This is a genomic window from Peribacillus butanolivorans, assembly GCF_001273755.1.
GTDB lineage: Bacteria > Bacillota > Bacilli > Bacillales > DSM-1321 > Peribacillus > Peribacillus butanolivorans.
On sequence record NZ_LGYA01000001.1, the window covers coordinates 787,910 to 845,580 of the forward strand.

Genomic DNA, 57,671 nt, shown 5'->3' on the forward strand with positions numbered 1-57,671 from the left:
CCGAATATTGAAATTGAACCAAGTAATAGTTGGATGGGTAAACTACTTCAGAGTGGCAAACATGAAAAAAACGACGGAACGAATAGACACAAAGCTTCGCTCTAGAATTAGGGTCATCATATGGAAACAATGGAAAGTAGCGAAGAAACAAATTAAATCGCTTATTCAACTAGGAATTCCGGAGGAAGAAGCGAAAGGATTAACCTACTGTCGAAAAGGTTACCGATTCATAGGAGTATCCAAAGTCGTCCAAAGAGCAATCTCAAACAAAAGACTAAAGCAGAGGGGAGTCCCCTCTGCTTTAGAACATTATCTAAAAGTACACACTGTGATATAAATTGAAACGCCGTATACGCGAACCGTACGTACGGTGTTGTGAGAGGGGCGAAAATAAACTTATTTTCCCCCCTACTCGATTATGCAACTAAAGGAGCAGGACAGTTCAGGAAGGAATTAGTAAATCTTTTGACGAAAATATAAAGAGCTTTGTAAGAAATGCTTAAATACTATCGGATATTTAATAAAAAAACTGAAAAAAACTAACTGCTAATAACTTTAGGGGGGAAAATATTGAAACAAACATTACTGATAATCGATGCTCAACAGGAATTAATAGAAGGTAAGAAAGAAGAACAAGGAGTCTTTGAGAAAGAAAAAATCGTTAATAACATTAATACTGTAATTGAAAAAGCGATAAATGAAAGTATCTCCGTTGTTTTTATAAGAGATTTAGATGTTTCAAATGGAGAAGGACCTGGATTCCAGATACACAGGGATATTAGAGTACCATCAACTGCTATCATATTTGATAAAGCTGCCACAAATTCGTTTTATGGCACTCCATTACACGAACATTTAAGTAAAAACAATGTAGACCATATTGTAATAATGGGATGTAAGACGGAACATTGTATTGATACAGCTGTTAGAACAGCAACAATCAACCATTTTGATGTAACATTAGTTGGTGATGGACATTCTACTTCTGATTCCAAAAACTTATCTGCAAAACAAATAATCCTTCATCACAATGAAACCCTTCACGGTCACTATAATGTAGACAATTTTTCACTTGTTAGAAATACTAATGAAGAATTGTTTAAACCTGTTCACAATAAATACCGATAATAATCATCTTCAACTAAAGGGTGCTTTACTTCATTATCAGGAGCTGATCGGCAGCTCCTTTACTTATGCAATTATAGGGGCAGGTTAGTCGAATTATATTTATGATGGAAAAAAATAGATTTTTTTGGGGGATTAAAATGGTTACATGCTATTTGAAATATGTTATTGACCCATATAAATTAAATGAGTTCGAGGAATATGGTAAGATGTGGATTCGATTAGTAAATAAATTAGGCGGTACACATCAGGGTTATTTCCTTCCACATGAGGGTGCTAATAATATTGCTTATGCATTATTCACTTTCCCAAGTTTAGCAGCATATGAAGAGTACCGAGTAAAAATGGCATTGGATGAAGAATGTCAAGAAGCATATAAATTTGCAGAAGAGACTAAATGTATTTTAAGTTATGAGAGAAGCTTTATGCGTCCTATATTCGAATGAACATGCATTAAAGTTGAAAAATAATCTATACATACCTTGTTAAGCTAACAGGTGCTTTACTTCAATAAGGAAGGTTGCTTAGGCAGCCTTTTTCTTATGGCACTAACGGGGCAGTTTAGTTTAAGAGGTCTTACCTGTAAATTGTAGAAATTATATAAGAAATAAATATGAAGGTGGTTTCTATGGGACAGTTTCAGCCAAAGCATTTCATAACAAAGAACGGTGAATCATTTTTATTGAGAACAGCTTTACCCGAAGACGCGGAGAAGGTGCTAAGATTTAATAAGGCTATTATTAGTGAAGCACCTTATTTACTTACTACCGAGACTGAATTCAAAGTATCTTATGATCAAGAAAAACAATTTTTAAAACATATAGTTGAAGACAATGGGAAGTTAGCAATTATAGCTGAATATCAAGAAGAAATAATAGGTTTTTTAGATTTTCATAATGGTCATAAAAAGCGAATTCTACATCAAGGTGCCTTTGGTATGAGTGTTGCTAACGAATATAGAAATCAAGGAGTTGGTAAAGCATTGCTAACTGAATTGTTGGATTGGGCAATAGACAACCCTTTAATTGAAAAAGTTTGCTTGGAAGTATTTGCTGATAATACGAATGCAATTTGTTTATACGAAAATTTTGGATTTGTTGAGGAAGGGCGTAAATTGAAAGCTATAAAGATTGATAATGAAACATACTATGACTTAATCTTAATGGCTTATTTTACGAATTAATCACAGATGTTAAATAGCTAATGGGTGCAACAATTCAATAACGAAGTTTCGTCATTTTAATTATGCAACTAACGGGGCAGGTTTAATTAATAAGAAAGATATTGTATTATGTCTATTAAATTTATATAAAATTTTTAATATATTTCAAATGGAAAGGGGAATATTTATGAAAACTATTGGTCTTATTGGTGGAATGAGTTGGGAGTCATCGTTAGAATATTATCGAATTATTAACGAAGAAGTGAAAACCAAATTGGGAGGATTGCATTCAGCCAAGTGCATTTTATATAGCGTAGATTTTGAAGAGATCGAACGCTATCAAGCTGAAGGCGATTGGGGAAGTTCTGGTAAACTATTAGGGGATGTTGCTCAGTCCTTGGAAAAGGCTGGTGCAGAAATTATTGTAATTTGTACAAATACGATGCATAAAGTGATTAGATATATTGAAGAAAAAGTTAGCTTACCTATTTTACACATTGCTGATTCAACAGCAAATCAAATTCAAAAGTCCGAAATAAGTACGGTTGGTTTACTTGGTACTAAATATACGATGGAGCAAGACTTTTATAAAACACGAATAGAGTTTAATGGTATTAAGGTTTTGATACCAAATGATGAGGATAGAAAAGTTATAAATAAAGTAATTTATGAAGAGTTATGTTTAGGGGAAATTCAACAATCATCAAGGGATTATTACAAAAAGGTTATCAAGAGTTTAGTTAATGATGGAGCTGAAGGAATAATATTAGGTTGCACAGAAATTGGATTATTAGTAAAACCTGAGGATTCAGAAGTGCCATTATTTGATACAACAGAAATACATGCTATTGAATCTGTTAATATGGCATTAGAAAAATAATTTGATTAGACACTGTACTTCAATTCGAGGTAAATCTCTTTTTTCTTATTCCTCTAACAGGTGCTTTACTTCAATACCAGGAGCTGATAAGCAGCTCCTTTCTTATGGAACAAACGGGGCAGGTTAATTGAAGAAGAAAAGTGTTAATAATTTATTTTTCTATAATGGTTCAAACTACTATTATGTGACTCTAATGTTTGCATGGTACTGTTCCTTTATCACGCAACCATACAGTTGCTTATACTTGACGAGCAACCGTAGAGTTGCTTATACTCGATATATGAATTGGGACAAAGACGCTATATTCAAAGCACTTGGAGACTCGACTCGACGGCTAATATTAGACGAACTTTCTGAACGTAACGAGCAGACGTTGTATGAACTTACGGTACGTCTTATTACGAAGCACGACCTTTCCATTACGCGACAGGCGATAGCTAAACATCTTTCTATACTGGAAGATGCAGGGCTCGTAAAATCAAAAAGAGAGGGAAAATATCGAGTAGTTATATTTAACAACGAACCGCTTAGAAATTTGCTAAAAGGATGGATAGAGTAAGTTATTTAAAAACTTCTGACGAATGTAGGGGTTTTTCTGCTTGGAGCCAGATTGTTTGCAGAGCACCAACGTGGTAAATATCAAAGGAGGCAAAACATTATGAAAATCATTGTTACCAGTATATTCGTACAAGACCAAGACAAGGCACTGGAATTTTATTCAGAAAAGCTGGGATTTGTAAAAAAGCATGACGTTCCCATGGGGAAATTTAGGTGGATTACGCTTGTTTCTCCCGATGATCATGACGGTACCGAGCTTTTACTCGAACCGGATGAGCATCCTGCCGCAAAGGAGTATCAAAAGAAGATATTTGCCGAAGGCATCCCAGCAACAATGTTTGGCGTTGCAGATATTCATAAAGAGTACAAACGATTATTGGAAAACGGCGTGAAGTTTACTATGGAGCCGACAAAAATGGGCGAAGTCACAATAGCTGTCTTCGACGATACATGCGGCAACCTTATTCAGATATTGCAGAAGTAACTTTATGTAGAAATAGATGTAACCTAGTTCTAAACGCTTTATTGTTATGTTTTAAGTTGGGTGAAGTATTTTTATCAATAATTAAACAACTTTATGTTAACCCTGTCCTAATTTTAGGACGGGGTTATACATGTTTAAGGTTTAAAGATAAATGACATTGTTGTAATTCTCCAATAGATATGTAACATTGTGAATAAGTTCAATTAAACTAACGAAGAGCGATTCTTTAATAAGGATCGCTTTTCTTATTGAACAAACGGGGCAGGTTAGTTGAATAAAAAGTACCGATTTTCGGATAATGTAAAGACGTGGATGAATAGGTTTAAATGGTGTTGCAACTAAATATATCAGTAACTATATGTACTGGTTCAAATGGCTTGAACTATTTGAAAATGATAAAGAAGCAATAAAGGTAAAGAACTTCATGGTTCAATGTAATGTAGCCTATGATTATACAAAAACAGCAGATATTAAAGAAAGAGAGCCAATATTTGTAAAGGAGATTGAGGTATGACAGAATTCTGGGAATCAAGTTTTATATAAAAACAAATGATGTGGGGATTTGAATCTTCAGACTCAGCAATCTTGACAAAGGACTTTTTCCTTGAAAAGAAAGTTAAGGATATATTGTTTCCTGGTATTGGATATGGTAGAAATGCAAAGGTTTTTATTGACAACGGAATAAATGTAACAGGTATTGAAATTTCAAAAACAGCGATTGAATTGGCAAGGCAAAAGGGGCTTAATATTAGTATTTTTCATGGTTCCGTAACCGATATGCCTTTTGATAACAAACTTTATGATGGTATATTTTGTTATGCACTTATTCACTTATTGAATAATCGTGAGAGAGATAAGTTTATTAAGGATTGCTATAATCAGTTAAAGCCAAACGGATATATGATTTTTACTACTATTTCAAAAGAAGCCCCAATGTTTGGAAAGGGCAAACAACTGGGTAAAGACTATTTCGAGATAATGGAAGGGGTAAAAATGTTTTTTTATGATTCTGAATCGATAAAACAAGAATTTGGAAAATATGGACTGATAGAATTTTCGGAAATTGTTGAGCCACATAAGAATATGGAAAATAAGCCTCCATTTAAATTTATAATGGTAAAATGTCAAAAAGAACTATAATTACAATTACATAAAAAATCAAAAATAGTGAATTGTTAATTGATAAGACTTATGTGTAACCTATTCACTAAGACCTTCAAGTGCTCACGCATTATTCTTAAAAGGCGAATTAAGGGAAGTCAAAGGGCTTTCCTTAAAAATCACTTAATTTTCAACACTATTTTAAAACATAACCAAAAAGAAAGACCCTTTTCGAAAAGAGTAGGGTCTTTTTTGTTTCCAGTTAAAGAATGAAGTCCTCAAGAGCTTCGTCCAATGTATCGGAGAGTAATGGACGGAGCCGATTGGTTGAAGCTTTTGTAATTTCTTCTTGGTAATAGCCACAATGAATTCTTATGCAACTAAAGGTGCGTTAGCTGAAGATCAGAGCTGTATTTAAGGCAGCTTTTCTTTATGCAACTATCGGGGCAGATTAATTGAAGAAACCGACCAATAAAGGTCGGCTTTTTTCATACTATTTTAGCAGTAACCCCCGTAACCGCCCCCGTAACCATAGCCACCGCCGCCGTATCCACCAACAAAGCTAGCTCCAACAATGATTAAAAGTATAAACAAAACGACTATAAAGGCGAAACCTCCACCAAATCCAAAACCGTCGTCACACCTTGATTCACAACCTGACATACAGACATCTCCTTATTTGTTTTTAAGGAGGAAATTAATTAAATGGGTTATATCACCTTATGCTCTAATCAGGAAAATGACACAAGTTTATTGGATAAAATATTGGGTGTACCTCTTATTGAATGTAAGCTGCACGGCATATAAACTGTAAGGCACTTTTTCTTGAAAGACAAAACTTAGGGGTTTTTTATCGAAGTGGTTTTATTGCAAATGTGCGTAGCTATTGCTTGTGCTATGGTGGTAACGTCAATAAAGGTAATTGGTAACCTAGCATTTTACGGGGTAATGATATACCTATTAGTTAGACGGAAAAACAAGAAGAATACCCTTTTATAGGGTCTTTTTTAGTTCTTTTTTTATGGGCTATAGGGACAAGATAGAAGGACCATATATAGGACGTAAATAAAATACCCTTTTCCGTACCTCCTAATACTTGCACCTTCATATGACCCACCCTAGGGCCTGTATAACTGCACTACGCGTAACGGCATACGGCATACAGCAAGACTACTTATCATAGGAGGTATGGACAAGGGTTAAGATATGATATGGCCACAAACTCCAATTAGTGCACCTATCTCCACAAAGTTATTGACCATCACATACCATTGCACTCAATCCACGTACAATGTAGGAGACGACTTTAAGTATAATAAGAAAAAATGAAAAAATTCAATGAAATCAAGGGTTTAAATGTACGATAATATCTAAATTCATACTTACAATAATATCCTCAAAAACGCCCTTGGTCCACTTACATGACAGGAGAGAAGTTGATACGGCATTATCAAAGCTGTTTCAGCGTGGTTTTATTGCCGTTGCGGAGTTTATTTCTGGATCTAGTTAAATACCCAAGAATTCACACGAAGCCTAACATATTATTTATTATTGTGGTTTATAAAATAGAGGAGGAATTATGTTGTACACAGAATTACAATACCAATGGAATCAACCTCAACAAATAGAAAATGATGAAAGAATTATATTTGGAGGATTTGGCCCCGGAATGGGAATGGGAATGGGAACGGGATTTGGCCCTGGAATGGGAATGGGATTCGGCCCTGGAATGGGATTCGGCCCTGGAATGGGATTCGGTCCTGGAATGGGATTCGGTCCCGGAATGGGATTCGGTCCTGGAATGGGATTTGGCCCCGGAATGGGATTTGGCCCTAGAATAGGATTTTGAGGATTGGGTTTCCCGGCATGGGTATGGGCATTGAGAAAGCCAGTAAACATTAAATTAACGAATTATATCTAGATGATGCTGTCCAAAAGAAAACTTTTGGACAGCGTTTATGCTTTAATTTTTTTATCTAGCTTATTAAGCTAACGAGTGGCGTTGGTTCAAGAAGAAGACCAACTCAAAGAGAAATATGGTTTAGCGTTTCTTTTTATGATTGTAATTCGAGTGGAAAATAACGAAAAACCCGCAAAGTATACAGAAAAACATTATAGATTTTACTAGTTTAATTCAAGCAGAAATCCATTTTGATATATATATATATTTAGTTAAAAAGTGAGCATTTATGATTTTTCAGCAAGAGCGTATTAATGGTTAGGAAGTTTCTTTAGGGCAATTTAAAGGTGAGGGACCTTATTATCAATGATATTGAGAAACTTCTATAACTGTAAATTGAATATAATATTTAACGCTTGGATTTTATTCCAGGCGTTTTATTGTTCATTAAATAGCTGTGTAGTGAAAGAAGGATTTAAGCGGAATGTGCTATAGCCAGTTTAAATAGTATAAGCAAATAGAATAATGGGTAGAGGTAATACAAATGAACAATTATTTGTATTACAAAAGAGGGTGTAGTTATGGAGGAAAATAAAAAACTGAAATCCGAGCTAGGCAGTAGGGCAGTAGATGTTATTGAGAATGTAGCAGGAACATTTCCTGGGTATCGGCGCGCGCATGCAAAGGGGAATGGCTATGAGGGGATTTTTACCCCTAACGGAAAAGCGGCTCCAATAACGGTGGCAGCGCACCTTCAGAATGAAGCAGTGCCGGTAACTATTCGTTTTTCAAACAGCTCCCCAATCCCCAGTCATTCTGATGCTCTTTCACCTGTAAAGGGAATGGCTGTCAAGTTTCAATTGCCGGACGGAGAGGTGACAGATCTTATCACTGTGACCATTCCGCTATTTTTTGCGAAAACACCGGAAGCGTTTGTTGATATTGTCGACTTTTTCAAATCTGCAAAAGATGGTTTTCCAAACCTAAAAGAGCTTGCAACAATATTTATAAAATACCCAGAATGCAAAGCGAGTCTTCAAATGCTAAAAGAAATGCGTTCACCTGCCAGTTTTTCAACGTGTCAGTACTATTCTATTCATGCATTCTATTTCATTAACGCGGATGGAAGACGTCAGGCCATCAAGTATCAGTGGGAACCAGATGCCGGTCTGAGTATGCTGGCAAAAGAGGAGGTAGCCATGCTTTCGTCAGATTATTTGAATGAAGATATGGAAGAGAGGCTCCAACAAGGCCCAATAGGCTTTAAATTGAACATCCAATTAGGAGGAGAAAATGATCCAACTGATGATCCAACCGTGGTTTGGTCGGAAGATAAACAGGTAATCACGGTCGGGCATTTATCCATTACAAAAAAATTGGATTCTTTTGCAGATAATTTACTGTTTGATCCAACTAATATCACCACTGGCATTGAGTGCTCGGAAGATCCGATCTTACATTTTCGCCATAGTGTATATGCCGTTTCATATGATCGACGCACACATGACCAATGAATGAATTCATGAAAAAGAGAAAATCCTTACTATTGGGATTTTCTCTTTTTTCGTGAGTCTACATTTTCCCTGATCTAAAAATGGTATAAAGCATTAGTAAGAACATCAGGGTTGCAACGACAAATCCGATTTCAATAACTGGTATTTTCCAAAGAAGAAGAGTTTCCCCTCCTATTGCTGAGCCGATAATGAGGCCGACCATGATTATGCTAAAGGCGAGCAAGATAATACTGAAAGACAACCGGTTCGAGATTTGATCAAGTTTATGTAAAAACACCTGAAGCTCGGGGATATTGATATCTAATCGCAATTTTCCTTTTTTAATAATACCGGTTACTTCTCTAATATCCTTCGGAAGTTCGGCCATGGCTTCTGCAGTCTCGACAAATTGATTCCAAGTGTTCTTGGCGATGTTCTTTGGATTATAGCGTTCTTTTAACAACCTTTCTCCAAAAGGTTCAGCAGCCTTCATAATACTGAAATGAGGATCTAATTCCTCGATAATGGCTTCCATGGTAAGCAGAGCCTTACCTAGCATCGTGAATTCGGGAGGGATTTGGACATGGTGCTGATTAGCAACTGTAAACAGGTCATTGACCGCTCCGCCTAAGCTAATCTGACTCAATGGGATGTCATAATATTTAATTCGCAATTCATCAATATCATATCTTAACGCAATCATATCGGTTTCGTCTGTAAGAAGACCCATATCGGAGAGTGTCTTAATCAGTCCATTGGTACTTCCGCGTTTTAGATTGATGACAAGTGATGCGAACTGAAATTTCATCTCATCCTCCAAACGCCCTACCATACCGAAATCCATGAGTGCGACGATATTCCCCGGCAATATGACGATATTGCCAGGATGCGGATCGCCGTGATAAAAACCATCAATTAAAATTTGTTGAAGCATGGAATTCGCTAATCTTTCCGCAATTTTTCGACGATCATAGCCTTCATCATCAAGCTGCTTATAATGATTGATCTTAATGCCTTGAATAAAGTCCATGGTTAAGACTCTTTTTGTTGAAAATTCCCAATGAATCCTTGGTATCTTAATCCCTTGATTATTCATGAATTGTTTGGCTATTTTTTCCCCGTTTCGCCCCTCGGAGTTATAATCGAGTTCTGCCCGCAGTGATTTAGCGAATTCATCAATCATTTTTCTGATTTGGTATCGTCTCCCCCAAGAAATGCGTGCTTCCATCAGTCTTGCTAAATCATCGAGAATTTCCAAATCGGTTTCCACTGTCGGCAGAATATCAGGCCGCTGAACTTTGATTGCTACCACTTCCTGTGATGGAAGCCGTGCAACATGAACCTGCCCAATCGAAGCGGTTGCAAGAGGGAGTTCATGAAATTCGAGAAAAAGGTTCTCTAAAGAATCACCCAATTCATCTTCAACAATCTTTCTTACCTTATCAAATGGAAATGGTGTGACTTGGTCCTGCAATTTTTCAAGTTCACGGACAATTTCTTCCGGAACGAAATCACGCCTTGTACTTGCAATCTGACCAAGCTTTATGAATGTTGGACCCAAGCTTTGTAAAATCGTATGCAACCGCTCCCCAATTGAACGAAGGTTCAGGTTTTCATCGGGTTGAAGTTTCGAAGCGGATTTGCTTTCAGATAATCCCAAACGGTATATGAAATAGCCAAAGCCATTTTTCAAAAAGGCATTAATGATCTCCTGGTAACGTTGTGCGTGTTTCAGTCGCTTGCCAAACATTCAAGTTCCTCCAGATCACGGTTGTATGTTTTGGTTTTTTTGCTCTAAAATTACTATCCGACGTTCTAATTCCCGAACTTCTTCTTTGGTTGCCAAATTCAAACCATTAAGTGCTTGATTGACCTTAGCTTTGACGGACTCATCCAGTTGTTTTTGGGCTTGTTCACCTTTTTCAACCCATTGTTTAAGAAGATCTTTAGAGTCTTCTTTACTGATATCCCCTTTTTTCACAAGAGAGTCAACTGCTTTTTCAATTTGTTCTTTTGTAGCAGCGGCAGCACCTAAGCCTAAGGAAAACACATTTTTTAATAAGTCCATTTTTACATTCCTCCAATATAAGATTTTTTACACTGTAAGAAAGATAATAGTGGGTGCTCTTCACCCTAGTTAAACCATGATGTTTCTATTATCATACATCATTAAGGACTACTACTAAAATATAATGGGTTTTATTGATTGTTGATTTTTGATAATAAAGTAAAAGATATGACATATATTTTAGCGATGTGTTTGAAGAGAAGCTATTTGGATATTATGATAGGAAAAAAGTTTGTAGCGAAAGAGAGGGAAAAATAATGAGTTTTACCAAAAAAACAGTAATTATAACAGGTGCTTCTAATGGAATAGGGAGAGGCGTCGCGAAAGAATACGCAGAAAATGGTGCTTCGGTCGTTCTGGCAGATTTGGACGAGCAGGAGGGTGTACGGTTTGTAGAGGAACTCAAAAAGAAAGGGTATGAAGCGTTATTCGTAAAAACGGATGTTCGGAAGGAGGCTGACATCCTTCAATTGATGGACGTTACTCGAAAAACATACGAGACAGTTGATATATTAATTAATAATGCAGGGAAAGCTTTATTCAAATCTCTATATGATCTGACGATTGAGGAATGGGACGATATGATGAATACGAATTTGCGAAGTGTTTTTCTTTGTTCCCGGGCGGCAGCAACATACATGCGAGATAATGAAATGGGAGGGGCAATCATCAATTTGGCATCAACAAGAGCAATTATGTCAGAGCCGGATTCGGAATCCTATGCCGCAACAAAAGGTGGAATCGTTGCTCTAACTCATGCACTCGCTGCTTCGTTCAGCAAAGAGAATATTACGGTTAATTCGATTTCACCGGGGTGGATTGAAACGGGGGATTATGAAGCGCTAAGTGATAAGGATCATAAACAGCATTTTTCCAATCGTGTTGGTAAACCAGAAGATATTGGAAGGGCCTGTCTCTATTTGACAGCATCAGAAAATGATTTCGTTACCGGTGTTAACCTTATCGTCGATGGCGGGATGACAAGAAAAATGATATACGAGGAATAACCCTATTTTCTTCGATAGAGATATTGCAGTTCAGTTCCCAGCTCCCGATTGAGAAGCTGTTCCATTTCTTCAAGCTCTTTAGTGCCAACAGGGGCATCAGCAGCTGTCCATTGTATGGTATATATAAAATAGTAATCTTTTATTTTTCGGAAAATAACAGGAGAGTTCGGAAATTGATCGAAAATTACTTTGATATTATAGCGTCTCATGTAGGCCCACTTAACAAGCTGCATCTAGCTATCCATCCTTTTCATAGACCGACCTATGACTGTCAGAGTGGCAGCCATAGGTCCGGTTATTATTTATCGTTGAATAAATTGAATAAACCTTTCGCTATACTGCCTTCGTCAGAAGAGCCGCCATTTTGCGGCATAGCAGCAAATACACGGCTGGCAAGACGGCTGAACGGCAATGATTGTACCCAGACGGTCCCGGGTCCTTTTAGAGTTGCGAAAAATAAACCTTCGCCTCCAAATAAAGCCGTTTTTACGCCTTTTACGAACTCGATATTATAATCCACGCCGCTAGTCATAGCCACTAAACAGCCTGTATCAACACGTAAAACCTCACCTGCAGCCAATTCCTTTTTATGGATCGTGCCACCAGCATGAACGAAGGTCATTCCGTCGCCTTCAAGTTTTTGCATGATGAAGCCTTCACCGCCAAAAAAGCCTGTTCCTATTTTTCTTTGAAACTCAATTCCGACAGATACACCTTTGGCTGCTGCTAAGAAAGCATCCTTTTGACAAATGATTTTTCCGCCGAGCTCACTCAAATCCATGGGAATGATTTTACCTGGATAGGGTGAAGCAAAGGAAACGCGTTTTTTATCATACCCTTCGTTTGTAAAAGCGGTCATGAAAAGACTTTCTCCGGTAAGAAGTCTTTTACCAGCACCAAAAAGCTTTCCCATCATTCCGCTATCACTGCTTGATGACCCATCACCAAAGATAGTTTCCATCTTGATTTGATCTTCCATCATCATCAAACTTCCTGCTTCGGCGATTACTGTTTCTTGAGGATCTAATTCCACTTCTACAAACTGCATATCATCACCATGTAATTTAAAATCTATTTCATGATTGTTCATTTACTATTCCTCCAATCTTAACTATTTTTATTGTAAAAGATATTCTATAAATCTGCCAATATTTTTCAATCTATAGCTGGGACTTTTCTATATCTTTTATTTTCAGGAATATATCGAGTAAAATGAAAATATTAAAACAGCATGACACTGAAGATGAAATAGATCTTTTTGTGTAGGAGGAGACAACGATGGAGACATATATATTATCATTGGACCAAGGAACAACAAGCTCTCGGGCCATTTTATTTAATAAAAAAGGTGAAGTTTTACATATTGCCCAAAAGGAATTCACCCAATATTTCCCGAATCCTGGATGGGTAGAGCATAATGCCAATGAAATTTGGGGTTCTATTTTATCAGTCATCGCTTCCTGTCTATCGGAAATGAATGTAAAGCCGGAACAGATTGCGGGAATCGGTATAACGAATCAACGGGAAACGACGGTGGTTTGGGATAAGGAAACAGGACAGCCTGTTTATCATGCAATCGTTTGGCAATCCCGACAGACCAACGAAATCTGCGAGCAATTGAAGAAGGATGGTCACAGTGATTTATTTTTACAGAAAACGGGTTTGTTGATTGATGCTTATTTTTCCGGGACAAAGGTGAAATGGATTCTCGATCATGTAGACGGTGCTCGGGAAAAGGCAGAAGCCGGGGACTTATTGTTTGGCACGATTGATACGTGGCTGATATGGAAGCTTTCAGGTGGCAAAGCCCATGTAACCGATTATTCGAATGCTTCGAGAACGATGATGTATAACATTCATGATTTGAAGTGGGACGAAGAGATTCTTGAAATTTTACAGGTGCCTCATTCAATGCTGCCGGAAGTTCGGCCATCTTCAGAGGTCTATGCGAAAACTGTCACACATCATTTCTTTGGACATGAAATTCCGATTGCTGGCGCAGCAGGAGATCAGCAGGCCGCATTGTTCGGCCAAGAATGCTTTGAAAAAGGAATGGCTAAGAATACATTTGGCACCGGGTGCTTTATGTTGATGAATACAGGAGAACAGGCAGTGAAATCTGAACATGGTCTGTTGACTACGATTGCATGGGGCCTGAACGGGAAAGTCGAGTATGCATTAGAAGGTAGTATTTTTGTCGCAGGTTCGGCAATACAGTGGCTGAGGGACGGATTGGAGATCTTGCAAGAATCGAAAGATAGTGAAATGTATGCAAAGCGGGTTACCTCAGCGGATGGGGTCTATGTAGTCCCTGCGTTTGTTGGACTTGGTACTCCTTATTGGGATAGTGATGTCCGAGGAGCGGTTTTCGGGTTAACAAGGGGGACATCGAAGGAACATTTCGTCCGGGCAACATTGGAAGCATTAGCCTACCAGACAAAAGATGTCCTTAGCGCCATGGAGGTCGATTCAGGGATTAACTTAAAGGCATTGAGGGTCGATGGTGGTGTTGTCAAAAACGACTTCTTGATGGAATTTCAAAGCGGACTCTTAAATGTACCTGTCGAAAGACCGGTCATTAGTGAGACAACAGCGTTAGGGGCAGCATATTTAGCTGGACTCGCGGTCGGTTATTGGGGCAGTCAAGAGGAGATTTCTAAGCAATGGGCCGTCGATAAAACATTTGAGCCTGACATGGAAGAAGCGGTACGAAAGGATTTATATAATGGCTGGAAAAAGGCAGTTCAGGCCGCAAGGGTTTTTAAATAGAATAAATAAGGGTATTAATAGATAGAGATAAGATATGGAACGTCAATCTTATAAAAAGGGGTGGTTTTGTGATAGTTCAAGATTTCATGATCAGAGAAGTATATGTGGCCCGTCCAGATTTTGCATTAAAGGAAATTTTGCGAATTTTGATAGAAAATAAAGTTGGCGGGGTCCCGGTTGTTGATGATCAGGATAAGCTTTTAGGGATGGTAACAGATGGGGATATCTTACGTTATTTAGCACCTGCAGAAGATGCGATAATGGGATATTTTACGTACATTACGATTCTTCCAGGTGAAAAACTGGATGAAAAGGTCACATCTAAGATGAATGACAAAGTCTCGCAGATCATTAAAAATAAGAAAATCACAAAGCTATCCCCAAAAGATCCGTTAGATGAATTAATAAAGGTCCTTTCTAAGCATCATTTCAAGAAAATACCCGTTGTAGACGAAAATAATAAGGTTGTCGGCATTATCAGCAGAGGAGATGCGCTTCGGGCTCTTTATAAAGAATTCGTTCAAAATTTAGAATAATAGATTGATGTATAAAGTAGAGGCCTGCTCTAAATGGAGCAGGCCTCTTTGTGTACTGTATCTCTAATTAATAAATAAGGAAAATATCACGGAGTATTCTCAATTTCCTTGTCTTTATCAGATTCACCTTTTAATCTTTTTTCCTTTAACTTAAAATAGGCGTCCATTACGTCTCGGCCGATTCGTTTGTTAATATCGTCAGAAGGTTTGCCTTGATATACCCATGGCACGACGACAGAGAATGCCACTTCTGGATTATTGTGAGGTGCATACCCTGCAAGTGTTAGATTGATAGTATCGACTGGTTCACTATATTGATTTCTTCGGGGTCCATCATAAAAGGCTTCAGCAGTACCCGTTTTGGCAGCCGCACGGTAGGATTTTCCTCCGAAATATTTATATGCTGTTCCACCTGGTTCCTGTGCAACCTGTCTAAACCCTTCCTGGACTCGTTGAATCCAAATGTCATTACCATCTAAATCGTTTAACACTTTGGGGCTCATTGATTTAAAAACGCTACCCAATTCTTTGTGTTCGTAAGAAGGATTCCTGATTTCTTTGACCATATGAGGCTCCAGCCTTTTTCCACCGTTTGCAATTGTCGATGCGTACTGTGCCAATTGCATAGGCGTGTATGTATCATACTGTCCAATCGATAAATCCAGTAGCAAACCGTCTGTTGACATATCGACTCCTTTAAAACCGACAGATTCATTAGGTAGATCGATACCGGTACGTACACCTAATCCAAATTGTGCAAAATGATTCCGCATGATTGCATAGGCTTCTCGATTAATTCCTAGCGGCCGATTTGGAACATAATGCCCGCCGGCAATTTTGATTGCTGTCATGAACATAAAGACATTCGACGATTTTTTTAACGCGGTGACATCCGTTACATAACCCAAATCGCTATAAGACCCTTTTGGGGGAGCCCCTGCTAACTTTAGTTTTCGGTCAAAAAAAGCTGACCCTGGTGAGATGGCTCCCGTTTGAAAACCTGTGTAGACTGTAGCCCCTTTAACCGATGAACCCATCGTATAGGAGGTTGTAATGTTTCCAAGAGCAAAATCGTTCATTTCAGTTAAACCGGTTTTACTGTTGCGTGCATATTGTTTACCGGCCATCGTTAAAACTTCACCGGTATTTGGATCCATTAAAACGACGAAGGCACGGTCTAATAGGTAGGTATTTCCTCTAGCTTTCGTTCGGCGTAATTCTCTTTCAATGATATCTTCAACCGTTTGCTGCAGCTCCATATCAAGTGACAGTACTAAGTCTTTTCCACTTTGACCTTCCGTGATAGTATCCGTTTTGATGACTTCCCCTTTGCTCAGGACATTTTCAACCCGAGTTTTTTGACCGCGCAGGACATCTTCATATTGTTTTTCGATGTAACTTTTTCCAACACGGTCATTCCTGGTATAGTCACGGGCTAGATAATAATCAATATTTTCACTTGGAAGACCTTCTTCAGAAGAAGAAACTTTGCCTAGTACCGAACGCAAAGTTTCGTCATACTTGTAGGTTCTTTCCCAATCGGTTGTCACATCCACGCCGGGCAATTCATCCAAATGTTCACTTACCCGGGCAAATTCATTTGTGGAGACATCTTTATTTTTAACAATGGACGGTGTAAGGGCATAACCGCTATTGAATTCACGGAAGATGGCTATAACTTCCAATTCACCCTTGGTAAATTCCTTGAGATTATCTTCAGTGACTCGCTCTAATTGAAGTTTGTATAGATCTTTTTGTTCTAATTTCTTTTCGACTACTTTCTGCCTTTCGGCCTTGGTAATCAATGCTTCCGCTTTTTCTGGATTTTTTAAAATCCAAAAATCTTTTTTATCTGGGTCTCTAACTTTTTTCGTATCCATTTCTATCAATGTAGCAAGAATCTCAGCTGTCTTCACCATATCAGCTGTTTTTGTATTCGGGTATTTCGTGTAAGTAATAGCATTAAGAGGTTCATTATCAACAACCGGATTTAAGTTGCGGTCAAACATCTTACCACGGGGAACGGGGGTATTAGCCACATCATTTTCCGTTCGATCAACTTCGCGGAGATAATCATCTCCATACACAATTTGGACGATCCCAAGTCTTATTATTAGGCTTGAAAATAAAATGAATATTAAAAAGAACATAAAGTTCAGGCGGAAAGGAATTGGGGTTTTTTTCTTTTTTTCTTTAGCCATTTTCATCATTCCTTTCTAGTAAAAGTAAAATAAAAGAAAATTCCTATCTCTAATGATATATAAAATTAACTAATTTTTCTATGCTTTATCCGTAAAATTATCTATATTACCAAAATATTGTTAAAGATATTAAGAATTGCTTGTATTCTAACAATTAGAAACGTTTAAATATATTAAATGATCTATTAATAATGGGTATAAAGGGAAGTAGAAAGGTTGTCGGGCGAACAGCAAAAAAAAATCTGCAGGATGCAGATTTAAACCATTTATGCGGTAAGAGAAAGATTGGAAAAAGACGTATGCTCTATAGAAAAAGTATGGTTTTTCATGTAATACGGAAGTTCAAATGGGAGGAGAAAAAAAGATAAAGAAGAGGAGAAAATATATACTGTCTCTGGAACCGGTTTGTTTATCTGGGTATTTAAACCTGGTAGATTGCTGCTGTAAATAAACTATGAACAACCAGGATGTTGACCGGCGCTTTCAGCGCTTACCACCATCGTGATGTTCTTTCTTTGGAATCAAGCGAATTCATAGAATATGGAACTCGTGATAGAGAATCATTTTATTTGTTGCTGATTAACACCGCCTTAAGTATGTTGATTTTTGTGACTTATAAATAGGGCTATACCTAATTTACTTCATTTTTCCTTACAGGAGTTTGGTCTACTACACAGATTATCTCTTTGAAATATCCGCAAAGATCGAGCCACTTTTCAGGGTAGATATAGATAAACCGTTCCATCGTTTCAATAGAATGTAGCACGAGGCAATCAATCGTATCTGCCTTTTTATTTTGTAAATTAGAGAGAAGTACATGTGGGATGGTGTAATAAGGATAGAGCTGATAAGGATTTAGTATGACCCGGGAAATATTTTTTTCTTCTATATATTTGTCCGTCACAATCTTTTGGATTGCAAAGCTTTCATTCGTATGTAAATCACCGATCATGTAGTTTGGATTCATTAGTACAATGCCTCTCATTTCGCTTCACCCATTCTTTTTGCTAACCATTCTTGCCAAATGGAGGATGGGGTATTCAAAGTAAGAGGCGTGAAACTAGATAATTGACTTCAATTTATTGATGTTTTTGAGTTGCTGGATATTTTCGAGCACCTTGTTGGTCAAGTCTACCTTTTTTATAATCGGGAAGGTTTGTAAATCTTCGATGAAGCTTTCCATTGTAAACCAATCGATTGAAGGTAAAGGAAAGAAGGTGTGGTCGCTCCAGGCATCAAGTAGAGTGGGACTGTAAACTTTACATTCTATTGCAGAAGGCGTTTCAGAGGTGAAAATGGACTTCCAATAATCCTCCCGAGAACCAGTATGGTGAACTGCTTTTGCAAATTGCCCCACACCTTGAAAAACAGTTGGATTCTGAAAGAGAAGTTGATATAAGATTTTTCCAGTTTCAATACGCTGCTTCGGATCAGCAAAGCGCTCAACGGTTAGTCCAGTTAAGGAATAGAGTCTGTCTTGCTTTTTTGCATAAGGAAAGATAACCGTCGTAAACCCTAAAAGTTCCTGCAGCTGAAAATCAAGCCTTCTTAGGATTTCACCATGTCGGGTACGGTTAATTACCCTTTCCTGAAGCATTCTTTGTTCATTGATGATAAGAGCGGATGTTAATAGAGGTGAATGAGGTTCATTTAAAAACGATTCCCATATCGGTGCCATGAATCTTGAAATATGAAAGATTTGTAGAAACTTTCTTAATGGAAACTTTCTTCGTTTGGAATGTTCATATAAAAGGAGCTGTGGAAAGGAATCTGCAAAGACTGCTGAATTTGCGCGTTCGAGGAAAAGAAAAATTTTTGCCGATCCTCTTTACTGAAGAGATGGGTCATGGATGAACTCTTTAAATCAGTCATATGGTATCCACCGTTTCTGGAAACCATATGAGCTAAAAAAGACCAATGAACCTCGGGATTCCGCCTGTAATAGGAAAGATAAGCTTGAGTCCTTTCCGGTTCATGGCAGCTGTCTCTGTACGTACGCTCTTTACTAGAGCCGTTTCCTCAGGCAAAAATGCTTTTATTCATCTAAAGGGTGAAAAAGCTCTTTTTGTAATAGGGATTTTAGAGTGCCAAACCTTTCTGCATCAATAATCGGTTTAGTTTTGACAGGTGGTTTGCCTATCAACTTCTGCACATATTGCGAGAACATACAATCACCACGAATGTTTTTTACTTATTATATGCAGCGCACCAAGAAAGGGCTTTGCCTTTGCATCGCCCTCAAATTGTTGACTGATGAGGAAATTTTATCGTCATCGATTACTTTTCTTCTTCTTTTCCCGGTTCAATAAAATATAATAAACTATCCAGAAAAGTAACACGGGAATGAATGATAGCGGTCTATACTGGACCGGAACGGCAAATAAGATGAATATGGATGAAAATAAAAAGGGTACCGCTAGGAGTATATATTTTCTCCAATGCATATGCTGAACCTCCTTAAGGTTGAGTCGTACTTATAAGAATAAAGGATTATTCATTAATAATCTAGAAAAGTCACAATTGACAAAAATATACACCCATAGTAATCTTTAAACACAAGGTAAAAATATCCAATAATTTATAATAAATGGAGGCGAACGTCATGACTAAATTAGATAAACACATTGATGTGATAATCGTATATTTTCATACATCCGCCTGCCTTGAGACTTTGTTTTTATAGACAAAGGATCGAACGTGCTCATTGATTATTTTTAAGCGCAGGTTGTGGAAGTTTCGCGGCCTGCGCCTTTTATATGTGTTTCTTACGCATCTAAAAAAGCTTCCGCTTAATTAACGGGGGCTTTTTGTTATTTAGGGAATCCGATGCAATAGCATCCTTTCAATATAAAAGATAGGAGGAATTATTAATGAGACAAATAACAATGGTGGTTCTACTCCAACCAGGAGATCCAGAAAGCGGCTAGCAAATTAATGGTGAGAACATAAGGGAGGGGAATTCATGTTTGCGATATTTAAAAAGCTGTCCTGGTACTTTAAAGAGCAATGGCAGCGTTATACCTGGGCCATTTTATTTTTATGTCTAGTGAATATTATGGAGGTTATTCCACCAAAGCTTGTCGGGAATGCCATTGATGACATGAACAACGGCAACATGACGCAAGAAGGAATCATGAAATACGTTATCTATTTGCTCATTGTCCTATGTGTCAGCTATCTATTTGGGTACTTATGGAGTTATCTTTTATTCGGCGGCGGAAACTTGGTCGAACGAAAACTTAGATCCGGGTTTATGGGGCACTTGTTGAAAATGACGCCGGCTTTTTATGAAAAAAACCGGACAGGAGATTTAATGGCAAGGGCCACCAATGATTTAAAGGCAATCTCGCTCACTGCTGGGTTTGGGATATTAACGCTCGTTGACTCAGTTCTATTTACTATCACGGTTGTGATTATGATGGGTGCAACTATCAGCTGGCAATTGACGATTGCGGCTGTGTTGCCACTTCCAATCATGGCCCTAATGATGCAAATTTACGTGAAAAAAATTTATAAACGTTTTACGGATGCACAGGCAGCCTTTGGTAACTTAAATGACAAAGTGCTGGAATCCATTTCTGGTGTACGGGTCATCCGTGCCTATGTTCAGGAACGGGAGGACGAAAAGCGATTTGATGAAATGACTGAGGATGTATATCGTAAAAACCTCGAGGTAGCGAAAATTGATGCACTCTTTGACCCGACGATTAGCATTATCATCGGTATCAGTTATTTAATCAGTTTGGGTTACGGTGCCTATCTTGTTTTTCAACAAACCATTACACTAGGAGGTCTTGTTTCATTCAATGTGTATCTTGGAATGTTAATCTGGCCGATGATTGCGGTGGGTGAACTAATCAACGTCATGCAAAGGGGAAATGCTTCGCTTGACCGTGTTCAAGATACTCTTTCTTATGAAGCGGATGTGAAAAATTCATTAAAGCCGGAGAGGATTTCTAATCCGGAAAATATTGAATTTGATCAAGTTTCTTTTACTTATCCATCTTCCACAGTTGTTAATCTCTCCAATATTTCCGTTCAACTTGAGCGTGGGCAAACCTTGGGAATCGTAGGAAAAACAGGAAGTGGAAAAACAACATTCGTGAAGCAGTTACTACGGGAATATCCATTAGGAAACGGGGAGATTGCTTTTTCAGGTATGCCGTTAGAGAAACTGGAGCTTGAAGATATTCGTAAATGGATTGGGTACGTTCCGCAGGATCATTTTTTATTCTCAAAGTCTGTGAGAGACAATATCTTATTCGGTAAAATGGATGCAACGGAAGATGAACTGGCTGAAGCTATCCGGCTTGCGGATTTTGAGAAGGATTTAACGATGCTGCCTAAGCGTCTTGAGACACTTGTCGGTGAAAAGGGGGTCGCTCTTTCAGGTGGGCAGAAGCAACGGATTTCGATTGCAAGGGCCCTGATTAAAAATCCGGAAATCCTTATATTGGATGATTCCTTATCAGCCGTCGATGCAAAGACAGAAACGACAATCATTGAAAATATCCAAAATGAACGGTCGGGGAAAACGACCATCATCACAACTCATCGCTTATCAGCCGTTCAGCATGCGGATCGAATTATCGTGTTGGACAGCGGGAAGATTATCCAAGAAGGAACTCACGAAGATTTACTGAAGCAAAATGGCTGGTATAGGGAGCAATATGAGCGACAGCAAGTTGACGCAGAAACGGAGGTGAGAGCATGAAGGTCGTAAAGAAACTCTATCAATATGCTGCTCTTTATAAAAAATTGATTATTGGTGCCCTAATCATGCTAGCGCTTTCCGTTGCCGCTGACTTAACGGGTCCATTCATCGCTAAAAAAATCATTGATTCTCACATACTTGGTATCGAATCTTCTTGGTATGAAACGGAAAAAGGGAAAGATGCTGTCGAGTACGGTGAAAATTGGTATAAACGGGCAGATTATTTTACTGAAGATGAGAAGAAAGGAAAAGAAGTCCATGTATTGCAGGTTGGCAATCAATTCGTCTTCGTCAATGAAGCTGTTGCCATCGATGGCGATAGAACTTTAGAAAACCAAACATTAATAATTGAGAAAAACGGAAAAGAGCAAATGGTATCAGTAGAGAAATTAACAAGTCAGAAATTAATGGAGTTTTACCAACCAGAAATTCCGCGAATTATGAAGCTTGTAGCTTTTTACTTTGGTCTTGTTATCATTTCTTCTGTTTTTCAATATGGGCAGAGTTTTTATTTACAGAAAGCTGCGAATCGAATTATTCAGAAGATGCGAAATGATATTTTTACACATATTTCCCGATTGCCCATTCGTTATTTCGATAATATGCCCGCTGGGAAAGTTGTTGCTAGGGTTACTAATGATACTGAGGCGATTCGAGAGTTATATGTGACGGTGCTCGCTAACTTCTTTTCAAGCACGATTAATATTATCGGCGTTCTCATTGCTTTGTATATTTTGGATGCGCGTGCAGGGCTCATGGGCCTTATACTTATTCCCATTATCGTTATCTGGACGAAGGTATATCGCAAGTTCGCCTCGAAATATAATCACATCATTCGGGAACGAGTCAGTGATATTAACGGGATGATCAATGAATCCATTCAAGGAATGAACGTCATTCAGGCATTCGGGCGTGAAAAGGAGACAAAACATTCTTTCGAAAAATTGAACCGGGAGCATTACTCGTATCAAAATAAAATGCTCAATTTAAATTCATTAACGGGAGGAAACTTGATTGGTGTCATTAAGGTTATGGCGCTAATAGCATTTGTCTGGTATTTCGGCGGGATGTCGCTTACAGCAAGTTCAGCTATTTCTTTAGGGTTGATGTATGCAATTGTTGATTTGATCAGTCGTCTGCTTCATCCGCTTCACGGGATTGTCAATCAGTTTGCTAACCTAGAACAAGCTCTTGTTGCAGGGGAGAGGGCATTCAGTTTATTGGATGAGCAGGGATTAGAAGTCAGTGATGAAAACATTTCCCGATATAAAGGAAACGTGCAATTCGAAAATGTCTCATTCGGCTATAAAGAAAATGAATATGTGTTAAAAAACATTTCATTTTCTGCGCAACAAGGTGAGACAGTAGCTTTAGTTGGTCATACTGGGTCGGGAAAAAGTTCAATAATGAATTTGTTGTTCCGTTTCTATGATAGTAGTGAAGGACAAATCAAGATTGATGGAAGGGATATTTTAGATATTCCTCATCAAACTCTTAGAGAGCATATGGGAATTGTCCTTCAGGATCCATATTTATTTACTGGAACCATAGCTTCCAATATCAGCCTTAATCATAAAGATATCACAAGGGAAATGGTTGAAAAGTCATTAAAAGATGTAGGCGGGGACAAAGTGCTGAAGCATCTGCCTCTAGGGTTAGATGAGCCGGTTATTGAAAAAGGCGGGACATTGTCTTCAGGACAGCGGCAGCTAATCTCTTTTGCACGCGCGCTCGCATTTAATCCGGCTATTTTGATTTTGGATGAAGCCACAGCAAGCATCGATACAGAAACAGAGGCCATTATCCAGGAAGGAATGGAAGTACTGAAGAAAGGAAGAACGACCTTTATCATTGCACATAGGCTTTCCACGATTAAAAATGCCGATCAAATTCTTGTACTGGATAAAGGGCAGATTTCTGAGCAGGGGACACATGAAGAATTAATGGAGTTGAAAGGAAAGTACTATCAAATGTATGAACTGCAGGCTGGGTCGCATAAGGGAATGGCTGGATAAAACCTAGAAAATGAGGGATACTTACGAAGAGGTGATAATAATGAAACAAGGAATTCATCCTGATTATCAGCAAGTAGTATTTATGGATACTAACAGTGGTTATAAATTTATTACAGGCTCTACGAAAAAATCTAACGAAACAATTAAGTGGGAAGACGGTCAAACTTATCCTTTATTAAAAGTAGAGATTAGTTCAGATACGCATCCTTTTTATACCGGCAAGCAGAAATTTGCTGAAAAAGGCGGACGTGTGGATCGCTTCCTAGAAAAATATAATATGAAGAAATGATGTTAAGGCTATCGAGAAATCGATGGCCTTTATTTTTATTTTGGGAGATGGAAGAACTCGTGGGTAAATTAAGGTTTATAATTTTTTTAGTAATAACGTAGTGAATGCCTCATTTAAAATCCTAATAATAGAAAAAAGGGTTGCTCCAGGCACCCTTTTTTTCTATATATTTTATTTAACTGGAATAGCATGCGCTTTTGCACTTTTTATAAGAGCAGCGTCAAAGTCTTTAATTAAATCATCTGGATTCTCAAGGCCGACAGAGAGACGAAGCAGGCTGTTGGTGATGCCTCGTTTTTCCCTTTCATCAGCAGGCATGGCAGCATGGGACATTTTTGCCGGATAGGATAATATCGATTCCACTGCTCCAAGACTAACCGCAAAAACAGGAAGTTCGACAGTGTTCACAAATGAGCGGAAAATTTCTTCGCTTTCTAATTCAAATGATAAAACTGCACCTGCACCAAGGGCCTGTCCTTCCTGGATTGCATGCTGTGGATGATCAGTAAGTCCAGGGTAATACACCTTTTTCACTAATGGCTGCTGTTTTAAGTAGTCTGCAATTTTTTCTGCTCCTTTTTGAGAGTGTTCCATTCGTACAGACAAGGTTTTCAGACCTCTCATAACAAGCCAGGCATCCTGGACACCAAGTACCGCACCAAAGGAGTTTTGAAGGGAACCGAGTCTTTCAGCCAATTCAGGATCTTTTACGACAGCAAGCCCAGCTACGACATCACTGTGTCCGGATAAAAACTTCGTCGCACTATGAAGGACAACATCCGCGCCTAAGTTCAGCGGTTTTTGCAGAGCTGGTGTCAAGAATGTATTGTCGACAAAACTCAATGCGCCGACTTTTTTTGCGATATCACAAACGGCTTTAATATCAGTCACCTTAAGCAATGGATTTGAAGGTGTTTCAATGTATATCGCTCTCGTATTAGGTTGAACGGCTGCTTTAACGCTTTCGAGGTCCGTCATATCAACGAAAGTATGCTCGATGTTGAAGCGGGTCAACACGCTTGTAACCATCCGGAACGTACCGCCATACACATCTTCTGAGATGACGATATGGTCGCCAGCAGAAAGCAGAAGGAATGCTGTTGAAATGGCCGCCATACCTGATGAAAAGGCAAAGCCGCGAGTACCATCTTCAAGCTCGGCAATGATATCTTCAAGTGCTTCCCGTGTTGGATTTCCGCTCCTGCTGTAATCGTACTTGCCGAATGTATCGATATCAGTTTGATGGAAAGTGGAAGCGTGCTGAATAGGGACGCTCACACCGCCTGTTGTCGGATCGAATTTATGCTGGTTATGAAGTAATTTGGTTTCAAAACTGAAATCATGATTTGTCATCGTAGTGCCTCCCTTTTTACATGTGCAAATGCTTGTTGCAGGTCTTGAATTAAATCGTCGCTGTCTTCGATGCCAACCGAGAAGCGTAGAAGTCGATTACAAACCCCATTAGCAGTTCTAACTTCAAGAGGGATATCGGCATGTGTTTGTGTAGCCGGATAGGTGATGAAGCTTTCAACGCCTCCAAGACTTTCTGCAAATGAAATTAATGAAAGTGATTGTAAAAATGGATTGACAGCTGCTTCGTCAATTATCCGGAAAGAAATCATACCACCTCTACCGGGATACAGGACGTCCGTTACACATTCATGTTCTGATAAATAATCTACAAGGATTTTGGCGTTCTTTTCATGACGTTCCATCCGCAGTGCCAGGGTTTTCATTCCGCGCATTAACAGCCATGAATCAAATGGGCTCAACACCGCTCCTGTTCCATTATGATGGAAGGCAATCGAATCACATAATTCTGCACCTTTAGCCACGATTAGTCCAGCCAGAACATCATTATGACCACCGAGATACTTCGTTGCGCTATGGATTACAATATCAGCTCCAAGCAGGATAGGCTGCTGCAGAAGCGGCGTATAAAAAGTGTTGTCAACAATCAACAGTAAATTAAATTGTTTGGCAAGTGCGGCAACAGCGCTAATATCTGTTTGCTGCATAAGAGGGTTAGTGGGAGTTTCGATAAAGATGGCTTTTGTTTGAGGAGTAATAGCTTTTTCGATATCCTCTAAACAACAAGTGTTTACATAGTCACACTGTAAGCCCCATTTTTTAAAACCTTGTTCTAGCAAACGATATGTACCACCATATAGATCTTCGCTGACTATCCATGCATCACCTGATTTAAATAAGGCTAGTATGGTCGAAATGGCCGCCATTCCTGAACTGCAGGCATATCCTTGGTCGCCTCTTTCAAGGTTGGCGATGGATTGTTCCAAAAGTTGACGTGTTGGATTACCTGTCCTTGTGTAATCGAATCCAGTTGATTGGCCAATTCCTTCGTGACGGAAAGCTGTCGAAAAGTAAACCGGCGGATTGACTGTTCCTGTCGCCGTTTCACTGCGATTACCTAGTTGAGCAAGATATGTTTCTGTTTTATACATAGTTTTCACTGCTCCTTTGTGTTTTATAAAATAAAAAAAGTCTTCTTTAAGAAGAAGACTTGGTTAAGTATGGACGAGTCATTCTTCTTATCTTCCAAGTTCACAAACTTGTGGAATTAGCACCTTTTCATTGGTTTGAAACAAATGAAGGTTGCTGAGGTGTCATCGGGCCATTCCCTATACCTCTCTCGATAAGAGTTTAGATTATTCAATTTCTTTTGAATTTACTATATATATAAAGTGCTGTCAAGAACATTCTGGGAAAATATTGCTTGATAATTCTTTATTGGTTAATTAGGACTAGCGTTGTCAAAACATGATTGGTCCAATAAAAAACCCCTAAAATATTGTGGAAACCGATGGTATAAGGTGTTGAGATTCTTTAAAAGACTTTGTTTAATTAAATGGATTTTCTGAAATATAGGGAAGGTTTTGTTCAGTTTTTTTGCTTTAAAATAATAAAATTTGTACAATGAATAGAGAGAATTAATAATATGTCATTATTCATTTCATATACATAAGGTTTTCGGTGGATAGTGCAAACATAGGAGGAGAACACATGGAATACAGAATCGAACGAGATACGATGGGTGAAGTGAAAGTTCCTGCTGATAAGTATTGGGGAGCACAAACCGAGAGAAGCCGTAACAACTTCAAAATTGGTAATGAAAAAATGCCGATTGAATTAGTCCGTGCGTTTGCATATGTAAAGCAAGCGGCAGCTAAAGTGAACTATGACCTTGGTGATCTTTCAGAAGTGAAAAAGAATGCCATCGTTAAAATTTGTGGCGAAATTCTAGAAGGTACACTTGATGAACATTTCCCCCTTGTGGTCTGGCAAACAGGCAGTGGCACGCAAAGTAATATGAATGTGAATGAAGTGGTCGCTAACAAAGGGAATGAATGGTTAAAAGAAAACGGTGAGTCCGAAACCCTTCACCCAAATGATGATGTCAACAAGGCGCAAAGCTCTAATGACACATTCCCAACGGCTATGCATATTGCAGCCTATATGGAAGTTGCTGAAAAATTAGTACCGGCGATTAAAGTACTTCGTGATACTTTTGCAGCAAAAGAAAAAGAATTCTGGGATCTTGTGAAAATTGGACGTACACATCTTCAAGATGCAACACCACTAACTTTAGGTCAAGAAATCTCTGGTTGGAAAGCGATGCTTGATAAAGACTTAGTGATGATTGAAGAAAGCAGTCAAAAACTATTGAATCTAGCACTAGGCGGTACAGCTGTAGGTACTGGGATCAATACGAAAAAAGAATTTCCAGGACTTTCTGCAAAACAAATCGCGGCGGATACAGGACATTCTTTCGTAACATCGGATAATAAGTTCCATGCATTAACAAGTCATAACGAAATTGTTTACGCTCATGGCGCATTAAAAGCATTAGCAGCGGACTTAATGAAAATTGCGAACGATGTTAGATGGCTGGCAAGCGGCCCAAGAAGCGGAATCGGTGAAATCGCTATTCCTGAAAACGAGCCAGGTAGCTCTATCATGCCAGGTAAAGTAAATCCAACACAAAGTGAAGCGCTAACAATGATTGCGACACAAATTGTTGGTAACGATGCAACAATCGGCTTTGCAGCAAGCCAAGGTAACTTCGAATTGAACGTATTCAAACCAGTTATCATTTATAACTTCCTACAAACTGTTAAATTATTGACAGAAGGCATTCACTCTTTCAACAATAATTGTGCAGTAGGCATCACAGCAAATGAAGATAAAATCAAAGAAAATGTTGACCGTTCTCTTATGCTAGTAACAGCATTGAACCCACATATCGGTTATGAAAAAGCAGCTAAAATTGCCAAAACTGCATTCAAAGACAACTCTACATTAAAAGAAGCAGCGTTGAAATTGGAATTCTTGACTGATGATGAATTTAAAGCATGGGTAGATCCTGCTAACATGGTTAATAAATAATTGCTTATGATCACCCTCCCGCTGTTTTTAGGGAGGGTGTTTAAGGTGTTAAAATAATAGAATAAACAAATACTGAGTATATAAGTTTCTAGAACAGGAGGGAATACAATGGCTTTATGCCCGCTTTGCAACGGCCTCAGAAAAATTCATGTGAATTGCCCGGAATGTGGCAGTGATCTTGATGATAAAGGAAAATTCATGGATTATGCAGATTCATACAGTGCATACATGGATATAGACACACTTAAGCAAAACGATGGATACCCGCAATCGCTCCAAAAAGGTCAATGTCCACACATCATGAACTGCTCTAAATGTGGACATGATGAAGTGGTACTTGTGCAGGAATAGATTTTTTATAGATATAGTAGAGTTCAAGACCTTAGCTGAAATATACGCACAAAGACCCATTCATATGAACGGGTCTTTGTTTGGATATGAAATTTAATTAGAAAGTAACTTCAAGCCATACTCCATTTGTGATTCTCCTTCAGCAAAAATGCGCTGCTCGGACCCTTTATCAAAAAAGTGGGCTTTATTCATGTCGAGAGCAAGTTCAATATTATCGCCTGCTTGGATGATGTTTTTGGCATCGATGCGCGCGACGAAGTCCTGGCCAGCGAATGTCGAGTAGAGCATAATTTCGGCGCCCATGAGTTCAGCTACATCGACTTGAGCCGTGAATGTAGTGTTTGGAGACTCCTTGATGTAAGCTCCTTCATTATGGAAATCCTCTGGACGGATGCCAAGGATAATTTCTTTTCCGATATAGCCTTGATCACGCAACGTATTCATTTTCAATTCGGGTACTTCAAGCGTTTGCTCCCCAATTTTAATGATGCCTTCTTTTAATGTTCCGGTAAAGAAGTTCATAGCTGGTGATCCGATAAAGCCACCCACGAAGACATTCACTGGTTTCTCGTACACGTCTTTTGGTGCGCCGACCTGTTGGATGATACCGTCCTTCATAACAACAAGTCGTGTGGCCATGGTCATTGCTTCTGTTTGATCATGAGTGACATAAATTGTTGTAGTGTCCAGTCGTTTATGTAGTTTTGCGATTTCAGCACGCATTTGAACCCTGAGTTTGGCGTCAAGATTTGATAATGGCTCATCCATTAAAAAAACTTTTGCGTCTCGTACAATTGCACGACCGAGTGCCACACGCTGGCGTTGTCCACCTGAAAGTGCTTTCGGCTTCCTATTTAAAAGGTCTTCGAGACCGAGGATTTTTGCTGCGTCATTGACCCGCTGCTTGATTTCCATTTTTGGCGTTTTACGGAGCTTTAATCCAAATGCCATATTGTCATAGACGGACATATGAGGATATAAGGCGTAGTTCTGAAAAACCATCGCAATATCACGATCTTTTGGTGGGACATCATTGACCCGCTTGCCGTCTATATATAAATCTCCTTGGGAAATGTCCTCAAGTCCGGCAATCATCCGTAAAGTCGTCGATTTCCCGCAACCGGACGGTCCCACGAAAACAATGAATTCTTTATCGGCCACACGAAGGTTAAAATCTTTAACAGCTGTTTCTTTTTTATCATAAACCTTAAATATATGATCTAATACTAACTCTGCCATGAAAATTCCCCCTTTTAAACTCCTAATTACTTGTACCAATAACTATAGTCTAATCTATCAAATTGGAAAAAAGTATAGGCACACTGCACAAAAAAGGATAATAATTCCTTTGTTAACTTTGCAAATAATAGTTAATCATTCAGCAAAAGAATTAAGTAAGCAGCCAAGGCATGCGGAAAGTTTCTAATATCGAGTCCAGTTTTTTCAGTGAATTTATCTATTCGGTATTGTAGGCTGTTTCGATGTATATAAAGTTGCTTTGCGGCATAGGTTGCATTGGAATTACACTCAATATACGTTTTTATCGTCTTCATTAGTTCAGTATCATTCATGGTTTTACCGAGTATTTCATTGATATACCAAGTTTTACTCGTTGCAGATTGGTCACTTATCAGTGAGTGAGGAATGATGTCGGCCAAATCAGTCACTTTTAAATCTGGCAAATGCAATTGTGCCAGGTCAAAACACTTATTCTCCTGATTTCTGTGATAAGGGAGTTCTTGGTTTACAGGGTGAAAGCGACCGGTAAACATTCGAGTCTTAACATAAAAATCACTCTCAAGCGTGGTTGAAATAGCAAGCAGTTCATTTTTTGATAACCACTCATCTGTGTCTGTTTCAATTAAAATACCCGCCTTTTCATTTTCCCAGATCAAGACTGAATCAGATGGGACAAATGCGAGGAAGGCATCCTCGAAATGGGAGTGCGAAAAATCAGCATGAGTCAGATTAAAGTGGATAAACCGGACATTCTCCCAGCTTGTTAAAGGCAAGGGTGCATTAGGTTCGAATAAAAAAGTATTCCATGGTGTGTGAGGAAACGTGTTAATTTTATTTTGGAAAAATAAAGGAGTAAAGAGTAGTTCCAACAAACGGATTTCCTCGGCCGAAATTTCTGAACGGGGAATACCGATTGTGCTCCCAATAGAGTCTTCAAACCAAATATAAGAAGTAATGTTCTTCGTATCTTGTATATTGGAAAGAGCGTTTGGAAATTTTTGTTTAAGATTTTCAAGCATCGTGTTCACCTTCTTTCTCACTATCTATCTCATTATAGCGAAAAAGAATAAAGTGGAAAAGAAACAATGGTATTACAAGTTATTAGAAAAACAATAGGACAAGGACATTGATTTTCAAGCTATTTTAATAGTTTTTTTTCGAAGTAATGATTCTATACCTTAAATTACACCAATAAACCCAAATGGACGGAGGAAATGGTCGTATTGCTTTTATTATGTAATTTGTGAAACACACTGTTTTTCAACGTATGATTTTCTTGCAACCTTGCAAACATGATTCCTTATAAATGTCATATTCAAATCAGAAGCGATCAAGTTACCGGCAAAATTATTTTGACCTATGCAGTCAAAGACGAAGGAAGAAGTTCCTTCTTTAATAATATGAGCTATTTTCTCATACCTCTCTGAATTAATAATAAGGCTAATTTGGCTGTTAATTTTGGAGAATTTTATATTTTAATATAATAAAATATTAGCTGAAATTAAAGGAATACTCACATGACTAAGGGATTTAGAACAAAAGTTGGATAGAGTAAGATAAAAACTAATAATATATTCCTGAAAGTTCTAAATATTTAAATATTATCTTGAATTAGTATAACGGTAAGGTTATGATTCGTGATATAAGTGTTATAAAAAGTGGAGGTGGAAATGTAATTATGAAGACGAAGTGGCTAATATCAGTCATAATCCTATTTGTTTTCATTTTTCCTCAAAATCTAGTTTTTGCTGGGGAGGATAAGAATGAAGGGGTCAAAGTAGTACGTGATAATTTTGGAGTACCCCATTTATACGCTAAAAATAAAAAAGATTTATATGAAGCGTATGGATATGTTATGGCAAAGGATCGACTATTTCAGTTGGAAATGTTCCGTCGCGGAAATGAGGGGACCGTTTCAGAAATTTTTGGAGAGGGTTATCTTTCAAAAGATGAGCAATCCAGAAGAGATGGATATAGTAATAAAGAAATTAAAAAAATGATTGATGGTCTGGATCGTCAGCCAAAAGAATTAATAGCAAAATTTGCTGAAGGTATTTCACGTTATGTAAATGAAGCTTTAAAAGATCCAGATGATAAGCTTTCGAAGGAGTTTCATGAATATCAGTTTTTACCGCAAAAATGGACTTCAACAGATGTTGTCCGTGTTTATATGGTATCCATGACCTATTTTATGGATAATCACCAGGAGTTAAAAAACGCAGAGATACTTGCAAAGCTAGAAGATGAATATGGGACAGAAGTTTCCCGGAAAATGTTTGATGATTTAGTGTGGAAAAATGATCCTAGCGCTCCTACAAGCATTGTAAGTGAGGGGAAACCAAAAAGAGACTCGTCTTCTCAAACCCTTCAAATAATGTCTTCAGCTGTAATCAAAGCTTCTGAAAAAGTCGGAAAGGAAAGGGAGAATTTTGTCCAATCATCTGAAGAACTTGGATTACCGTTAAAGATAGGCAGTAATGCCGCCATAGTCGGTTCCGAGAAATCTGCAACAGGAAATGCTTTATTATTCAGTGGACCACAAGTAGGATTTGTTGCTCCTGGATTTTTGTACGAGGTAGGTTTGCATGCGCCAGGTTTTGATATGGAAGGTTCAGGATTCATAGGCTATCCTTTCATCATGTTCGGAGCCAACAATCACTTTGCTCTAAGTGCTACAGCTGGGTACGGAAATGTAACCGATATCTTTGAGGAAAAATTGAATGCGAAGAACTCTTCCCAGTATTTATACAAAGGGAAGTGGAGAGACATGGAAAAGAGGAAGGAATCTTTCACAGTCAAAGGAGACAATGGAGAAAAGAAAACAGTAGAAAAGATTTATTATCGGACAGTACATGGGCCTGTAATTAGTAGAGATGAAACAAATAACGTGGCATACAGTAAGTCGTGGTCTTTCCGTGGAACTGAGGCCCAAAGCATGTCGGCTTACATGAAAGCGAATTGGGCAAAAAACTTAAAAGACTTTGAGAATGCAGCTAGTGAATATACGATGTCTTTGAATTGGTATTATGCGGATAAGAAAGGTGATATAGCGTATTATCATGTAGGGAGATATCCAGTAAGAAACAGCAAAATTGATGAAAGAATCCCTACACCAGGAACAGGAGAATATGAGTGGAAAGGTTTTATTCCTTTTAAAGAGAACCCTCATGTAATCAATCCGAAGAATGGCTATGTAGTTAATTGGAACAATAAGCCTTCTAAAGAGTGGGTAAATGGTGAATATAGTTATTATTGAGGAGAGGATAATCGAGTCCAACAATATATCAACGGGATGGAAGCGAGAGGGAAAGTTACATTAGAGGATATTAATGAAATTAATTATACGGCAAGCTTTGCACAGCTTCGAGCAAACCTCTTTAAACCGTTATTGATTGATGTGTTGGACAAGAATAAATCAACCAACGGGAACTATACCTATTTAATTAAAAAACTGGAAGAATGGAATAATCTAAAAGAAGACGAAAATAAAGATGGATATTATGATGCAGGGATTGCGGCATTCTTTGATGAATGGTGGAATAATCTCCATGATAAACTCTTTATGGACGAATTGGGAGACTTCTATGGAATAACGAAAGAAATTACCGATCATCGCTATGGGGCTTCATTAGCATATAAAATATTAAGCAAGGAATCTACAAACTATAAATGGGTGAACGTAGATCAGGAAAAAATAATAATGGAAAGCACAAACGAAGTACTTGCTAAATTGCAATCAGAAAAAGGGTTAAAAGCAGAAAAATGGAGTATGCCTATAAAAACGATGACTTTTGGTGAAAAATCATTGATTGGTATTCCCCACGGGTATGGCTCAATGACTCCAATTATTGAAATGAATCGTGGAAGTGAAAATCATTATATTGAAATGACTCCGACAGGGCCGAGTGGCTTTAACATCACACCGCCTGGTCAAATTGGATTTGTAAAAAAAGATGGAACGCTAAGTGACCACTATGATGACCAACTAGTTATGTTCGCCGAATGGAAATTCAAGCCATACTTATTTAACAAGAAAGATATTAATAAAGCAGCTAAAAATGTTAGCGCATTAAATATGAGTAAGTAGAAAGTAACGATTTGAATAACCTATCATTCAAGCATAAAGAGCCTATACTATTGATGCTGTGACCTCGATTTTGAATCGGGGTCATTTTTGTAATCCCCACTTGTAATGACACTTTCAAAAGTAGGTTACAAACAAAACGCCGGGGCAAGGGGAAATCTTACTCCGGCAATATATTAAGAATAATGGGAGAATCGATCTATTTGGGGAGATGCTCAATCATGTGCATGATAGATTCAGTAAGGTATTAAGATATTATCAGCAATTATTTTGCCAGCCAGCTGCTCATATATTCTTCATCTTCTATATCGTGTGCGTCCTTTACGATATACAAGGGACGGAATGTATCGACCATGACGGCTAGTTCCTGTGTTTCTTTTTTACCGATACTTGCCTCAATTTTGCCTGGATGCGGCCCATGTGGCAAACCGCTTGGATGAAGGGTAAGAGAGCCTTTTTCAATACCTCGACGGCTCATGAAGTTACCATGAACATAGTATAGAACCTCATCACTGTCCACATTGCTGTGGACATAAGGAGCAGGAATGGCTTCTGGATGGTAATCATACATACGCGGCACAAATGAACAGACAACATAATTATGCGCTTCGAACGTCTGATGTACTGGCGGTGGCTGATGAACGCGCCCTGTTATCGGTTCAAAATCATGAATGCTGAACGCATAAGGAAAGAGGTAACCATCCCATCCTACCGCATCAAGCGGATGAAAATCATACGTATAGGATGTAATCATACCTTGTGCTCGCACTCGTATTTCAAATTCTCCTTTTTCATCTTTCGGCTCCAGTTTTTCTGGTGTCCGGAAATCACGCTCGCAATAAGGTGAATGCTCAAGGAGTTGGCCAAATTCATTGCGATAGCGCTTTGGAGGAACAATAGAGGAATTTGATTCAACAATGAAAAATCTAGCTTCCTTTGACTCTAAAACTACACGATATGTTGTGCCTATTGGAATGACAAGATAGTCACCAGGTCCGAAACTTAAATCGCCGAAAATACTTTCAATCTTGCCCGTGCCTTCATGAACAAACAACAATTCGTCACCTTCACCGTTCCGATAAAAATAATCCATCTGCTTATTAGGGCGTGCAACACCGAGAGCTACATCATCGTTAGCCAGGAAAATTTTGCGGGCTTCTAGAAAATCACCGCCTACATTTGTATTCCAGGTCCGGAAATGACGATGTATTAACGCATCTTTTTCTTCAAGTTCATAATGAACATCACGAATTTTTGCTGCTTTCTTAACTTGTGTTGGCTGATTGATATGATAAATGAGTGACTGAATACTCGAGAAACCTTTCGTGCCCATCAATTGCTCATAATATAGGCTTCCATCGTCCTTACGAAACTGAGTATGACGTTTATGTGGAATGCGGCCCATTTTAACATAATGTGTCATTGACTAAACTCCTTTTCCGTTGCTGTCATCTTTTATATATAGGTGCTACTTCTTCACGTTTTGCGTACCTAAAATCATTGCCTCTGAAAGGGCCGGCAAAACTTGACCGCTTACTTCACCAAAACCAATTCGATATCCATCTCCTTGGCACCAGCCACTGATAGTCAACTTGTCTCCATCTTCAATCCAGCTTCGTTTACCGCCGCTGTTAAGTTTAAGCGGCTCTGTGCCACGCCATGAAAGTTCAAGCAGGCTGCCACGTTCTTCACGGTTAGGACCGCTGATAGTACCAGATGCATGCATGTCACCAGGGCGTAGATTACATCCAGTAATGGTATGGTGAGCCACCTGTTGAGCAATCGACCAATACAGATAGCTAAAATTTGTATTCGTAATTTTGGTTGATTGTTCTGTGTTTTCTGGTGTCAAATGAGCTTCAAGGTTAATATTGAATGCGCCGTCTTTTGTTTGCTGTAAGTATGGAAACGGCTCCGGTTCCTGCTGCGGCCCAGGTGTGCGAAAAGGATCTAGTGCTTCTAGCGGCACAACCCAAGGAGAGATTGATGTAGCGAAATTCTTAGAATTAAATGGTCCAAGAGGCTGGTACTCCCATGCTTGAATATCACGTGCACTCCAGTCATTCACGAGAACTAGCCCAAAAACATGATCTTCAGCCTGATTAACTGGAATTGGTTCTCCAGGGCGGTTGCCAGGTCCAATAAACCAACCCATTTCAAGTTCGAAATCAAGCTGAATAGATGGACCAAATACTGGATCTGCATCTTTTGGTTTGCGCTGTCCCGAAGGGCGCCGCACCTTTGTACCACTTGGAACGATAGAACTGGACCGTCCATGATATCCGATCGGCAAGTGTGTCCAGTTTGGCATGAGTGCATGATCTTTTCCTCTGAACATAGTCCCCACATTTGTTGCGTGCTCTCTTGAGGCATAGAAGTCTGTATAGTCTCCTATCTTTGCAGGAAGTAGCATCTCTACATCTTTCAATGGGTGGAACGCTTTTAAACGAAGTTCTTCATCATCACGTAAATCAGGCGTGTTCGCATCCAAAAGGTATTGTAATTTCTTACGTACAGAAGTCCAGGCGGGACGGCCGAGTTCCATAAATAGATTGAGTGAAGAAGCGGAAAAGACATTCTTTTCTTCTGCACCGGTCCCCTTTAACAGCCCGGCATCGTCAATTACAGATAAATCAAGAACATATTCACCAATGGCTGTACCGGCACGCGGGCCTTTGTCTTTGAATTGAAAGATACCATATGGCAAATTTTGAATCGGAAAATGTGATTCCGGTGTTGTTTCGATAAAAGAATATTTCATCGTGGTGCCTCCCCATTAAAAATAGTCAGTTCACCAAGTTCTTTACGCGGCTCATCAAAGCTACAGCTTCCGTATGAAGCAGCGAAGACAGTGCGGGCTTTGTTGATTTCGGAAGAACTGATAGATAAACTCTGCCAAGAAAGCGTGTCTGGTGTAAATGAAAAGTGTGTTGGATCCTCATCCAGCAAAATGGTTTCAATGATTTTGCTGTCTATTGAATGGCAGTAGGAAAGAAGGGCTGCTGTAAATACGTTAACAAAGCCATGCATTTTTGTTTCCACTTCATTTCGATACTGGCGGATTGGATGATGCAGACCCGCTGTGAATTTTAAAGTTAGATTTCTTTTTCGAGATTCATGAATAACAATCGCTACTTGTTCGACAGAAGGAAATAAATCCGATGTAATGCCGCCCATGCGCATTTTAATACCAATACTTTTCAAAGATTTTTGATTGATCAAGCGAATAGTATCCAATGTGTATGGAAGTTGATCAATCGTTCCTGTTATTTCACAATAAATCGGATAACTGGCTGTTTGTTTTTCAAGTTTCTCTAAGAAAGAAGAATCAACTTTTTCTGGAAGCGGAACTTCGATCGCCTCAATGGTACCAGCTGTTTTATATGTTTCTAAAAAAAGGTGAATATCTCCCATAGCCGTTTCAATTTCTAGGGGTTTCGTTAAAATAACAGATAATCGAAGTGGATATTGATCATTAAATTGATCTTTATATGGTTCGAGTTCACTCAGTCGTGAAGCGGGAATAACAAATGGACCAAGCATCCAGCTGTCTGAATCATGGATATATGCATGATAATTTGAAATTGCTTCTGGAAGCGGAAGTGCACTTGGTGGAAACAGGCCTGCATAATCAATAAGTTCGGTCATAAAATGACTGAGCGCTTCCTCTTTCCACATTCCATTTACTTTTGTTAACAACAACCTCACACCTCCTATAATAGGAGGCCATACTGGGTATTACGCCAGATGGCCGGTTCATATTAAATATTTCCACGAAGTTCCTGTTCGCGTTCAATCGATTCAAACAATGCTTTAAAGTTTCCATCGCCAAAACCAAGTGCACCTTTACGCTGAATGACTTCGATAAACATAGTTGGACGGTCAACTAATGGTTTTGTGAAAATTTGGAGCAAGTACCCTTCATCATCACGGTCTACAAGGATATTAAGTTCTTGAAGTCGTTTCACATCTTCATCAATATCCCCTACACGATTGGCGAGGTCTGCGTAATAAGTGTCAGGAGTCTTTAAGAACTCAACACCATTTTCTTTTAGTGTGGCCACTGTGGTGATGATATCGTTTGTTAAAAGGGCAAGATGCTGAACACCTTGACCATTATAGTAATCTAGGAATTCTTGAATTTGAGATTTGCGTTTTCCTACAGCAGGTTCATTGATCGGGAACTTAATGCGTCCTGTTCCATTCATCATAACTTTTGACATTAGGGCTGAGTACTCGGTCGAAATGTTTTCATCATCAAAATGTTTCAGAACAGTAAAACCGAATACTTTTTCATAATAATTTGTCCATTCGTCCATTACTTCCACATTACCAACAAGGTGGTCAACACCGATTAAGCCTGAAGGTTGAGCTCCAAAGTTGTCCTCACAAGCTTTAAAACCTGGCAGAAATCCACCTTTATAATCGATTGGCTCAACAAGCGTGTGAATCGTATCCCCATATGTGCCTAAGATTGCCTTTCTTACTTTCCCATTTTCATCTTCTTCCACCCATGGTTCTCGAAGAGCGATGCCACCGCGTTCAATAGCACCCGCATAAGTTTTTTCTAGGTCTTTTACGAGAAGGGAGATATCTTTTACTCCTTCGCCATGAGTTTTAATAAACTCAGCCACATCTGTGCTGTCTGATAGAGTACCTGTTAAAATCAATCGGATGGTGCCCTGTGCCATAACGTAAGATACACGGTCACGGGAGCCTGTTTCTAGTCCTTTATATGCTATAAGCTTGAATCCGAAAGCGTTTGCGTAATAATAAGCAGCCTGCTTTGCGTTCCCAGTATAGATTTCTACGTAATGGACACTCTTAACCGGAAACAATTCCTCTTTCTTTGCTTTAGAAGATCCAACTGTTTTTTTAGTCATATTTACCGCTCCTTTATCATTTTTTTCAACGTAAATAAGCTGAATTTTCTTAATTTTCCGCCTGTAATAGTTCACATCATAATACATAAAAATTCACCGCGCAAATATGTGTTTTACCGCGGTTGACCATCATGGTAGCAACATTTTAACGCGATAAAACATATTTGCGTTTAGGTGTACTCTTGCACATTTTTTGTATATCTACTTAAAATGTTAGCAACTAAATAAAAGGGGAATTAGATATGAAAATTAGTGTAAAGTTCTGCCCTAGTAACTTCGAAGATGAGTTGGAAACTATGAAAGATAAATTAATGGAGTGTAGCGGTCTAGAGGTTATTGAGGATAGATGCTTGTTGTATTGCGGACAATGTTTAATGCAGCCGTTTGCAGTTGTGAATGGTGTAAACATTGTCGCAAACGATCCAGTTGAACTTCTCGAAAAAATTGAAGAATATGTAGCTAGGCTTAAACAAGGAGACACTGTGTGAACAACGAGAATATGAAAGTAGGAATAATTGATTATTGCTTTGATTGACAATATATCATTATATTGTTTTCCCCGAGAAACATGCGAACCTTCAGAGAGCATCCATCTATGATAAAATATATGTAAAACCCTACTACAAATGCTTATTAATTGCATTGATTGATATCTTCGCTTATATGATGGGAAAAATTCAAGGCCTGTTCCCAAAAAGGGAGCAGGCCTTGAATTTTTTGGTTTGGTTTCTTATTTCATCCAATCTGGTTTTCCGAAGCCTGCAAACTTGCTATCGATTACTTCTTCAAACTTGTCTGATTCAACTACTGATTTAATATCCTTAGCAAATTGTGCATCTACATCTTTTGTATTCACAGCAACAACATTACGATACATATCCGGCATGTTTTCTAAAACAAGGGCATCTTGGAGATCCATTTTTGCTGCAAGAGCGAAGTTACCTGGGACCGCTGATAGGTCAACGCTGTCTGTTGCACGAGGCAATTGAGCCGATTCTAATGGTTTGAATTGAATGTTTTTTGGGTTCTTTGTTACATCTTTTTCAGATATTTTTAAGGGATCGACATCTGGCTTGACTTCAATTAAATCTTCATCTACTAGGACTTTAAGTGCACGTGCAAGGTTAACTGGATCGTTCGGTAGGGCTAGTGATGTACCATCTTTAATGTCTTTCAACGATTTATATTTGTTCGAGTATATACCCATTGGTGCTGTCGGTACAATAACAAGGTCAGAAAGCTCTAAATCATTTTCTTTTGCGAAGTTATCCATATACACTTTGTGCTGGAAAAGGTTGGCGTCGATTGAATTGTTGCCAAGCGATTTATTTGGCTGGATATAGTCAGTGAATTCAACGATTTCTATTTTGTAGCCAAGATCTTCTAGGCCTGGCTTGATGGCCTCTTTTACCATATCCGCGTAAGGACCGGTAGTTGCTCCGATTTTCAATTCTTTTTTGTCTTCAGTTTTTGGGGAAGCATCATCGCTTCCGCAAGCTGCCAAGCCAAGGGATAGTGCGCAAACAGATAATAAAGAAGCTATTTTTTTCATTTGAAATTCCTCCTGTAATATGTTGTATTAAATCATTGTTAAAATGACTGATTCTATCGTTTGTTTACTAAGTATGAGGCCTTGTCACCAACCATTTGAATGATTTGTACAAGGCAGATTAACACGACGATTGTCGTGATCATGACTGTGTTGTCATAACGGTAATAGCCGTACCGAATGGCCAGGTCACCAATTCCGCCCCCACCGATTGTCCCAGCCATCGCTGAGTAACCGATAAGTGAAATGGTCGTTAACGTCAACCCTTGAATGATTCCCGGTTTTGCCTCAGGAAGAAGTACATCCTTAATGATCATCCATGGAGTGGCACCTACAGCAATTGCAGCTTCAATCACACCTTTATCTATTTCGCGTAATGCCGATTCAACGATTCTTGCAAAAAAAGGTATCGCGGATACAGATAGGGAAACAGAAGCCGCTCTTGGCCCTATCGTTGATCCAGTAAGCAAATCCGTTAAAGGAAGGAGGGCGACTAAGAGAATGATAAACGGGATTGAACGGACAATATTGACAGCGAAACCGAGAGATCGATTCACGACGTTATTTTCAAAGATTAAATTCTTGGTCGTTGTAAACAGCAATACTCCAAGAGGTAAACCAATTAGAAGGGCTACCGCAAGGGAGATTCCAACCATATAGATTGTTTCGAGAAAGGCTTTATTAAGGTCAGGTAAAATATTGACGACGGAATCAAACAGTGACATGTTTCAATACCTCCACAGAACTGGTCCGATTTGTTATATATTCCAGTGCCGATTGAACTTCAGCAGCCTCACCAATTAATTCAATGATTAAGATTCCTAATGGAACATCCTGAATATATTCAATTTTGCCGTGCAAGATATTTCCCTTTACTGAATACTTTTGTAGAGCATCGGAAAGAATTGATTCACCGGCGGTGGGCCCTTCAAATTGAATTTGAATAATCGTTCCTTTGCTTTCCTCAATTAAGTGTGAGGGAAGCTCAAAATCCAATACACTGCTGATGAATTGCTTCGTCAACTGCTGCTTTGGTTGTGAAAATATCTCATAAACAGATCCTTCTTCGATAACCCTGCCATCCTGCATGACAGCGACTCGATGGCATAGTTCTTTGACTACTTCCATTTCGTGGGTAATCAATACTATAGTGATACCAAGTTCCCGACTAATCTTTTTTAATAACTGTAAAATCGCTTTTGTTGTTGTTGGATCAAGGGCAGAAGTCGCTTCATCACATAATAGTACAGTAGGGTTATTGGCTAAGGCTCGCGCTATACCGACCCGTTGCTTTTGACCTCCGCTGAGCTGGGCCGGATAGACATCCTTTTTATCACTAAGCCCAACTATGTCCAGCAGCTCTAGAACGCGACTTTTGATGACGCCCTTTGATTTGTGTGCGGCTTTCAAGGCGAAAGCAACATTTTCAAAAACGGTTTTGGAACTGACTAAGGAAAAGTGCTGAAATATCATACCGGTTTTTTGTCGTTGTTTTCGAAGCTCTTTGCCTGATAAAGACGTTAAGTCAATCCCGTCAATAATGATATTTCCTTTTGTCGGACGTTCAAGCAAATTTAAGCAGCGTATTAATGAGCTTTTTCCGGCTCCGCTGTAGCCAACAATCCCATAAACTTCACCAGTCTGAATTGTCAAAGATACGTTATCCACTCCGACAACTCGGGTATTTTTCGATATGTAATCCTTTCGGACTGATCGGATTTCAATCATGAGCCTTCCCCCTTAAACATAAAAAACTGCCTCTATCATTCAGAAAGAGGCAGCGAAATTATTTCGTCTTATCTTTCAGAATGTAATCATTCTGCAGGAAGTAGCACCGTTCCCGATTGGGGCGGTTGCCGGACATCACAGGGCCTGTTCCCTCAGTCACTCTTGATAAGTAAATTATTATTTTGGAATATTACAAGTTTTCTAATATAATCTATATTATTTGTAAATTCACACATTGTCAATCATTTCTGTAATTTTAGAATAACTTTCAGGTGAATTAATTTTTTAAAGGGTAAATCTAGTATTTGATAATTCCCTCTTTTCGAATCGGGGTAATGGAATCATCCATCGTTAATGGTCGTAAAGTCATTCTTTTTCAAGGTTTTTGTAAGAAAAGCTTCGTTCTTTTTAGCAGTTTGTCGATTTTTTTTAATAATTACGTGAAGTTTTTGTCAGGAAAGTATTGTTTCAAAGTCTGTATCATGAATGCTTTAGCTTTTTTATCGCCCAAACTTAAATACGGAGTACCCTTTCTTAACAACTTCCTTTTAACCGAAGCCAGATTTTTGCTGTTTCTTTTCTTCGTTGCATAATAGAATACCTTAAATCAATGACAATGGTTTCAAACAGTGCCTTGATTCTACCGGAAAATATACAACGGGTCTTTGCTAGGAAAATACTATTTGCTTGTCAAAAGTATGGAGGAATATTACATTTATTGTAATGAACAAGGGGTAAATAGGATATTAAACTATTTTTATACAATTGATGAGGAGGGAAGCCATGCTAGAGATTAAGACGATAAATGATGTGGTTTGTGTACAAGGGACCCCTGAAGGAATAAAGTCGGGGATGAGTGTATATGCTTTTTTAACAGACGGCCTATTGATTGATACGGCAGCCCAAATTTTATTGGAAGAACTTATCCCTTTCTATGAATCAGCCGACTTCGATTTAGTGGCGCTAACGCATTATCATGAGGACCATACTGGCGGTGCCGCCTGGATACAGGAACATAGAAAAGTTCCAATTTATATTCATCCGATGTCGATTGATGTATGTGCGAAGGATGCTGAATATCCAGATTATCGCAAAGCTTTTTGGGGAAGGAGAGATGGCTTCAAAGCTGAGCCGTTGGGGAGGACTGTTCATTCCCGTACCCAAACGTGGGAGCCAATCTTTACCCCAGGTCATGCTAAGGACCATATGGTGTATTTGAATCACAGTAATGGCATGCTGTTTTCAGGTGACCTATTCGTTACACCGAAAACAAAGCTTGTTTTACGGGAAGAATCTGTCCCTGTCATCATCGATTCTATAAATAGATTACTTCAATATGATTTTGGAGAGGTTTTTTGTTGTCATGCCGGGCATGTCCCAAATGGGAAGGAAATGTTTCAAAGAAAGCTGGACTATCTGGAAAACCTGAGTGGTGAAATTTTACGATTGCATAATCAAGGCTTGGCAGTTCATGAAATCCAGCAAATTGTTTTGCCGAATCAATATCCGCTTATCGAGATATCTGGCCACGAATGGGATTCGGAGCATATTATCACATCGATATTAAACGGAAATGTGTTGATTACAGAGGAGAATGGAGTAACATAAAAAAATGTCATCAATTAGATGTTATGGAAGAGAATAACAGCCGCGGATGTATTCGCAATCAGCCATTGGCGCAACGTAGTGTGGGCACTTTAAATCCAGATCAACTAGCGAAACCTAAATGGTTGCTGTGGGCTTCAAAACATAAAAAAAGGTTATTTGGTTAATTAGCTATCATCTTGCGTTTCTTCAAAAAATGAAGGGACACTCTTTTCTGTATAGTTCAGGCCAAAAGTAATAAGGAATTACGTGAAATAATGAAGAAAAAATAGGGGGACTATTTGGACTTCTGCTTAAAAAGCCATTATTAAACGCTATTGGAGACCACATTATTATTTTCTCTTTGTCGGGCGGTCTACACGGCTTAATGATAGGAACAAAAAATGATAAAGGATAGCTTTAGTGAAACTAACGAGTGAGGGCTCCTTATAATGCTAGAGACGGGCATCTTTGAGAGTTAATATATATTCAAGAATGTGTAGTCGATCTAGGTTAAATCAAAAGGTAGGCATAATCCTTAATTAAGGACATGTGTCCTTTTGTTTCATATAATAAAAAAACAATAGAAGAGACTCGTCAAAAAAGCATCTGCCTAAGAACGCAGGTGCTTTTTCAAATTAATTATTCTGTCTTAGGGTTAGTTCTTTTTTGATTTATTTCAGGTTATAAAAATTACTTATATTATGAAATGGTCTGCCTACTGAATAATATTCAATATTATATTCAGAAATCTCATCTAAGGAATAACTATTTTTTCCGTCAAAAATAATTGGATGATTCATTAACATTTCATATTTTTCTAGGGGGAAATCTTTGAATTCATCCCAATCAGTAGCTATAAAAACCATGTCTGTATTTGTTATAGCTTCCTCTATGGATAAAGCATATTGAATCTTTTCTCCCAAAATTTGCTTTGCTTCTTCAAGTGCTAATGGATCATAAGCCGTTACCAATGCTCCCTGCATAGTTAGCTCTGAAGCTATATCAATGGCAATTGATTCACGTACGTCGTTTGTATTCGGTTTAAATGCCAATCCTAATATTGCAATCTTTTTGTCTTTTAAGTTACCAAAACGTTGCTTTGCTTTATTCATTAACGAATACTTTTGTTGTTTATTTACCTTTATTACTGCTTCCAGAATTTCAAGTGATTGCCCAGCTTCAGTAGCCTGTTGAATTAGACCACGAGTGTCTTTAGGGAAGCAAGAGCCCCCGAATCCAATTCCTGCTTTTAAGAATTGGGTTCCTATTCGAAAATCTAGACCCATTCCATGTGCTACTTCTTCTATGTTGGCACCCACCTTTTCACAAAGGTTTGCGATTTCATTAATGAAACTGATCTTAGTTGCCAAAAAAGCATTTGAACTATATTTAATCATTTCCGCACTTAATAGATCCGTAATAAAAATAGTTCTCCCGAAAGGTCTATGAATTTCTTCAATGATAGATGCTGCTTTTTCACAATCGGACCCGATAACAATCCGATCAGCAGAAAAAGTATCATAGATTGCGGAACCCTCTCTTAAAAACTCGGGATTAGAAACAATATTTATATTAACTTCATTTGTTAAATTCGTTACGATTAACTGTTCGATTAATTTATTTGTACCAACGGGGACAGTGCTTTTCGTTACTATTATTACTTCTTGCTTCGTAATGTTTTCAGCAATGGTTTTTGCAGCTTCTTTGATATTGCTAAGATCAACACTTCCATTTTCGGCAGTAGGTGTTCCTACTGCAATATATATAATCTCTGCATCTACTAATGCTAGTTTGGGATCGCTTGTAAAAAACAATTGACCATTATTAAGATTTTTTTTCAATAAATCCGCTAACTCTGGCTCATAAAAGGGAGATATTCCAGCTTTCATTAGTGCAATATCATTTTCATTAATGTCATAACACACAACTTGATGACCTATTTCTGCTAAAGTCACTCCGGTAACTAGTCCTACATGACCTGTTCCAACGATTGTTATGTTCTTCATATTTATTCCTCTCATTGTCGTGTTTTCCTTATATAATACTATAGTACATTTTATAATAAACATTTTTTAAGGTAAATCTTAAATTATAACCAATATTTCCTTAAATGTAAAAAGGAACGAATTAATTTTAAGAAATACATTGACGTTGATTATCATTCGCTATTATAATCTTAATTAGAAATGATATTCATTATCAATTATGATGTAAATAGACGGGGGATACTATCGTGAGAAAAAAAGAATTATCAGCTATCTTTGCTAGTTTTTTAATGGCAGGTACGGTTTTGACAGCATGCAATACTAGTGAGAAACAGGCAAGTGAGGGTGCCGAAGAGAAAAAGCAAGAACAAACAGTTAATAAAGAAGAGACAAAGAAAGAATCAGAAATAAAAGAAGTGAATTACGCACAGGTTTTCCAAGAAGCTATTACTGAGTTGGAGAAGGCTAAAGAAGGAAAAGAAGTAGACTATGATAAAGTGACGGACCTTTATAAAAATAATCTGCAAAGCTTAGTGCAAGACAGAGATGCAGAATTCGAAGATAAATTGGATCAGCATATTACAACCGCATTACAAGCTGGTAAAGAAGGTACTATGGACAAGGTCGTTGTTAAGCAAATATTTGATAAACTAATGCAAAAAGTCTTTTATACAACGATGAAACATGATTTTACTGAAGTAGATGAAAAATGGGGTAATAAAGAAGATGTAACAAAGGAAATTGAAGAAGCGAAGGGATATTACGCAATTCTTCAATCTACAGTAGAAAAACGTGATACTGCATATGGAACAAATATGGTAGACGTGATTGCTGGTGGATTTGCTGAGATGGAGAAAGCTGTAGAAGCGGATGATCAAGTAGGATTCTCACTTGGTAAGCAAGTTGTAGATAAAACAATTATGAAAACGTTTTATCTAGCAACTGGTGCCGTTCCAAATGGCTATGCAACAAAAGTGGCAGAGGCAGCAAAGAAGGATAAGGAAGAAGCAAAAGTGGAGCAAGCAGAAGGTTGGGCCTTCTATCAATCTTTATTCGGTTATTTAAATGGGCATGCTGCAGAAGAAGCAGCCTTCATTCAACAGCAATTTGATTTGCAAACGGATAGTACGAAATTGGATCCTGCTGAGGTTAATAAGGCGTTTGTTCGAGGATTCTCTAAAATTGCCCTTGATGAATATAAGGAAAGTGAAGAATTTTGGGGAGAAGATAAATCTCCAATAACAGCATTAGAAGGTGCCCTATTTATCGACATTATTGGTGAAGATATTAAAGGGTTAATAGGTGAAGCAGAATATAGCAAGCTTACGGATAATGCACAACAATATTTGGAAGCAGCTAAAGCGAAGGATAAAAAAGCTGGCGAGCCATTGCTGAAAGAACTTCAAGCCACTTTACAATCAGTCATTGAAAAGGCAAAATAATTATTATTTTGCACGGGAGGAGACCTTGTGAAAATTACAAGGTTTTTTCTGTGTTAATAGAGTTATACTGGTTGTGATAGAGATTCACAACAATGGGGTGTTCACATGAAGATTATTGTAACGGGTGGTGCCGGTTTTATAGGAAGTCATCTTGTCAAAAGGCTTATTCAGGAAAACCACGATGTATATGTCATAGATTGTCTTCATCCGTATTATTCACCAAAAAGAAAAAAGAAACAATTGGAGAATGTAGCGAGTTTCGGGTCCTTTCACTTTTTTCAAAAGGATCTTTTGGATAGAGAAGAAATGGTGACCATATTTAAACAGATTTCTCCTCATGTAGTTGTTCATTTAGCAGCTTTACCTGGTGTTGCTTATTCAATTGAAGAACCTCTTAAATATGTCGATTATGATATTAAAGCAACGATTAATGTGCTTGAAGCTTCAGGTAAGGCAGGTGTTTCCAAAATTGTATTTGCTTCTTCATCCTCAGTTTATGGAAATCAATCAGGACCCTTTAAGGAGGAGATGGCGAACGGAAAGGTTATTTCCCCGTATGCTGCCTCCAAATATTCGGCTGAATCCTATTGTCATGTTTATGAATATCTATATGGTTTTCAGGTGAATATATTGAGGTTTTTTACCGTTTATGGTCCATGGGGACGTCCTGACATGGCAATTGGTAGTTTTATCAAAAAGTTAATGAACGGGGAGGAAATTACCCTCTTTGGTGATGGAAGAGCACGTGATTTTACATACATAGATGACATCGTGAATGGCATTTATTTGTCAATCAATCAACTAATGAAAAGTGAGGTCATCAATATTGGATCGGGAAGACCAATATTGATGGATACTCTATTAGCTGAATTGAAACGGCACTTCCCTGACATGAAAATAAACAAAGAAACTTCTCGCGTGGGAGATGTTGTAAATACGTGGGCAGATATCGGAAAAGCCAAACAATTGTTAGGGTTTGAACCAAAAGTAGACTTTATAAAAGGACTATCAGAAACGGTAAAGTGGGCCAAGGAAAATGAGACGATTCTTTAAGCTTGGTCCTGCTTTTTTGATACTTATTGTTTTTGTTTTCTTAACCATTCATTATTTTGATGGGAAACAGGTATGGAAAGGTATAAGTGAATTATTTGAGCATCCTTTTTTGCTTGTAATAATGTGGATCGTTTATTTCCTTTCTTTTTGTTTAAAAGGATGGGCTTGGCAGCTTTATTTAAAAGGAAAGGCTCGTTTTTCAACATGTCTTTTGGGGATTTTATATAGCTTATTGGTGAATCACCTACTGCCTATAAAAGTAGGTGATCTAGTGAGGGCCAAAATCTTAAGTGTAAGGGATGACAAGGTAAACTATGAGGAAGCTTTACATTCAGTCGTTGTATTAAGGGTTCTGGATATGCTCTGCTTAATAGGGATTACCTTGACAGGCCTGTTAGGCCTGGATGTAAGCTTTAAATTTCCTGTATGGAGCATCATAGCCGGTAGTATCTTTTGTATGATTACTTTATCTGTTTTACATAAATATTTTCCTGCCTTTTTAAAAAGACATATCTCTTTGCTTAAAAATGCTTTTTCAGGGAGAAATGGCCTGGCTATCATACTAGTTACCTTTTTTAGTTGGGTCTTAGAAGGCGGAATTCTTTATGGTACGGTCCTCGCGCTAAAAGGAGACCTGTCATTTTTTGAAACTGTGTTTTCAAATAGTATCACCATTGCTGGACAGATATTCCAAATTACACCTGGTGGTATCGGTAATTATGAAAGTTTTCTTGTATTTGCTCTTGGTTTATTTGGATTTCCTCTGATAGAAGGGTATACGATTGCGGTCATAACCCATTTTATGAAATTCTTATTTTCTTATATGGCTGGAGCAGTTGTTATATTAATTTATCCTGTCTCTTTTAAAACAGTGAAAGGGTGGGTTTGGATAAAAGGAGTGAGGAGAAAGTGAAAAGTGCATCAAAATTTGAAAAAATCGCTGCACGCTGTTGGAACTTATTAAATGAAGGAAAGCCATTTACACCGATTTTTGTCTTAGGAACCATGGTTTTATTCCATGCTGCGATTTTGGGCTCGCTAGAAGCGGTCCAAGACCTAATGTTTGCCTTTATTTATGTAATTCCATTATTAATCATCTATTTTGTTTTTGATTTTCCACTCTTTTTAAGGAATTATTTGTGGATTCCTTTTGTTATTTTTATAATCATTTGGAAAGATATTGATATAGGGCTTCTTTTATTTTCAATGGCCCTTTACTTCTTTTTTACGGTATTCTTTTGGGGGACTTTATATTATCACTTGAGAATAGGGACTTCTTGGTTGAATTTCACTCGTTTTTGGAAACTTGTATTAAAAAATAGTGATTCTACTAGTGGAAACGCACAGGAGCAATTGCCGAAGTTTTTATTAATCCTATCTATTTGGGAAATGGTTTTTGAAACAAATAGGGCCGGTGGGGTCATCAATATTCTTTCACTTTTGATTTTTTATGCATTTATACTCGTGTTTGCCTACATTCTTCATAGGTATTTATTTGATTGGAAACCAAAAGCATATGAAACATACTCAAAAGATCAGGGCCCGCAGCCAGGAGAAGCCATTTCTGATAAGGTCATTGTTATTGTAGTGGATGGAATGAGAAAGGAACGTTTTTATGAAGCAAATACTCCTTTTTTAGACCTTTTAAAAGAAAACGGCACAGAATATATGAATATGGAAACCGTCTATCCTGCAAGAACAGTCGTTTGCTTTAGCTCGATGTTCACAGGGACCTATCCATTTGAGCATGGAATTAAGTCCAATATGGTATGGAAATTAGGAATTAATGTTGAAAGTATTTTTGATTCGTTAAGAAAAGTAGGCAAAAAGGGCAGACTTCTTGGAATCGCCCATTTGGTGGATTCAATGGGGGATGATGTAGAAACCGTTACCGCGGTTATGCATAAAGATAAAGCTGACCCTAATATTATGGAAAGGGCAAAGAAAATCATGAAAGAGCAGGACCCTGATTTGTTCGTTGTTCAAATGATTGGAACAGATCAAACTGGTCACAGCCAGGGAGTTTTTTATGATGAATATTTGCAAAAAATCCATGAAGCTGATGTGTTAATTGAAGATTTCGTTTCTTGGCTGAAGAAGGAAGGCAAGATGGACAATACGACTTTATTCATTTGTGCTGATCATGGCCAAGCAGATGGGATTGGAGGACATGGACATTTAGATGAAGGTGAAAGATTTGTGCCATTTATTGTTCATGGTCCACATATTGAAAAGGGGAAAAAAGTCCAAGAAAAAAAGAGCCTCGTGTCCATGGCACCAACTATATCGTACTTGTTGGGAGCGCCTTTCCCTAGTCATAGCCGGGGAAAAGTATTGTTAGATGCAATTAGCAAGAAGAAAGAGGAATAAACATGAGAAAACAGAAAGTGATTGTCTTTTTGCCAGCCTATAATGAGGAAGAGTCCATTGGGGAAGTCATAGAAAGCATCCCCAGACACTTTCATCAACAGGTAGAGGTTAAAGTTTTAGTTATCGATGATGGGTCAAGGGATCATACAGTCCATGTGGCTAGAAAAGCTGGAGCTGACTATATTGTCAGTTTCGAGAAAAATCGAGGTCTTGGAGCAGCAGTTCGTTCAGGGTTAAAGGAAAGTTACGAATTAGGTGCGGATATCGCGGTCATGATTGATGCAGATGGAGAATACCCCTCTAGCCAAATACCAGATTTATTGGAACCCATTTTTAAAGGAGAAGCTGATTATACAATGGGTTCCCGTTTTTTGGGAACGATAAATGGGATGAAACTTCATCGCCGTCTCGGTAATTATTTTTTTACTTTCGTTCAGAGTTTGTTACTCAGAAGGTGGATTTATGATGGTCAGTCAGGGATGAGGGCTTTTACAAAACAAGCTCTTAAACATGCAGAAATCGTCCATAATTATAATTACGCACAGGTTTTAACCTTAAATCTCGTCAGAAAGGGTTTTCGAGTGAAGGAAGTCCCGATTCAATATCAAGTTCGTTCGACGGGAGAATCATTCATTACTTTCAGAGGCTATCTATCATCCGTGATTCCGGCCATTTGGAAAGAAGTAAAAAGACCGGTTCAAAAAGTAAAGATAGATGTAAATGCTCATCAGTTGAAGAATATGAATACGTATAAATTAGAGGAAGATAAATGGGGAAATGTAAGCATTGCAAATAGAAATTGACAAAATAAATGATAATAAATATCATTATCATGTAGGAGGATTTTAGATGAAAAAACTATTAATTTATTGTTTTATGTTAATATTTGTTCTTACTCAATCATTTCCAATTTCCGCCAAAGCCTATACGTATGGAGACCCAAATGAAGAGGCATTGGCAGAAGTATATAAAAAAATGCTTATTGAACTAGACAAAAATCCTCCAGACTATGTCACAGCGGAAAATCATTTTAATACAGTCAAAGAAGAAGTCGACATGCATATGGGATCAGAGCCGACAACAGTTATTCTTCAAAATCTTGAAAATAAAGATAAAGAACAAGTGATTAATAATATGGATAAACTCCTTGTATTGAATATCGCAAGACGTTTGGAAAATATCGATGAAAACTTCTCGGAGTACGAAACAAGCAAGCGTTTATTAGCAAAGGGATTTGCTACATATGAAGCCTTATCACCAAAAGTTGAAGCAAGAAATCCTGAAATGGATAAAGAGATTAGATCAGAATTTGATATAGCTCTAAATTCATTAGGAAATCCAGGACTTTTTGGCGTTGGCCAAAAAGAGGCTGATAAGAAGGCCTTTGATGCGAGTAAAGATAAAATATTTTCTTTACTAAAAAAAGAGTTTAACTTAAAGAGTTTGAAAGTTGGACATTTTGAAGGGGAGTCCACTAATACTAGTACTCAAAAAAAGGATTGGACAGATATCTCCAATTTACGAAATTGGCTTCCGCTAATGATAATCGTTGTAATCATTGTCGGAGTTGTAATCTATACGATTCGCAAAAAGAAAATCAAATAATCAAGGTTTATAAGGACGCTTTAGATTTTCTTATATGGGGAGAGGAGAAAAATCTGTGGAGATACAAGCTTTATTAATTACCTTCCGTGAAGTCTTGGAAGCATTGCTCATTGTTGGAATCATAACAACGTATCTAAAAAGAATGGGCCAAAACCATTTTACAAAGTATGTATGGTTAGGGGCAGGTCTTGCTGTACTTGCTAGTGTAGGTGTAGCGATGCTATTCCAGATTGTACTTACAGGCTTCGCTTCAATGGGCAGCGAGATGTATTTGAAGATAGGGATTATGCTGGTTTCTGCTATATTGTTAACGCAAATGGTTTTTTGGATGTCTAAGCATAGCAGAGATATGAAAGGTAATATGGAAGGAAAGATGGAACACTTTATTACAACGGGTAATGTAGTCGGTATGGTGATTCACTCATTTCTGGTTGTCCTTCGTGAGGGGGTTGAGACAGTTTTCTTCTTTGCGGCAATTACGGGTGGAAATATTGGCGCTGCCATGAAAGGCTGGGGGGCCATTACCGGAGTAATTATTGCTGCCATTGTTTCTTATGTCTTCTTTAAAGGGACTATGAAGGTTTCCCTTAAAACGTTCTTTAAAGTAACTGGTATTTTTATCATATTGATTGCGGCAGGTCTTTTAGTTCAAGCGATTTCAATAATGCAAGATTTAAATATTATTGGAAGTGTTATACCGCATTTATATGATTTAACTTGGTTTCTTCCAGAACATCCAATTGATTATGATCACTATTTGCGTGATCACGGGACGGCTCCCATTTTGTCAGGAGATATTGGAATTTTCCTTAAAGCATTATTCGGATATTCTTCTATGCCATCTTTAGAAGAGGTTATTGCCTATATTGGTTACTTTGTTGGTATCTACCTATTAACTTCATTTAAGTCAAATGGGAACAATGAGAGTACCAACAAGATCGAAAAGGAAAAAGAATTGAAAGCACAGGCAAAATAAAATTATTTTTCTCTCTGATAAAAAAGTACAAGGTTTTTTCCTTGTGCTTTTTCCATGTGAAGGCTAATTAATTAGAAAATGGTGATTGAGTATGGAAAGGAAAGATCAACTGGTTACACCAACTAAAATATTCAATATAGGTATTGCTCTTATTAGCATATTTTCGATAATGTTTCTATTTTGGACTCAATTAACTCATGTTAATTCCTTTGCTTCTACATGGGATCAGGTGGATTATGCGCTTGCATTAGATCGATATGATTTGATGGCTATGCAACCGCATTTCCCAGGGTACCCTTATTTTATTTTAGGCGGGTATTTTATTCATCAATTTGTCGATAATAAGGTATCTTCACTGACTATTTTTAATATTTTGTTTTACTTCAGTGCTTTGTTTCCAATGTATAAATTGGCAAGGCATTATGTTTCAAGATCATATAGTTTAGGGATTATTTCAATAGTATACTCCTCGACCTATGTTATGGTGATAGTAAATCAACCAATATCAGAAGGCGCCGCCCTAGCTGCCTTATGGTGGTATTTTTGGAGTATTCATTGGGCGATGAAAGATCAGGGCATAGGTGTAAATAGTTTGCCTCCATTGTTTCTTAGTATATTGTTAGGAATTCGGTTATCCTATCTGCCATTTGCAATCGGTTTGCTTTTCCTATTTTATAAGAAATGGAAGAAAAAATATTACACGAATAAACAAATAGTTATTTATTCTTTATTGACGATAATGTGCCAGTTTATTTGGGTAGCTTCTCTTGTTTTTTCTGAAGGAAGTGTGAAAGGTTTTGTTAAACTTTCCTTGGCTTTTACCAGCGGTCATTTTAACGATTGGGGTAACACGGCTATTTCTAGTGATTTATCCTTTCTTGAAAGGGTAAGTACATTAGTACTTGATAATGTAATATGGACGGGTATTTCCTCTCAAACGATTTTATTAGCCGTTCTGTACGGTATACTTGTTAGTTTGTTTATATATCAATTGAAAGGGAGTAATCTAAAAAAAGATTTCTCTCAGCAATTAGCATGTATTATGGGCATTTGTTATTTGACCTGGGCTATTGTTGCGCAAAATATTGATAAACCTAGACATATTCTTCCTTTAGTCATACTGTTTATTTTCGTTCTATTGACCAATTTATTAAAAAAGATAAGGAACTCTGTAATATTTATTCTTTGTTGTCTACTATTAATTTCACAAACGTATTATTCTTCTATGCTGATTAAACAACAAGCGATCGAATCTCCAGCCACAATTCAACTAGCTAACTATTTACAGTCTCTCGATCAATCAGCCGTTGTTTATGCCTGGGAAGAGACGAGGGTTTTTCAGTACATAAATATTAAAACTCCCTATAAAAAGGTACAAACTTATCAAGTTTTTCTACATGATAAATCCTATTACCAGCACAGAAAGATTTTAATAACGAATAAGGCAGTAGAAGGGTTTAAAGCACAAGGCATAAACCTTAATGGTAAGATTAAAAAAATAAAAGAGTTTCATTCTAATTCTATTTATGATCCGGTATATAACGATATTGTGCTGTATGAATGGAAAAATGAATAAGATATTCCAGCATGTTGTCTCTACCCTTAGAGGAAAAAGATGACTCAATAAAAATCACGAAAAGGAAGATTTGAATAAGACTGAGAATTGTTAAGAGTGTAGGATTGAACCGTACTACCGTGATAGGGTGAGTCCTTATTACGTTAAGGCAAAAAGCCTGAAAAGAAGGGTATTTCCTTAATCTTGAAAAAAGCGAGAAAATGTGAAATAGTTACGGGAATGTTCGGAGTGAAGGAAGAGTTGACAGTTTTATAAAAAGGAGCCACCTAAAGGAGGCTCCGGACACTAATTATTTATTCTTGTTTGGCTCGGTTTCATCATAAAAATCATGGGCTTCTTCAATGTTCTGAAGGTCAGCAGCTGCATAAACATTCCCGCCGGCCAGTCCTTCATTGATGTAACGGTCGATGTCTAAGAAAGCAGAGTTCTTGCCTTCATATTCGGTATCCTTCAAAAATGTGAATTCTTCTTTATCCAAAAGAAATCCCTCCTAACCTTTTTTTATAGTGTAGGCAAAAGAGGGCTTTTTATTCTGAGTAAGTCCTCATGAATGAAATGAGGAGTTTAGCACTAACTTATTCATATACATGATAGACCATTAAGTCATGTATGATGCTTTTGAGCTTAGCTTCGTCTGTTTCTGAAGGGGGATTGGCAGTCCATTCGATGGACCCGTCTTTATGGTATAAGGCTTGGACGGCCTGCTTGTTAAAGTAAAAGGAAATTTTCCATCCTGGTAAATTTTTATGTAATGGTGTCCATTGAAAATGAGTAATCATATGTATAACCTCCATATAAGCTGTCTCTCATTTCATTATAATGGAAAACGGCAGATGGAGGTTATTTTCTTGTTCGATTTAATAATGTTAATTCAATAAACAGGTTTTTCAAATGCAAGAGTCGGCTTGCTTCAATTTCTTCTTCATCAAATTGCATGGGTTTAGAGTTTACTTCGTAAATGAAGAGTGATCCTGTTGAATCTTCGCCAATATCAATGGAGAATTCCCCGAGAAAGCCGAATTTCTTCGATAGAATCAGACCGCATTTTTGAGCAATGTACGCCAACTTCCGGTTTAAATTCCTCGATTGCAAGTTTTTGTAAGGGAAAATTTTCCCGCCTCTTGGAGTATGGGTTGTGATTTCCTGGGTTTGTGACATCCGTACAGCCTTACCAGTAATTTTATAGAACCCATTTTCATAATGAACGAGAACTCGGTAATCATAACGATGTCCATTCAATTTCTTTGGTATAACCGCTCGTTGGGCGAGATAGGCTCTTCTCATCAGTAGCATTTTTTTATGCTCCCAAAATGAGGAGAAATTTGGGAAGGATTCACTATGTTTTAGGCTATTAAACTGAAGAGTTTCATCAGGATTCTCGATTAGTGTGTAAATACCTTTCCCTTGGCTTCCTTTGGATGGTTTTAGGTAAATATGTCTGTGGGATTTTAAAAAAGCCCTCAGTCCATCGCAATCACTTAGGATAATTGTTGATGGAAGATGGTTGGTGAGGGAGCCATCTTCCATCAATGCTTCATACATCATATATTTATCTAAAAAACAAGGATTGAAAAGGTTCATACCATGATCTTGAAAGTAGTTGATAAGCTGTTGAAAATCCTCTGATGCCTCGAAGCCCCTTGAGGGAATTCGGTTATAAACTATATCGGGAAGCGGCATCTTAACCTCGATCCATTTGTTTGAAATGGAGGAAAAAAGGAAGCCCTTTACTGGGATGGAATGAAAGGTCTCAACCGTAAATACAAACACTAATATCCCATGTTCCAACAAATATAGTGATAAATCCTGAAAAAGGGTCAAGTTTCCCCCTATTCCTGATTCCTTTTTGGGATTTAAAGAAGTTAATATTCCGACGACGAGCATCCGGCTACCTGGAAAAATAGAAATAGGAATAAGTGTTTGATTATTTTGATTCTGTTTATAGTGTATTTCCTCTTTTTCCGCTCCGGCGAATAGTTGCATGCTTTCTTGGTCGTGGTACCAGCTTTCAGTTGGAATATCGTAAAAAATATTCATCTCTGCACACCGACAGCATTTGTAATGGTTTGTTCCGTAAGATAAATAGCATAATCAAGGCTGAGCTTTCTTGTTAGCAGCTCGAACTCTTTGAGTTTTGGATGGGAAAAGATTGAACGTCCTGGTTTAGAATTGGCTTCAAACATCCAAACTTGCCCTTTTTTATCTAATCCAAAATCAAAACCGATTTCTGCAATGATGCCATCTAAGTGCTCTTCAATACTTTCACTTAATATTAGGGCGGCTTCCGATAGCTTTCGTTCGACTTCTTTAGCCTCATCATCATCACCATATAGCTCGGCAATCGTCTTGATGACGCCTCCGCTTTTAATGTGGGTAGTAACGCTTCCAGCGCCGGCTATTTTTGCGGCGATAGCAGTTACCTGCCAAATTCCCTTGCTATCCTTGTTCGTATGAACTCGGAAATCTACAGGTCGTTTAGAAGAACGAATTAATGGTATGCCCTGCTGCACAATGAGATTTTCAAGCGGTCGATTATG

At 38.1% G+C, this 57,671-nt stretch carries 50 protein-coding genes, 5 pseudogenes and 2 riboswitches (1 of these 57 cut by a window edge); of the genes and pseudogenes, 31 read left to right on the forward strand and 24 right to left on the reverse strand.

Annotated elements, in window-relative coordinates; translation table 11 throughout:
• The 9 genes and pseudogenes from AKG34_RS03785 to AKG34_RS03825 form a co-directional block, all read left to right on the forward strand.
• Nucleotides 1-337, forward strand: a 337-nt coding sequence (locus AKG34_RS03785; protein ID WP_330219138.1) for a group II intron maturase-specific domain-containing protein, incomplete at its 5' end; no start/stop codon positions are given.
• Nucleotides 338-570: 233 nt separating this feature from the next.
• The gene (locus tag AKG34_RS03790; RefSeq protein ID WP_053344849.1) at nt 571-1,128 is read left to right on the forward strand and encodes a cysteine hydrolase family protein; all 558 of its coding nucleotides are present in this window, start codon (nt 571-573) and stop codon (nt 1,126-1,128) included.
• Nucleotides 1,129-1,265: 137 nt separating this feature from the next.
• Nucleotides 1,266-1,571, forward strand: a complete 306-nt coding sequence (locus AKG34_RS03795) for an NIPSNAP family protein (RefSeq protein WP_053344850.1) — start codon at nt 1,266-1,268, stop codon at nt 1,569-1,571.
• Between the two features lie 182 nt (nt 1,572-1,753).
• Nucleotides 1,754-2,308 (forward strand): GNAT family N-acetyltransferase, encoded by a 555-nt coding sequence (locus AKG34_RS03800; protein WP_053344851.1) that lies wholly within the window; start codon nt 1,754-1,756, stop codon nt 2,306-2,308.
• A 166-nt stretch (nt 2,309-2,474) separates the two neighbouring features.
• Nucleotides 2,475-3,167: an aspartate/glutamate racemase family protein gene (locus AKG34_RS03805; RefSeq protein ID WP_053344852.1), complete on the forward strand. Its 693-nt coding sequence runs from the start codon at nt 2,475-2,477 to the stop codon at nt 3,165-3,167.
• A 280-nt stretch (nt 3,168-3,447) separates the two neighbouring features.
• Complete coding sequence (locus AKG34_RS03810; protein WP_053347978.1) at nt 3,448-3,726, forward strand: ArsR/SmtB family transcription factor; 279 nt, start codon at nt 3,448-3,450, stop codon at nt 3,724-3,726.
• Between the two features lie 99 nt (nt 3,727-3,825).
• Entirely contained in the window at nt 3,826-4,209 is a 384-nt protein-coding gene (locus tag AKG34_RS03815; protein WP_053344853.1) for a VOC family protein, read from the forward strand.
• Between the two features lie 297 nt (nt 4,210-4,506).
• Nucleotides 4,507-4,723 (forward strand): annotated as a pseudogene (locus AKG34_RS03820) (IS1595 family transposase); the annotation flags it as partial.
• Nucleotides 4,724-4,758: 35 nt separating this feature from the next.
• Nucleotides 4,759-5,349: a class I SAM-dependent methyltransferase gene (locus AKG34_RS03825; RefSeq protein WP_236694872.1), complete on the forward strand. Its 591-nt coding sequence runs from the start codon at nt 4,759-4,761 to the stop codon at nt 5,347-5,349.
• Between the two features lie 507 nt (nt 5,350-5,856).
• Here AKG34_RS03825 and AKG34_RS26510 read toward each other — a convergent pair.
• A pseudogene (locus AKG34_RS26510) lies at nt 5,857-5,973 on the reverse strand (YjcZ family sporulation protein); the annotation flags it as partial.
• Nucleotides 5,974-6,892: 919 nt separating this feature from the next.
• On the opposite strand from AKG34_RS26510, the gene AKG34_RS03830 reads away from it, so the two are divergent.
• The 3 genes and pseudogenes from AKG34_RS03830 (at nt 6,893) to AKG34_RS03835 (ending at nt 8,724) form a co-directional block, all read left to right on the forward strand.
• Nucleotides 6,893-7,159 (forward strand): hypothetical protein, encoded by a 267-nt coding sequence (locus AKG34_RS03830; protein ID WP_180320454.1) that lies wholly within the window; start codon nt 6,893-6,895, stop codon nt 7,157-7,159.
• A gap of 174 nt (nt 7,160-7,333) precedes the next feature.
• Nucleotides 7,334-7,493: pseudogene (locus tag AKG34_RS29800) on the forward strand (DUF4279 domain-containing protein); the annotation flags it as partial.
• 298 nt (nt 7,494-7,791) lie between these two features.
• A complete protein-coding gene (locus AKG34_RS03835; protein ID WP_053344854.1) occupies nt 7,792-8,724 on the forward strand; it encodes a catalase family peroxidase in 933 nt (310 codons plus the stop codon).
• A gap of 58 nt (nt 8,725-8,782) precedes the next feature.
• On the opposite strand, the gene AKG34_RS03840 is transcribed toward AKG34_RS03835, so the two are convergent.
• Together AKG34_RS03840 and AKG34_RS03845 are read right to left on the reverse strand one after the other, a co-directional pair.
• Entirely contained in the window at nt 8,783-10,453 is a 1,671-nt protein-coding gene (locus AKG34_RS03840) for an ABC1 kinase family protein (protein WP_053344855.1), read from the reverse strand.
• Nucleotides 10,454-10,468: 15 nt separating this feature from the next.
• Nucleotides 10,469-10,771 carry a phasin family protein gene (locus AKG34_RS03845; protein ID WP_053344856.1) on the reverse strand — a complete coding sequence of 101 codons (303 nt, stop codon included), beginning with the start codon at nt 10,769-10,771 and terminating at the stop codon, nt 10,469-10,471.
• 257 nt (nt 10,772-11,028) lie between these two features.
• On the opposite strand from AKG34_RS03845, the gene AKG34_RS03850 reads away from it, so the two are divergent.
• Nucleotides 11,029-11,778, forward strand: coding sequence for a glucose 1-dehydrogenase (locus AKG34_RS03850; protein WP_053344857.1), 750 nt, complete (start codon nt 11,029-11,031; stop codon nt 11,776-11,778).
• 2 nt (nt 11,779-11,780) lie between these two features.
• Here AKG34_RS03850 and AKG34_RS03855 read toward each other — a convergent pair whose 3' ends face one another.
• Nucleotides 11,781-12,011: a protein YuzH gene (locus AKG34_RS03855; RefSeq protein WP_053344858.1), complete on the reverse strand. Its 231-nt coding sequence runs from the start codon at nt 12,009-12,011 to the stop codon at nt 11,781-11,783.
• Nucleotides 12,012-12,076: 65 nt separating this feature from the next.
• Nucleotides 12,077-12,868 carry a TIGR00266 family protein gene (locus tag AKG34_RS03860; protein ID WP_053344859.1) on the reverse strand — a complete coding sequence of 264 codons (792 nt, stop codon included), beginning with the start codon at nt 12,866-12,868 and terminating at the stop codon, nt 12,077-12,079.
• 188 nt (nt 12,869-13,056) lie between these two features.
• Here AKG34_RS03860 and glpK point away from each other — a divergent pair, with 188 nt between their 5' ends.
• Complete coding sequence (gene glpK, locus AKG34_RS03865) at nt 13,057-14,547, forward strand: glycerol kinase GlpK (protein ID WP_053344860.1); 1,491 nt, start codon at nt 13,057-13,059, stop codon at nt 14,545-14,547.
• A gap of 68 nt (nt 14,548-14,615) precedes the next feature.
• A complete protein-coding gene (locus tag AKG34_RS03870) occupies nt 14,616-15,083 on the forward strand; it encodes a CBS domain-containing protein (protein ID WP_053344861.1) in 468 nt (155 codons plus the stop codon).
• A gap of 86 nt (nt 15,084-15,169) precedes the next feature.
• Here the strand turns inward: AKG34_RS03870 and AKG34_RS03875 are convergent, their stop codons facing one another.
• From AKG34_RS03875 to AKG34_RS03885, 3 genes and pseudogenes are all read right to left on the reverse strand, one after another.
• Entirely contained in the window at nt 15,170-17,284 is a 2,115-nt protein-coding gene (locus AKG34_RS03875) for a peptidoglycan D,D-transpeptidase FtsI family protein (protein WP_053344862.1), read from the reverse strand.
• A gap of 631 nt (nt 17,285-17,915) precedes the next feature.
• On the reverse strand, nt 17,916-18,269 hold the full coding sequence (locus AKG34_RS03880; protein ID WP_152952239.1) for a hypothetical protein: 354 nt from the start codon (nt 18,267-18,269) through the stop codon (nt 17,916-17,918).
• Between the two features lie 75 nt (nt 18,270-18,344).
• Nucleotides 18,345-19,189: pseudogene (locus AKG34_RS03885) on the reverse strand (DUF2515 family protein); the annotation flags it as partial.
• Between the two features lie 1,057 nt (nt 19,190-20,246).
• On the opposite strand from AKG34_RS03885, the gene AKG34_RS03890 reads away from it, so the two are divergent.
• The 3 genes from AKG34_RS03890 to AKG34_RS03900 are packed head-to-tail and all read left to right on the forward strand — an operon-like array spanning nt 20,247 to nt 24,302.
• Nucleotides 20,247-21,998, forward strand: a complete 1,752-nt coding sequence (locus AKG34_RS03890; RefSeq protein WP_053344865.1) for an ABC transporter ATP-binding protein — start codon at nt 20,247-20,249, stop codon at nt 21,996-21,998.
• Nucleotides 21,995-24,013, forward strand: a complete 2,019-nt coding sequence (locus AKG34_RS03895; protein WP_053344866.1) for an ABC transporter ATP-binding protein — start codon at nt 21,995-21,997, stop codon at nt 24,011-24,013. The genes AKG34_RS03890 and AKG34_RS03895 overlap by 4 nt, the downstream gene beginning before the upstream one ends.
• A 40-nt stretch (nt 24,014-24,053) precedes the next feature.
• Nucleotides 24,054-24,302 (forward strand): type B 50S ribosomal protein L31, encoded by a 249-nt coding sequence (locus AKG34_RS03900; RefSeq protein ID WP_053344867.1) that lies wholly within the window; start codon nt 24,054-24,056, stop codon nt 24,300-24,302.
• A 171-nt stretch (nt 24,303-24,473) separates the two neighbouring features.
• Here AKG34_RS03900 and metC read toward each other — a convergent pair whose 3' ends face one another.
• Both metC and AKG34_RS03910 read right to left on the reverse strand, forming a co-directional pair.
• Nucleotides 24,474-25,655, reverse strand: coding sequence for a cystathionine beta-lyase (gene metC, locus AKG34_RS03905; protein WP_053344868.1), 1,182 nt, complete (start codon nt 25,653-25,655; stop codon nt 24,474-24,476).
• Nucleotides 25,652-26,764: a methionine biosynthesis PLP-dependent protein gene (locus tag AKG34_RS03910; protein WP_053344869.1), complete on the reverse strand. Its 1,113-nt coding sequence runs from the start codon at nt 26,762-26,764 to the stop codon at nt 25,652-25,654. The genes metC and AKG34_RS03910 overlap by 4 nt, the downstream gene beginning before the upstream one ends.
• Before the next feature lie 84 nt (nt 26,765-26,848).
• Nucleotides 26,849-26,962: riboswitch (SAM riboswitch) on the reverse strand.
• A gap of 361 nt (nt 26,963-27,323) precedes the next feature.
• Here AKG34_RS03910 and fumC point away from each other — a divergent pair.
• Both fumC and AKG34_RS03920 read left to right on the forward strand, forming a co-directional pair.
• On the forward strand, nt 27,324-28,706 hold the full coding sequence (gene fumC, locus AKG34_RS03915; protein ID WP_053344870.1) for a class II fumarate hydratase: 1,383 nt from the start codon (nt 27,324-27,326) through the stop codon (nt 28,704-28,706).
• A gap of 108 nt (nt 28,707-28,814) precedes the next feature.
• Nucleotides 28,815-29,057, forward strand: a complete 243-nt coding sequence (locus tag AKG34_RS03920; RefSeq protein WP_053344871.1) for a hypothetical protein — start codon at nt 28,815-28,817, stop codon at nt 29,055-29,057.
• Nucleotides 29,058-29,150: 93 nt separating this feature from the next.
• Here AKG34_RS03920 and AKG34_RS03925 read toward each other — a convergent pair whose 3' ends face one another.
• Together AKG34_RS03925 and AKG34_RS03930 are read right to left on the reverse strand one after the other, a co-directional pair.
• Entirely contained in the window at nt 29,151-30,296 is a 1,146-nt protein-coding gene (locus AKG34_RS03925) for an ABC transporter ATP-binding protein (protein ID WP_053344872.1), read from the reverse strand.
• 131 nt (nt 30,297-30,427) lie between these two features.
• Nucleotides 30,428-31,315, reverse strand: a complete 888-nt coding sequence (locus AKG34_RS03930) for a PucR family transcriptional regulator (protein WP_053344873.1) — start codon at nt 31,313-31,315, stop codon at nt 30,428-30,430.
• 659 nt (nt 31,316-31,974) lie between these two features.
• Here AKG34_RS03930 and AKG34_RS03935 point away from each other — a divergent pair.
• Nucleotides 31,975-34,383: pseudogene (locus AKG34_RS03935) on the forward strand (penicillin acylase family protein).
• 262 nt (nt 34,384-34,645) lie between these two features.
• Here AKG34_RS03935 and AKG34_RS03945 read toward each other — a convergent pair.
• From AKG34_RS03945 to hppD, 4 genes are read right to left on the reverse strand one after another with little or no spacing between them, the layout of a single operon-like run.
• Nucleotides 34,646-35,803, reverse strand: coding sequence for a homogentisate 1,2-dioxygenase (locus tag AKG34_RS03945; protein WP_053344876.1), 1,158 nt, complete (start codon nt 35,801-35,803; stop codon nt 34,646-34,648).
• A 45-nt stretch (nt 35,804-35,848) separates the two neighbouring features.
• On the reverse strand, nt 35,849-37,141 hold the full coding sequence (gene fahA, locus AKG34_RS03950; RefSeq protein ID WP_053344877.1) for a fumarylacetoacetase: 1,293 nt from the start codon (nt 37,139-37,141) through the stop codon (nt 35,849-35,851).
• Nucleotides 37,138-38,082, reverse strand: coding sequence for a hypothetical protein (locus AKG34_RS03955; protein WP_053344878.1), 945 nt, complete (start codon nt 38,080-38,082; stop codon nt 37,138-37,140). The genes fahA and AKG34_RS03955 overlap by 4 nt, the downstream gene beginning before the upstream one ends.
• Nucleotides 38,083-38,141: 59 nt before the next feature.
• Nucleotides 38,142-39,263 (reverse strand): 4-hydroxyphenylpyruvate dioxygenase, encoded by a 1,122-nt coding sequence (hppD, locus tag AKG34_RS03960; RefSeq protein WP_053347980.1) that lies wholly within the window; start codon nt 39,261-39,263, stop codon nt 38,142-38,144.
• A gap of 242 nt (nt 39,264-39,505) precedes the next feature.
• On the opposite strand from hppD, the gene AKG34_RS03965 reads away from it, so the two are divergent.
• On the forward strand, nt 39,506-39,751 hold the full coding sequence (locus AKG34_RS03965; RefSeq protein ID WP_053344879.1) for a DUF1450 domain-containing protein: 246 nt from the start codon (nt 39,506-39,508) through the stop codon (nt 39,749-39,751).
• A gap of 242 nt (nt 39,752-39,993) precedes the next feature.
• Here the strand turns inward: AKG34_RS03965 and AKG34_RS03970 are convergent, their stop codons facing one another.
• The 3 genes from AKG34_RS03970 to AKG34_RS03980 are packed head-to-tail and all read right to left on the reverse strand — an operon-like array spanning nt 39,994 to nt 42,540.
• A complete protein-coding gene (locus AKG34_RS03970) occupies nt 39,994-40,815 on the reverse strand; it encodes a MetQ/NlpA family ABC transporter substrate-binding protein (RefSeq protein ID WP_053344880.1) in 822 nt (273 codons plus the stop codon).
• A 53-nt stretch (nt 40,816-40,868) separates the two neighbouring features.
• Entirely contained in the window at nt 40,869-41,537 is a 669-nt protein-coding gene (locus AKG34_RS03975) for a methionine ABC transporter permease (RefSeq protein WP_053344881.1), read from the reverse strand.
• Nucleotides 41,524-42,540 (reverse strand): methionine ABC transporter ATP-binding protein, encoded by a 1,017-nt coding sequence (locus tag AKG34_RS03980; protein WP_053344882.1) that lies wholly within the window; start codon nt 42,538-42,540, stop codon nt 41,524-41,526. Before AKG34_RS03980 ends, AKG34_RS03975 begins: the two co-directional genes overlap by 14 nt.
• 65 nt (nt 42,541-42,605) lie before the next feature.
• Nucleotides 42,606-42,712: riboswitch (SAM riboswitch) on the reverse strand.
• A 611-nt stretch (nt 42,713-43,323) separates the two neighbouring features.
• Here AKG34_RS03980 and AKG34_RS03985 point away from each other — a divergent pair.
• The gene (locus tag AKG34_RS03985) at nt 43,324-44,148 is read left to right on the forward strand and encodes an MBL fold metallo-hydrolase (protein WP_053344883.1); all 825 of its coding nucleotides are present in this window, start codon (nt 43,324-43,326) and stop codon (nt 44,146-44,148) included.
• A gap of 650 nt (nt 44,149-44,798) precedes the next feature.
• Here AKG34_RS03985 and AKG34_RS03990 read toward each other — a convergent pair.
• A complete protein-coding gene (locus tag AKG34_RS03990; protein WP_330219139.1) occupies nt 44,799-46,148 on the reverse strand; it encodes a UDP-glucose dehydrogenase family protein in 1,350 nt (449 codons plus the stop codon).
• 254 nt (nt 46,149-46,402) lie between these two features.
• Here AKG34_RS03990 and AKG34_RS03995 point away from each other — a divergent pair, with 254 nt between their 5' ends.
• The 8 genes from AKG34_RS03995 to AKG34_RS04030 all read left to right on the forward strand — a co-directional run bounded on the left by AKG34_RS03995 (nt 46,403) and on the right by AKG34_RS04030 (nt 55,134).
• Nucleotides 46,403-47,554 carry a hypothetical protein gene (locus AKG34_RS03995; protein ID WP_053347981.1) on the forward strand — a complete coding sequence of 384 codons (1,152 nt, stop codon included), beginning with the start codon at nt 46,403-46,405 and terminating at the stop codon, nt 47,552-47,554.
• A gap of 105 nt (nt 47,555-47,659) precedes the next feature.
• Nucleotides 47,660-48,607: an NAD-dependent epimerase/dehydratase family protein gene (locus tag AKG34_RS04000; protein ID WP_053344885.1), complete on the forward strand. Its 948-nt coding sequence runs from the start codon at nt 47,660-47,662 to the stop codon at nt 48,605-48,607.
• Nucleotides 48,591-49,520 carry a lysylphosphatidylglycerol synthase transmembrane domain-containing protein gene (locus AKG34_RS04005; RefSeq protein ID WP_053344886.1) on the forward strand — a complete coding sequence of 310 codons (930 nt, stop codon included), beginning with the start codon at nt 48,591-48,593 and terminating at the stop codon, nt 49,518-49,520. Before AKG34_RS04000 ends, AKG34_RS04005 begins: the two co-directional genes overlap by 17 nt.
• Nucleotides 49,517-50,977 (forward strand): alkaline phosphatase family protein, encoded by a 1,461-nt coding sequence (locus AKG34_RS04010; protein WP_053344887.1) that lies wholly within the window; start codon nt 49,517-49,519, stop codon nt 50,975-50,977. Before AKG34_RS04005 ends, AKG34_RS04010 begins: the two co-directional genes overlap by 4 nt.
• Nucleotides 50,978-50,979: 2 nt before the next feature.
• Entirely contained in the window at nt 50,980-51,780 is an 801-nt protein-coding gene (locus tag AKG34_RS04015) for a glycosyltransferase family 2 protein (protein ID WP_053344888.1), read from the forward strand.
• A 46-nt stretch (nt 51,781-51,826) separates the two neighbouring features.
• Complete coding sequence (locus AKG34_RS04020; RefSeq protein WP_053344889.1) at nt 51,827-52,582, forward strand: hypothetical protein; 756 nt, start codon at nt 51,827-51,829, stop codon at nt 52,580-52,582.
• 55 nt (nt 52,583-52,637) lie between these two features.
• Nucleotides 52,638-53,558 carry an FTR1 family iron permease gene (locus AKG34_RS04025; RefSeq protein WP_053344890.1) on the forward strand — a complete coding sequence of 307 codons (921 nt, stop codon included), beginning with the start codon at nt 52,638-52,640 and terminating at the stop codon, nt 53,556-53,558.
• 91 nt (nt 53,559-53,649) lie between these two features.
• The gene (locus AKG34_RS04030) at nt 53,650-55,134 is read left to right on the forward strand and encodes a hypothetical protein (protein ID WP_083450666.1); all 1,485 of its coding nucleotides are present in this window, start codon (nt 53,650-53,652) and stop codon (nt 55,132-55,134) included.
• A gap of 289 nt (nt 55,135-55,423) precedes the next feature.
• Here the strand turns inward: AKG34_RS04030 and AKG34_RS04035 are convergent, their stop codons facing one another.
• The 4 genes from AKG34_RS04035 to AKG34_RS04050 form a co-directional block, all read right to left on the reverse strand.
• A complete protein-coding gene (locus tag AKG34_RS04035; RefSeq protein ID WP_053344891.1) occupies nt 55,424-55,612 on the reverse strand; it encodes a hypothetical protein in 189 nt (62 codons plus the stop codon).
• 97 nt (nt 55,613-55,709) lie between these two features.
• On the reverse strand, nt 55,710-55,913 hold the full coding sequence (locus AKG34_RS04040) for a YheE family protein (RefSeq protein WP_053344892.1): 204 nt from the start codon (nt 55,911-55,913) through the stop codon (nt 55,710-55,712).
• Between the two features lie 61 nt (nt 55,914-55,974).
• Nucleotides 55,975-57,171 carry a YheC/YheD family endospore coat-associated protein gene (locus tag AKG34_RS04045; protein WP_053344893.1) on the reverse strand — a complete coding sequence of 399 codons (1,197 nt, stop codon included), beginning with the start codon at nt 57,169-57,171 and terminating at the stop codon, nt 55,975-55,977.
• Nucleotides 57,168-57,671, reverse strand: partial view of a YheC/YheD family endospore coat-associated protein gene (locus tag AKG34_RS04050; protein WP_053344894.1) — the 3' portion only. It continues 864 nt past the right edge of the window; 504 of the gene's 1,368 nt are visible here — the last part of the coding sequence; its start codon lies beyond the right edge, outside the window — the gene reads right to left on this strand; the stop codon is at nt 57,168-57,170. Before AKG34_RS04050 ends, AKG34_RS04045 begins: the two co-directional genes overlap by 4 nt.

Coding starts and splice junctions, on each gene's coding strand:
- AKG34_RS03795 (WP_053344850.1), top strand. CDS start 1,266: ATGGTTACATGCTATTTGAAATATGTTATTGACCCATATAAATTAAAT.
- AKG34_RS03800 (WP_053344851.1), top strand. CDS start 1,754: ATGGGACAGTTTCAGCCAAAGCATTTCATAACAAAGAACGGTGAATCA.
- AKG34_RS03805 (WP_053344852.1), top strand. CDS start 2,475: ATGAAAACTATTGGTCTTATTGGTGGAATGAGTTGGGAGTCATCGTTA.
- AKG34_RS03810 (WP_053347978.1), top strand. CDS start 3,448: ATGAATTGGGACAAAGACGCTATATTCAAAGCACTTGGAGACTCGACT.
- AKG34_RS03815 (WP_053344853.1), top strand. CDS start 3,826: ATGAAAATCATTGTTACCAGTATATTCGTACAAGACCAAGACAAGGCA.
- AKG34_RS03825 (WP_236694872.1), top strand. CDS start 4,759: ATGATGTGGGGATTTGAATCTTCAGACTCAGCAATCTTGACAAAGGAC.
- AKG34_RS03835 (WP_053344854.1), top strand. CDS start 7,792: ATGGAGGAAAATAAAAAACTGAAATCCGAGCTAGGCAGTAGGGCAGTA.
- AKG34_RS03840 (WP_053344855.1), bottom strand. CDS start 10,453: ATGTTTGGCAAGCGACTGAAACACGCACAACGTTACCAGGAGATCATT.
- AKG34_RS03845 (WP_053344856.1), bottom strand. CDS start 10,771: ATGGACTTATTAAAAAATGTGTTTTCCTTAGGCTTAGGTGCTGCCGCT.
- AKG34_RS03850 (WP_053344857.1), top strand. CDS start 11,029: ATGAGTTTTACCAAAAAAACAGTAATTATAACAGGTGCTTCTAATGGA.
- AKG34_RS03855 (WP_053344858.1), bottom strand. CDS start 12,011: ATGCAGCTTGTTAAGTGGGCCTACATGAGACGCTATAATATCAAAGTA.
- AKG34_RS03860 (WP_053344859.1), bottom strand. CDS start 12,868: ATGAACAATCATGAAATAGATTTTAAATTACATGGTGATGATATGCAG.
- glpK (WP_053344860.1), top strand. CDS start 13,057: ATGGAGACATATATATTATCATTGGACCAAGGAACAACAAGCTCTCGG.
- AKG34_RS03875 (WP_053344862.1), bottom strand. CDS start 17,284: ATGGCTAAAGAAAAAAAGAAAAAAACCCCAATTCCTTTCCGCCTGAAC.
- AKG34_RS03880 (WP_152952239.1), bottom strand. CDS start 18,269: ATGAGAGGCATTGTACTAATGAATCCAAACTACATGATCGGTGATTTA.
- AKG34_RS03890 (WP_053344865.1), top strand. CDS start 20,247: ATGTTTGCGATATTTAAAAAGCTGTCCTGGTACTTTAAAGAGCAATGG.
- AKG34_RS03895 (WP_053344866.1), top strand. CDS start 21,995: ATGAAGGTCGTAAAGAAACTCTATCAATATGCTGCTCTTTATAAAAAA.
- AKG34_RS03900 (WP_053344867.1), top strand. CDS start 24,054: ATGAAACAAGGAATTCATCCTGATTATCAGCAAGTAGTATTTATGGAT.
- metC (WP_053344868.1), bottom strand. CDS start 25,655: ATGACAAATCATGATTTCAGTTTTGAAACCAAATTACTTCATAACCAG.
- AKG34_RS03910 (WP_053344869.1), bottom strand. CDS start 26,764: ATGTATAAAACAGAAACATATCTTGCTCAACTAGGTAATCGCAGTGAA.
- fumC (WP_053344870.1), top strand. CDS start 27,324: ATGGAATACAGAATCGAACGAGATACGATGGGTGAAGTGAAAGTTCCT.
- AKG34_RS03920 (WP_053344871.1), top strand. CDS start 28,815: ATGGCTTTATGCCCGCTTTGCAACGGCCTCAGAAAAATTCATGTGAAT.
- AKG34_RS03925 (WP_053344872.1), bottom strand. CDS start 30,296: ATGGCAGAGTTAGTATTAGATCATATATTTAAGGTTTATGATAAAAAA.
- AKG34_RS03930 (WP_053344873.1), bottom strand. CDS start 31,315: ATGCTTGAAAATCTTAAACAAAAATTTCCAAACGCTCTTTCCAATATA.
- AKG34_RS03945 (WP_053344876.1), bottom strand. CDS start 35,803: ATGACACATTATGTTAAAATGGGCCGCATTCCACATAAACGTCATACT.
- fahA (WP_053344877.1), bottom strand. CDS start 37,141: ATGAAATATTCTTTTATCGAAACAACACCGGAATCACATTTTCCGATT.
- hppD (WP_053347980.1), bottom strand. CDS start 39,263: ATGACTAAAAAAACAGTTGGATCTTCTAAAGCAAAGAAAGAGGAATTG.
- AKG34_RS03965 (WP_053344879.1), top strand. CDS start 39,506: ATGAAAATTAGTGTAAAGTTCTGCCCTAGTAACTTCGAAGATGAGTTG.
- AKG34_RS03970 (WP_053344880.1), bottom strand. CDS start 40,815: ATGAAAAAAATAGCTTCTTTATTATCTGTTTGCGCACTATCCCTTGGC.
- AKG34_RS03975 (WP_053344881.1), bottom strand. CDS start 41,537: ATGTCACTGTTTGATTCCGTCGTCAATATTTTACCTGACCTTAATAAA.
- AKG34_RS03980 (WP_053344882.1), bottom strand. CDS start 42,540: ATGATTGAAATCCGATCAGTCCGAAAGGATTACATATCGAAAAATACC.
- AKG34_RS03985 (WP_053344883.1), top strand. CDS start 43,324: ATGCTAGAGATTAAGACGATAAATGATGTGGTTTGTGTACAAGGGACC.
- AKG34_RS03990 (WP_330219139.1), bottom strand. CDS start 46,148: ATGAGAGGAATAAATATGAAGAACATAACAATCGTTGGAACAGGTCAT.
- AKG34_RS03995 (WP_053347981.1), top strand. CDS start 46,403: ATGGCAGGTACGGTTTTGACAGCATGCAATACTAGTGAGAAACAGGCA.
- AKG34_RS04000 (WP_053344885.1), top strand. CDS start 47,660: ATGAAGATTATTGTAACGGGTGGTGCCGGTTTTATAGGAAGTCATCTT.
- AKG34_RS04005 (WP_053344886.1), top strand. CDS start 48,591: ATGAGACGATTCTTTAAGCTTGGTCCTGCTTTTTTGATACTTATTGTT.
- AKG34_RS04015 (WP_053344888.1), top strand. CDS start 50,980: ATGAGAAAACAGAAAGTGATTGTCTTTTTGCCAGCCTATAATGAGGAA.
- AKG34_RS04020 (WP_053344889.1), top strand. CDS start 51,827: ATGAAAAAACTATTAATTTATTGTTTTATGTTAATATTTGTTCTTACT.
- AKG34_RS04030 (WP_083450666.1), top strand. CDS start 53,650: ATGGAAAGGAAAGATCAACTGGTTACACCAACTAAAATATTCAATATA.
- AKG34_RS04040 (WP_053344892.1), bottom strand. CDS start 55,913: ATGATTACTCATTTTCAATGGACACCATTACATAAAAATTTACCAGGA.
- AKG34_RS04045 (WP_053344893.1), bottom strand. CDS start 57,171: ATGAATATTTTTTACGATATTCCAACTGAAAGCTGGTACCACGACCAA.